Annotated in this window: 39 protein-coding genes and 3 pseudogenes (1 of these 42 running past the window's edge); 28 read left to right on the top strand and 14 right to left on the bottom strand. The window is 70.5% G+C overall.

Translation table 11 applies throughout. The features are described 5' to 3' along the window. From ACGF5G_RS32020 to ACGF5G_RS31990, 7 genes and pseudogenes are all read left to right on the top strand, one after another. Nucleotides 1-334: the 3' portion of a dihydrodipicolinate synthase family protein gene (locus ACGF5G_RS32020; protein WP_393269770.1), read on the top strand. It extends 587 nt beyond the left edge of the window; only the last 334 of its 921 coding nucleotides appear in the window; the start codon falls outside the window, past its left edge; it ends in the stop codon at nt 332-334. Then, a complete protein-coding gene (locus ACGF5G_RS32015; RefSeq protein ID WP_393269768.1) occupies nt 331-1,518 on the top strand; it encodes an NAD(P)/FAD-dependent oxidoreductase in 1,188 nt (395 codons plus the stop codon). The genes ACGF5G_RS32020 and ACGF5G_RS32015 overlap by 4 nt, the downstream gene beginning before the upstream one ends. 43 nt (nt 1,519-1,561) lie before the next feature. After that, on the top strand, nt 1,562-1,822 hold the full coding sequence (locus ACGF5G_RS32010) for a (2Fe-2S)-binding protein (protein ID WP_393269765.1): 261 nt from the start codon (nt 1,562-1,564) through the stop codon (nt 1,820-1,822). Beyond that, the gene (locus ACGF5G_RS32005) at nt 1,819-3,285 is read left to right on the top strand and encodes an NAD(P)/FAD-dependent oxidoreductase (protein ID WP_393269763.1); all 1,467 of its coding nucleotides are present in this window, start codon (nt 1,819-1,821) and stop codon (nt 3,283-3,285) included. The genes ACGF5G_RS32010 and ACGF5G_RS32005 overlap by 4 nt, the downstream gene beginning before the upstream one ends. A 129-nt stretch (nt 3,286-3,414) precedes the next feature. Beyond that, nucleotides 3,415-3,630: pseudogene (locus ACGF5G_RS32000) on the top strand (disulfide bond formation protein DsbA); the annotation flags it as partial. Between the two features lie 183 nt (nt 3,631-3,813). Continuing rightward, nucleotides 3,814-5,361: a HEAT repeat domain-containing protein gene (locus tag ACGF5G_RS31995; RefSeq protein ID WP_393269760.1), complete on the top strand. Its 1,548-nt coding sequence runs from the start codon at nt 3,814-3,816 to the stop codon at nt 5,359-5,361. Between the two features lie 95 nt (nt 5,362-5,456). After that, the gene (locus ACGF5G_RS31990) at nt 5,457-5,768 is read left to right on the top strand and encodes a hypothetical protein (protein WP_393269758.1); all 312 of its coding nucleotides are present in this window, start codon (nt 5,457-5,459) and stop codon (nt 5,766-5,768) included. Between the two features lie 270 nt (nt 5,769-6,038). On the opposite strand, the gene gabT is transcribed toward ACGF5G_RS31990, so the two are convergent. Further along, entirely contained in the window at nt 6,039-7,388 is a 1,350-nt protein-coding gene (gene gabT / locus ACGF5G_RS31985; protein WP_393269755.1) for a 4-aminobutyrate--2-oxoglutarate transaminase, read from the bottom strand. 106 nt (nt 7,389-7,494) lie between these two features. Here gabT and ACGF5G_RS31980 point away from each other — a divergent pair, with 106 nt between their 5' ends. The 7 genes from ACGF5G_RS31980 to ACGF5G_RS31950 all read left to right on the top strand — a co-directional run bounded on the left by ACGF5G_RS31980 (nt 7,495) and on the right by ACGF5G_RS31950 (nt 15,206). Then, nucleotides 7,495-9,018: a PucR family transcriptional regulator gene (locus ACGF5G_RS31980; protein ID WP_393269752.1), complete on the top strand. Its 1,524-nt coding sequence runs from the start codon at nt 7,495-7,497 to the stop codon at nt 9,016-9,018. 62 nt (nt 9,019-9,080) lie between these two features. Further along, entirely contained in the window at nt 9,081-10,523 is a 1,443-nt protein-coding gene (locus ACGF5G_RS31975) for an aldehyde dehydrogenase family protein (RefSeq protein WP_393269750.1), read from the top strand. 110 nt (nt 10,524-10,633) lie between these two features. Beyond that, a complete protein-coding gene (gene fabG / locus ACGF5G_RS31970; protein ID WP_393269747.1) occupies nt 10,634-11,395 on the top strand; it encodes a 3-oxoacyl-ACP reductase FabG in 762 nt (253 codons plus the stop codon). Between the two features lie 24 nt (nt 11,396-11,419). After that, a complete protein-coding gene (locus tag ACGF5G_RS31965) occupies nt 11,420-11,872 on the top strand; it encodes a MaoC family dehydratase (RefSeq protein ID WP_393269744.1) in 453 nt (150 codons plus the stop codon). 256 nt (nt 11,873-12,128) lie between these two features. Then, entirely contained in the window at nt 12,129-12,938 is an 810-nt protein-coding gene (locus tag ACGF5G_RS31960; protein ID WP_393269741.1) for an enoyl-CoA hydratase/isomerase family protein, read from the top strand. Continuing rightward, a complete protein-coding gene (locus ACGF5G_RS31955) occupies nt 12,935-14,560 on the top strand; it encodes an AMP-binding protein (protein WP_393269738.1) in 1,626 nt (541 codons plus the stop codon). Before ACGF5G_RS31960 ends, ACGF5G_RS31955 begins: the two co-directional genes overlap by 4 nt. After that, nucleotides 14,553-15,206, top strand: a complete 654-nt coding sequence (locus ACGF5G_RS31950) for a DUF6308 family protein (protein WP_393269735.1) — start codon at nt 14,553-14,555, stop codon at nt 15,204-15,206. The genes ACGF5G_RS31955 and ACGF5G_RS31950 overlap by 8 nt, the downstream gene beginning before the upstream one ends. Before the next feature lie 26 nt (nt 15,207-15,232). On the opposite strand, the gene ACGF5G_RS31945 is transcribed toward ACGF5G_RS31950, so the two are convergent. Further along, nucleotides 15,233-16,783 (bottom strand): PucR family transcriptional regulator, encoded by a 1,551-nt coding sequence (locus ACGF5G_RS31945; RefSeq protein WP_393269732.1) that lies wholly within the window; start codon nt 16,781-16,783, stop codon nt 15,233-15,235. A 558-nt stretch (nt 16,784-17,341) separates the two neighbouring features. Between ACGF5G_RS31945 and ACGF5G_RS31940 the strand changes: the two genes are divergently transcribed. The 10 genes from ACGF5G_RS31940 (at nt 17,342) to ACGF5G_RS31895 (ending at nt 29,481) form a co-directional block, all read left to right on the top strand. Continuing rightward, nucleotides 17,342-18,298 carry an ABC transporter substrate-binding protein gene (locus ACGF5G_RS31940; RefSeq protein WP_393269730.1) on the top strand — a complete coding sequence of 319 codons (957 nt, stop codon included), beginning with the start codon at nt 17,342-17,344 and terminating at the stop codon, nt 18,296-18,298. Between the two features lie 25 nt (nt 18,299-18,323). Further along, nucleotides 18,324-19,391, top strand: a complete 1,068-nt coding sequence (locus ACGF5G_RS31935) for an ABC transporter ATP-binding protein (protein WP_393269727.1) — start codon at nt 18,324-18,326, stop codon at nt 19,389-19,391. Next, nucleotides 19,369-20,244, top strand: coding sequence for an ABC transporter permease (locus tag ACGF5G_RS31930; protein ID WP_393269813.1), 876 nt, complete (start codon nt 19,369-19,371; stop codon nt 20,242-20,244). Before ACGF5G_RS31935 ends, ACGF5G_RS31930 begins: the two co-directional genes overlap by 23 nt. A 5-nt stretch (nt 20,245-20,249) precedes the next feature. Beyond that, a complete protein-coding gene (locus ACGF5G_RS31925) occupies nt 20,250-21,056 on the top strand; it encodes an ABC transporter permease (RefSeq protein ID WP_393269724.1) in 807 nt (268 codons plus the stop codon). Between the two features lie 4 nt (nt 21,057-21,060). Continuing rightward, on the top strand, nt 21,061-22,062 hold the full coding sequence (locus tag ACGF5G_RS31920) for a phosphotriesterase (protein WP_393269721.1): 1,002 nt from the start codon (nt 21,061-21,063) through the stop codon (nt 22,060-22,062). Next, the gene (locus ACGF5G_RS31915; protein WP_393269719.1) at nt 22,059-22,889 is read left to right on the top strand and encodes a hypothetical protein; all 831 of its coding nucleotides are present in this window, start codon (nt 22,059-22,061) and stop codon (nt 22,887-22,889) included. Before ACGF5G_RS31920 ends, ACGF5G_RS31915 begins: the two co-directional genes overlap by 4 nt. A gap of 154 nt (nt 22,890-23,043) precedes the next feature. Then, nucleotides 23,044-25,089 carry a hydantoinase/oxoprolinase family protein gene (locus ACGF5G_RS31910; RefSeq protein WP_393269717.1) on the top strand — a complete coding sequence of 682 codons (2,046 nt, stop codon included), beginning with the start codon at nt 23,044-23,046 and terminating at the stop codon, nt 25,087-25,089. Nucleotides 25,090-25,117: 28 nt separating this feature from the next. After that, nucleotides 25,118-26,947: a hydantoinase B/oxoprolinase family protein gene (locus tag ACGF5G_RS31905; RefSeq protein WP_393269714.1), complete on the top strand. Its 1,830-nt coding sequence runs from the start codon at nt 25,118-25,120 to the stop codon at nt 26,945-26,947. Next, entirely contained in the window at nt 26,944-28,260 is a 1,317-nt protein-coding gene (locus ACGF5G_RS31900; protein WP_393269712.1) for an NAD(P)/FAD-dependent oxidoreductase, read from the top strand. The genes ACGF5G_RS31905 and ACGF5G_RS31900 overlap by 4 nt, the downstream gene beginning before the upstream one ends. Next, nucleotides 28,261-29,481 (top strand): acetyl-CoA C-acetyltransferase, encoded by a 1,221-nt coding sequence (locus ACGF5G_RS31895; RefSeq protein WP_393269710.1) that lies wholly within the window; start codon nt 28,261-28,263, stop codon nt 29,479-29,481. A gap of 1,302 nt (nt 29,482-30,783) precedes the next feature. On the opposite strand, the gene ACGF5G_RS31890 is transcribed toward ACGF5G_RS31895, so the two are convergent. Genes ACGF5G_RS31890 through ACGF5G_RS31865 form a run of 6 tightly spaced genes read right to left on the bottom strand, consistent with a single transcriptional unit; the run spans nt 30,784 to nt 40,226 of the window. Continuing rightward, nucleotides 30,784-31,728, bottom strand: coding sequence for an NAD(P)/FAD-dependent oxidoreductase (locus ACGF5G_RS31890; RefSeq protein ID WP_393269707.1), 945 nt, complete (start codon nt 31,726-31,728; stop codon nt 30,784-30,786). Then, nucleotides 31,715-33,106: an ABC transporter ATP-binding protein gene (locus ACGF5G_RS31885; RefSeq protein WP_393269704.1), complete on the bottom strand. Its 1,392-nt coding sequence runs from the start codon at nt 33,104-33,106 to the stop codon at nt 31,715-31,717. The genes ACGF5G_RS31890 and ACGF5G_RS31885 overlap by 14 nt, the downstream gene beginning before the upstream one ends. After that, entirely contained in the window at nt 33,103-33,903 is an 801-nt protein-coding gene (locus ACGF5G_RS31880) for an ABC transporter permease subunit (RefSeq protein ID WP_393269702.1), read from the bottom strand. The genes ACGF5G_RS31885 and ACGF5G_RS31880 overlap by 4 nt, the downstream gene beginning before the upstream one ends. Beyond that, nucleotides 33,900-34,829: an ABC transporter permease gene (locus ACGF5G_RS31875; protein ID WP_393269701.1), complete on the bottom strand. Its 930-nt coding sequence runs from the start codon at nt 34,827-34,829 to the stop codon at nt 33,900-33,902. The genes ACGF5G_RS31880 and ACGF5G_RS31875 overlap by 4 nt, the downstream gene beginning before the upstream one ends. After that, entirely contained in the window at nt 34,826-36,334 is a 1,509-nt protein-coding gene (locus ACGF5G_RS31870) for an ABC transporter substrate-binding protein (protein ID WP_393269698.1), read from the bottom strand. Before ACGF5G_RS31870 ends, ACGF5G_RS31875 begins: the two co-directional genes overlap by 4 nt. 31 nt (nt 36,335-36,365) lie before the next feature. Further along, nucleotides 36,366-40,226, bottom strand: a complete 3,861-nt coding sequence (locus ACGF5G_RS31865; protein WP_393269695.1) for an amino acid adenylation domain-containing protein — start codon at nt 40,224-40,226, stop codon at nt 36,366-36,368. A 154-nt stretch (nt 40,227-40,380) separates the two neighbouring features. Here ACGF5G_RS31865 and ACGF5G_RS31860 point away from each other — a divergent pair, with 154 nt between their 5' ends. Together ACGF5G_RS31860 and ACGF5G_RS31855 are read left to right on the top strand one after the other, a co-directional pair. Further along, on the top strand, nt 40,381-46,782 hold the full coding sequence (locus ACGF5G_RS31860; RefSeq protein WP_393269692.1) for an SDR family NAD(P)-dependent oxidoreductase: 6,402 nt from the start codon (nt 40,381-40,383) through the stop codon (nt 46,780-46,782). Nucleotides 46,783-46,801: 19 nt separating this feature from the next. After that, nucleotides 46,802-49,231: a methyltransferase gene (locus tag ACGF5G_RS31855; protein ID WP_393269690.1), complete on the top strand. Its 2,430-nt coding sequence runs from the start codon at nt 46,802-46,804 to the stop codon at nt 49,229-49,231. Between the two features lie 18 nt (nt 49,232-49,249). On the opposite strand, the gene ACGF5G_RS31850 is transcribed toward ACGF5G_RS31855, so the two are convergent. Both ACGF5G_RS31850 and ACGF5G_RS31845 read right to left on the bottom strand, forming a co-directional pair. Further along, entirely contained in the window at nt 49,250-50,323 is a 1,074-nt protein-coding gene (locus ACGF5G_RS31850) for a saccharopine dehydrogenase NADP-binding domain-containing protein (RefSeq protein WP_393269687.1), read from the bottom strand. Beyond that, nucleotides 50,320-52,290 (bottom strand): phosphopantetheine-binding protein, encoded by a 1,971-nt coding sequence (locus ACGF5G_RS31845; RefSeq protein WP_393269685.1) that lies wholly within the window; start codon nt 52,288-52,290, stop codon nt 50,320-50,322. Before ACGF5G_RS31845 ends, ACGF5G_RS31850 begins: the two co-directional genes overlap by 4 nt. Before the next feature lie 111 nt (nt 52,291-52,401). Here ACGF5G_RS31845 and ACGF5G_RS31840 point away from each other — a divergent pair. Then, nucleotides 52,402-53,279 (top strand): annotated as a pseudogene (locus ACGF5G_RS31840) (4'-phosphopantetheinyl transferase). Here the strand turns inward: ACGF5G_RS31840 and ACGF5G_RS31835 are convergent. The 4 genes from ACGF5G_RS31835 to ACGF5G_RS31820 all read right to left on the bottom strand — a co-directional run bounded on the left by ACGF5G_RS31835 (nt 53,179) and on the right by ACGF5G_RS31820 (nt 56,952). Continuing rightward, nucleotides 53,179-53,904, bottom strand: coding sequence for an ABC transporter ATP-binding protein (locus ACGF5G_RS31835; protein WP_393269683.1), 726 nt, complete (start codon nt 53,902-53,904; stop codon nt 53,179-53,181). The pseudogene ACGF5G_RS31840 and the gene ACGF5G_RS31835 sit on opposite strands and share 101 nt — an antisense overlap. A gap of 122 nt (nt 53,905-54,026) precedes the next feature. Beyond that, the gene (locus tag ACGF5G_RS31830; protein WP_393269680.1) at nt 54,027-55,133 is read right to left on the bottom strand and encodes a FecCD family ABC transporter permease; all 1,107 of its coding nucleotides are present in this window, start codon (nt 55,131-55,133) and stop codon (nt 54,027-54,029) included. Then, nucleotides 55,130-55,933 carry a class I SAM-dependent methyltransferase gene (locus ACGF5G_RS31825; protein ID WP_393269678.1) on the bottom strand — a complete coding sequence of 268 codons (804 nt, stop codon included), beginning with the start codon at nt 55,931-55,933 and terminating at the stop codon, nt 55,130-55,132. Before ACGF5G_RS31825 ends, ACGF5G_RS31830 begins: the two co-directional genes overlap by 4 nt. Next, the gene (locus ACGF5G_RS31820) at nt 55,930-56,952 is read right to left on the bottom strand and encodes an ABC transporter substrate-binding protein (RefSeq protein WP_393269675.1); all 1,023 of its coding nucleotides are present in this window, start codon (nt 56,950-56,952) and stop codon (nt 55,930-55,932) included. Before ACGF5G_RS31820 ends, ACGF5G_RS31825 begins: the two co-directional genes overlap by 4 nt. A 93-nt stretch (nt 56,953-57,045) precedes the next feature. Between ACGF5G_RS31820 and ACGF5G_RS31815 the strand changes: the two are divergent. Further along, nucleotides 57,046-57,419 (top strand): annotated as a pseudogene (locus ACGF5G_RS31815) (transposase); the annotation flags it as partial. Between the last annotated feature and the right edge of the window lie 252 nt (nt 57,420-57,671).

The raw sequence follows: 57,671 nt of genomic DNA, 5'->3' as shown, positions 1-57,671 counted from the left end.
GGTCGGCATCGAGCTGATGACCACGATCGGTGGCGACGGGCTGATGGGAGCCGGCGCCGTGCTCGGCGCCGACCACCCCGACTTCTTCCGCGCCCTGCGCGCCGGTGACCTCGACCGGGCCCGGGTCCTCGGCGCCCGCGACCGGGTGATCATGGAGGACTGGTTCGGGCCGGACTACGGCGCCCGGTTCGGCAACGCGCAGGCGATCATGAAGTACGCGCTCACCCTGCGCGGCGTACCGGCCGGTCACGTCCGCGCGCCGCTGCTCCCGCTGACCCCCGCCGAACAGGACCGCGTCCGGGCCACCATGACCCAGCTCGACCTGCTCCCATGACTTCGTACGACACGGCGGTCATCGGCGGCGGTCTGCTCGGCTGCGCGACCGCCTGGCACCTGGCCCGCGCCGGCAACCGGGTCCTGCTCGTCGAGAAGGACCAGGTCAACCGGCACGCCTCCGGGCAGAACGCGGGCAGCCTGCACTTCCAGCTGGAGTTCCGGATGGTCGAGCACGGCGACGACGCGGCCCGCGCGGCGGCCCGCGCGCTCCCGCTGCACCTGGACGCCATGCGGGCCTGGGCCACCGTCGAGGACGAGCTCGGTGAGCGGTGCGGAGTGTCCCGCACCGGCGGGCTGATGCTCGCCGAGACCCCGGCGGAGATCGCCGTGCTGGACCGGAAGGCCGCCCTGGAACGCGAGTACGGCCTCGACGTCGCCGTGCTCTCCGGCCCGGAGCTGCGCCGGTTCGCGCCGTACCTGGCGGACACCGTGCTCGCCGCCGGTCACGTGCCCGGCGAGGGCAAGGCCAACCCCCGGCTGGTCACCCCGGCGCTGGCCCGGGCCGCCGGCCGGTACGGCGCCGTGCTGCGTACCGGCTGCCGGGTCACCGGGCTGCACCGGCGCGGCCCGCACTGGGAACTGCGCACCGGGACCGGGCCCGGGGACACCGCCGGGGAGACCCACCTGGCCGACACGGTGGTGCTCGCCGCCGGGGTCTGGACCGCCGAGCTGGCCTCGATGGCCGACGTCCGGCTGCCGGTCTTCCCGGTCGGGCTGACGATGAGCGCCACCGCCCGCAGCCGGCCGTTCCTGCCGCACCTGATCCAGCACGTCGGCCGGCGGCTGTCGATGAAGCAGACCGAGGACGGCAACGTGCTGATCGGTGGCGGATGGCCGGCCAAGCTGGTCAGCCGGGCCGGACAGGTCGACCTGGAGACCAACCCGGAGCTGCGGTACGAGTCGCTGGTCGGCAACGCCGACGCCGCCCGGGTGGTCCCGGCGGTGTTCGACCTGCCGGTGATCCGGACGTGGACGGGCATGACCACGCTCACCCCGGACCACCTGCCGCTGCTCGGCGCGGTCCCGCGCCGGCCCGGACTGTTCGTCGCCACCGGCGGCTCGGCCTTCACCCTCGGCCTCACCTACGCCCGGCTCCTCGCCGGCATGGTCGTGACCGGCGAGACCGACCGGTCGATCGAGGACTACTCACCCTCCCGCTTCGGAGCGCTGAACTTTGTCTGAACACCGCCCGTCGAACCCCCCGGACGCGCCGAGGCGCACCCCGATGGGCCGACCCGCGCCGGTCACCATCGAGGTGGACGGGCGGACCGTTCCCGCCCACCCGGGCGAGTCGCTGGCCACCGCGCTGCTCGCCGCCGGTGAGCGGTCCGTCGGCACCACGCGCGGCGGTGCCCGCCGGGCGCCCTACTGCAACATGGGGATCTGCTTCGAGTGCGTCGTGACGGTGGACGACGTGCCCTGCCAGCGTTCCTGCCTGATCCGGGTGCGGGCCGGCATGCGGGTCCGCACGGCGGTGCCCCGGTGAGCGCGCCCGACGTGGTGGTGGTCGGCGCCGGCCCAGCCGGGCTGGCCGCCGCCGCCACCCTCGGCCGGCACGGCGCCGCCGTCACCGTCGTCGACGAGCAGGAGCAGCCGGGCGGGCAGATCTACCGCCAACCGCCGGCCGGGTTCACCCCGCCGGCCGGATCGTCCTCCGCGGGTCGGGCGCTCCTGGCCGAGGCCACCGCCGCTCCCGGCGTCCGGTGGCTCGCCGACACCACGGTGTGGGGCGTCCTCGGCACCCGGGCCGGCCTCGACGGGTACGCCGGCGACCAGCCCCCGCCGGGCCGCTACCGGGTCGCCACGCACGGTCCGGCCGGGGTCCGCCTGCTCGAACCCCGGGCGGTGCTGCTCACCGCCGGCGCGTACGACCTGCCGGTGCCGTTTCCGGGCTGGACCCTGCCGGGAGTGCTCACGGCGGGCGGTGTGCAGACGTTCGTCAAGGCACAGGGCCTGCTGCCGGGCGGCCGGTTCGTCCTGGCCGGGGGCCACCCGCTGCTGCTGGTCGTGGCCGCCCAACTGGTTCGGGCCGGCGCCCAGGTGGTCGAGGTCGCGCTGATCCAGCGCCGCCGCGACCTCCTGCCCGGACCGGCCGGGCTGGCCGCCGTGGCGGGCGCGGGAGGCAAGCTCGCCGAGGGTGTCGACGCGCTGCGCGTCCTACGCCGGGCGGGCGTGCCCGTCCGGTTCGGCACGGTGGTCCGCCGTGCCGCCGGCGACCCGGACCTGACCACGGTGACCCTCGCCGAGGTCGGCCCCACGGGGCTGCCGGTGCCCGGGACCGACCGGGACGTTCCCTGCGACGTGCTGGCGCTGGGGTACGGCTTCGTCCCCTCCGTCGAGCTGGCCCGGCAGGCCGGTTGCGCGGTGACCTGGAATTCCCCCGCAGGCGGCTGGGTGGTCCGGCACGACGAGTGGCTGCGGACCTCGGTGCCTCAGATCGCGGTGGCCGGCGAGCTGACCGGCGTCGCGGGTGCCGAGCAGGCGGAGGTCGAGGGCCGGCTCGCCGCCCTCGGCGTGCTGCGCGGCCTGGAGCTGCTCGACGAGCACCGGGCCGTCACGCTGGCCCGCCCGATCCGCCGGGAGCTGCGCCGCCGGCGACGCTTCGTCACGCAGGTGCTCGACCGGTTCGCGCCGGACCGGGCGGCCCTGGGCAGCCTGGTCACCGACGACACCGTGCTCTGCCGGTGCGAGGAGGTGCGGGCCGGCGACGTGCGCCGCGCGCTGCGGGCCAATCCGCACCTCGGCACCGCGAACGCCGTGAAGCTGGTGACCCGCGCCGGGATGGGCCTGTGCCAGGGGCGGTCCTGCCAGCCGGGCCTCTGCCAGCTCATCTCCACGCTGACCGGCCGGGGGCCGGAACAGGTCGGCGCGTTCACCGCTCAGGCGCCGGTCAAGCCCGTCCCGCTGCGTGCCCTCGCGGTCGGCGACGAACCGTCCGCCGCGGACTGACCGAGGATCGGCCCAGTCGACGCGACGCAGATCGGCCCCGCCATCGGGCCGATCGGGCCGTCAGGCCCGCGGGGACGCTTCCCGTGACCGCTGAAGGGCTGGAGCTTTCGCCATGACGACCGCTGACATGTGCCGCGCTGCCCGTGGGCCTGGAACGCCTCCCGCTGGCTGCTGGAGGTGGAACGGGTCCGCCCGGTGACCGTGCGCTTCCACGTTATGAGCCTGTCCGTGCTCAACGATGGCCGTGACGGGTTGCAGGAGTGGTACCGGGAGTGGCTCAGGCCCGGCATGGGCCCGGTGCGGGTGGCGATCGCCGCCGAGCAGAAGCATGGTAACGAGGTGCTGTAGCTCCACCCGTCGCCGGTCAAGCCGGCAGAGATCTACTTGTCGTGGAGGGGGCTCTGGTGCATGCGTTCCGGTGCGGCGCTGTGCTGCCGGATGGGCCGCTGCGGGGAAAACGGGTTCGGGCGGGTTGGTTAGCTCGGGCAGGATGGCGGGGTGATCTGGGGGACACGGGTTCAGCCACCGGTGCTGGAGGAGGGCGGGCCGCTCGCCGCGGTGCGCCGCGCGGTCGACGCTGCTGCCGCAGACGGGTGGGAGGCGTTGAACCCTTTGGTCGAGGTGCTGCTTGAGGCCGACGCTGCTGGTGATGAGGCGGTGGCGCGGTCGGCGTTGGCGATGGTGACCGGTGTTGCCGGGTTGGTGACGCGGCTCGACGCCCACGCGCGTCAGGGACCCTGGTACGGCACGTACCAGGAGCCCGCGCTGCGGCGGGTCAGGGCGCGCTTTTCGGGTGTGACGTCAGGGCCGGTGGCGATGGCGTTGGCCAGTATGGACGGTGACGGGCGGGCCCGGGAGCGTGCGGTCGCGGCGATGGTCGCTCGGCCTTGGCCGGAGGTGATGCCGTTCCTGGTGTTGCGTACCGCTGATTGGGTCAAGCCGGTGCGGGATCGGGCGCGGGCCGGGCTGGCGGTGCTGCTCGCTGACGATCCCGATGCTTATCTGCCAGCGGTGCTGCCGATGGTGCTGCGTCTCGATGCTCGGGCGCGGGGTGGTTTTGCTGTCACCCAGGTACGGGCGGCGTTGCTCTCGTCGTCGCCCGAGGTGTGGCGACGGCTGTTCGGCTCGGGTGGCCGCCGGCAGCGGCGGTTCGTGTTCGACATCGCCCTGTCGCAGGGATGGCTGCGTCTGCCCGACTATGTGACCAGCGCCGAGACTGACCCGGATGTGGGGATTCGGGTCCGGGCGGCGGAGGCGGCCTGCCGTGAGGCGGTCTGGACCCGCCGGCTCGATGTCCTGCGCCGCTTAGCCGGGTCGCGGCGGCCCGAGGTGCGGGTGGTGGCGTTGACCGGGCTGGTCCGGGTCGGCCACGACTCTGACGTTGCCGTGCACCTGGACGATGACGCGCCGCTGGTGCGGGCGGTGGCCCGGGACGCGGCCCGCCGCCTCGGCATCGACGCGCGGGAGCACTACCGGACCGCAGCCATTGTCGCGGAGCCGCTCCTGGGGGCGATCGCCGGACTCGCCGAGACCGGCTCGGCCGCGGATGCTCCGCTGCTGAGGCCGCTGCTGAGCCACCCGCTGGCCAAGGTCCGAGCCCAAGCGGTCAGGGGTCTGCGCATGCTGGATGCTGTCGTTGTCGCGGACCTGGTTCCGCTGTTGCGGGATCCGTCGCCGGCGGTGGTCCGGGAGGCGACCGCCGCGCTGCGGCCGTTGGCCGGTGCCGTGCCGCCTGGCCTACCGTGGGAGCTGCTCGCGGATGGCCGGGTGGAGTTGCGTCGGGCCGGCTACCGGCTGCTGCGTGGCCACGGCGTCGACGTCGAGTTGCGCGCCGCCCTGGCGCTCACCCTCGACCCGGATCCTCGCCTGGCTGGACGTAGCAAAGCCGATGTAACCCGCCTCGCTCGAGACGCCGAACGAACGACCTGGCGCCGCAGCCCGCGGCCGCAGCTGTCGGTCACCGCGACGCAGCACACCGAACTGGTCGCGTTGGCAGCCCGAGCGACGACGGTGCTCGGCGAGAACACCAGCCAGAAGCTCGCGACCTGGCTGGCGCGTACCCGCCCCGACGGATGATTGCTCTCTGCCACGTACAGCCCGGGAACGTCGACTTCCCTGGCGACGTCGACTGGCCCGGGTCGGTAGCTTGAACACGACAGCGGAGGACGCCAGTGGATGATCGGACCGGCGACGCCGTCGATGAGGCAGTCCCCGCGTTCGAGAATGCTGCGGTTCTGGAATGGGTCATGAACTCCTCGTTGGCGATCACCCACCCGGTACATGTTGAGGTCGTCGACGGGGAGGGCTGGAACGTGCGGCTCCGCGACGGTCAGCCCGATCCGGAGGCGTGGCAGTTTCTGCTCGATCTGGGCGGTCCGTACGATCTGCGGTTCGCGGATGGAAGTGTGCTCGAGGTCGACGTCGCGGGTGTATCAGACGGTCCGTGGCATGCGGTAACCCGATGGCAGGATGCGGCGTCGTGACCGTCCGGCGGCCCGTACGCTGCGCTGCTGTGCTCGTCCCCTCGCTGCTGACGGTTCGTGTCGGCACGGGGGCGAGACGGCTCGCCGGCAGCACGGAGCACGCCGAGCCGGACGGCGGGATGAGAAAGTCGAGCAATGGAAGGCGAGCTTGCGGCGGCGACCCGCCGAGCCCTTCGCTGGTACGCGCCACCACTGAGGCGAGAGGTTTGGTGACGTGGCTGTAGCTGCTGCCGATCGCGGGACCAGGATCCATACGGGAGCCCGGATCGGTCAGGCCGTCGCGGTGAAGGCGTCGCCTAGGACCTCCATCGCCTCGGTGAGGAGATCCTCGGGGATCACCAGCGGTGGCAGGAACCGGAGCACGTTGCCATACGTGCCGCAGGTCAGCGTCACAACGCCCCGGGAGTGGCAGTACGTCGATACCGTCGCGGCCCGGGCGGCGTCCGGGGTGCGCCCGTCTGCGCCGACCAGTTCGATCGCGATCATCGCGCCGCGCCCCCGGATGTCGCCGATCGTCGGATGGGCGGCGGCAATCTCCCTGAGCCGGCTGAGCATCAGTTGTCCGAGGCGCCGGGCGGCCGAGTTCAGATCCTGCTTCCGCATGATCTCCATTGCCCCCAGCGCGGCGGCGCAGGCAATCGGGTTGCCGCCGTACGTCCCACCGAGCCCACCGACATGTACCGCGTCCATGATGTCGGCGCGGCCGGTGACCGAGGCGAGCGGAAGACCGCCGGCGATGCCCTTCGCGGTGGTGATCAGGTCGGGCACGACACCTTCGTGGTCGCAGGCGAACCAGTCCCCGGTGCGGCAGAACCCGGTCTGGATCTCGTCGGCGACGAAGACGACGCCGTTGTCGCGGGCCCAGGCGGCGAGCCGGGGCAGGAAGCCCTCCGCCGGTACGACGAATCCGCCCTCGCCGAGGATCGGTTCGATGACGACACACGCCACGTTCGCCGCGCCGACCTGCTTCTCGATCTGGTCGATGGCCCGCTCGGCCGCCTCGGCGCCGGAAACCTCACCGACCTCGCGGAAGGGATAGGAGTTGGGTGCGCGGTAGATCTCGCCGGCGAAAGGCCCGAAGCCCTGCTTGTACGGCATGTTCTTCGCGGTCATCGCCATGGTGAGGTTCGTGCGCCCGTGGTACGCGTGGTCGAAGACCACCACCGCGTTCCGCCCGGTGTGCACCCGTGCGATCTTGACCGCGTTCTCGACCGCCTCCGCCCCCGAGTTGAGCAGGACCGACTTCTTCGCGTGGTCGCCGGGGGTCAGCTCGGCGAGCCGCTCGCAGACGTCGACGTACCCGTCGTAGGGGGTGACCATGAAGCAGGTGTGAGTGAACGCCCGCACCTGCGCCGCAACCCGTTCGGCCACCTCAGGGGCCGCGTTACCGACCCCGGTGACGGCGATACCGGAGGCGAGGTCGATCAGCACGTTGCCGTCCACGTCGCGCAGCACTCCGCCCCCGGCCGCCTCGACGAACACCGGCAGGGTGGTGCCTACCCCGCCGGCGACCAGGCGCTGCCGGCGGGCGAACCGTTCCCGCGAGACCGGACCGGGGATCTCAGTGGCGAGGTGACGCTGCTGGGGGAGGGCCGGCCCTCCGAAGATCGCTTCCGACATGCGGCAACGGTAGGGAGGGCGGTCGGAGCGGGGCCTCCGCCGCCCGGTATAAAGGGTGAACCCGCGCTTGTACAGTGCGCACAAGACTCGAGCCCTGGAGGCAGACGTGCCGGCCACCCTCGGCGCCCTGCTGGCGAACCCGGAACTCGGGTTGCGGATGCTGACCGATCCCGGACCCGGGTCCGCCGCCCTCCGGGTGCCGATCCGCTGGGTGGCCGCCAGCGAGCTCGACGACCCGACGCCGTACCTGCAGGGCGGCGAACTGCTGCTGACGACCGGCCTGCGGATGCCACGCGACCGGGCCGGTCTCGCCGCGTACATCGGCCGGCTGCTCGACGCCGGTGTCGTCGGGCTCGGCTACGGCGTCGGGCTGGTCACCAAGGTCGTGCCGGACATCCTGGTGCGGGTCGCCGGTGAGCGGGGCCTGCCGCTCGTCGAGGTCGACCGCCCGACCCCGTTCATCGCCATCAGCAAGGCGGTCTCGGACCTGCTCGCCGCCGAGCGGTACGCCGAACTGTCCCGCGGCTTCTCCGGGCAGCAGGCGTTGGCCCGGGCGGCGGTCACCGGCCGCGCGCCGGGTGTGCTCGGCCGGCTTGCCGCGATCCTTGATGGCTGGGCTGCACTGCTCGACCCGGCCGGTGAGGTCCGGCGGGTCGCCCCGGACTCGGCGCGGCCCGCGGCCGGCGTCCTCGCGGGTGAGGTGGGCCGGTTGCGCGGCCGCCGTCACGCGGCGCTCTCGCTGGTGCAGGCTGACTCGCACGTGGTCGTGCACCCGCTGTCGACATCGTCGCGTGGTCGCGGGTTCCTCGCCGTTGGGACGAGCCGGCCGCTGGGCGCCACCGACCAGTCGCTGGTCAACGTCGCGACCGCGCTGCTCTCCTTCGACCTGGAACGGTCCTTGGTCGAGGAGGTGACCACGCGTGCCGCGGCGATCATGCGGCTGCTGCTTGACGGCGGTCAGCCCGGCGACGACATCCTCGCCGGGCTCGGCGGGGCTCTGGTCACCCGTCCCCGGCTGCACGTCACGGTCCTCACCGGCGAGCCGGCCGTCCTGGACGGGGTGTTGCTCGACTTGATTGCCGGTCTCGGTGACCACGTGCTCGCCGCCGTGGTCGGCGGCGACTTGGTGGCCGTGACCGCCACGGAGAAGGACCAGGAGATCCTGCGCCGGACGATCCCGGAGGACGGTTCCGTCGCCGCGGGCACCAGCCACGGCTCCGGTAGCAGCCAGGTGGCGGGTGCGATCAGGGAGGCGCGGCAGGCGGCTGCGGCGGCCCGGACCGTGGTGCCCCCGGTCCTGGACTACGCGGGGGTCCACCACACCGGCGCGGTCAACCTGGTGGACCTGACCGCACTGACCGCCTTCACGGACACCCTGCTCGGCCCGCTCGACGAGTACGCCCGGACCACCGGGATCGACCTGGTGGCCTCCCTGGCCGCGTGGCTCGGGCAGCACGGCCAGTACGACCCGGCTGCTGGGTTGTTGAACATCCACCGGCACACCCTCCGCTACCGCGTGCAGAAGGCGGAGGCGTTGCTCGGGCGCGATCTGTCCTCCGCCGACGCGCGGATGGAGCTCTGGTTCGCCATCACGGCACGGCGGCGGAGGTTGTCCACGCCGGCCAGCTGACGCCGCGTGTGGCGCCACTGCGTACAACGGCGCTGGCCGTCGGTGTGCGTACCTTCCCAGCCATGACCGAACTGCTCCCGCTCCGGATCGCCGGAACCCCCGCGCACGGCGAGACGATCCTCGAGGTACGAAACCCCTACGACGACCACTTGGTCGCCACCACCACCTACGCCACTGATGAGCAGGTGGAGCGGGCGGTCGCCGCCGCGGACGCCGTCCGCCGTGAGGCGGCCGCGCTCCCGGTCCACGTCCGCGCCGAGGCGCTCGCCGCGATCAGCCGGGCCATCGCCGACCGGGCCGACGACCTGGCCCGCCTGATCACCGCCGAGAACGGCAAGCCGCTGTTCTGGGCGCGCGCCGAGGTCGGCCGCGCGATGTCGGTGTTCCGGGTGGCCGCGGAGGCGACCCGTGCCTGGTCGGGCGAGGTGATGCGGCTCGACACCGACAAGGCCGCCGAGGGGCGGCTCGCCTACGTGCGTCGGGTGCCGAAGGGTCCGGTGCTCGCCATCACCCCCTTCAACTTCCCGTTGAACCTGGTCGCCCACAAGGTGGCTCCGGCGATCGCGGCCGGCGCCCCGGTCGTGGTCAAGCCCGCGCCGAAGACCCCGCTGTCGGCCCTGGCGCTCGGTGAGATCATCGCCGGGGTAGGGCTGCCCGCCGGCATGGTGAGCGTGCTCAACGTGCCGGATTCCCGGGCGTCGGCATTGGTCGCCGATCCGCGGCTGTCGGTCGTCTCGTTCACCGGGTCCGGGCCAGTTGGTGCGGCAATCGCGGCGACGGCGCCGCACAAGCACATCGTCCTCGAACTCGGCGGCAACGCGGCGGCCTACGTCAGCGCGGACTACGGCGCCGCCGCGGACCTGGACTGGGCAGCGCAGCGGATCGCCACCTTCGCGAATTACCAGGCCGGGCAGTCCTGCATCGGCGTGCAGCGCGTTTACGCCGATGAGCAGGTGTACGACGAGTTGAGGGCGCGCCTCGTGGCGGCGGTGGAGGCGTTGCACACCGGTGACCCGAACGACGAACGGACGCAGGTCGGTCCGCTCATCAACGTCGAGGCGGCGCGACGGGTCGAGGCGTGGGTCGCGGATGCTGTCGCCGCGGGGGCCCGGCTGCTCACTGGCGGAATCCGATCGGGCACGACGTACGCGCCGACGGTGTTGGAGGACGTCCCGGCCGACGCGAAGGTGGTGTGCGAGGAGCTCTTCGGGCCAGTCCTCGTGCTGCAGCGGGTCGCCGGGCCGGGCGACGCGTTCGACCGGATCAACGACTCGCGGTTCGGGTTGCAGGCAGGGGTCTTCACGCACGACATCCAGCTGGCGTTCCGGGCGTACCGCGAGCTCGAGGTGGGGGGCGTGATCATCGGCGACGTGCCGTCGTACCGGGCGGACCAGATGCCGTACGGCGGTGTCAAAGACTCCGGGTTCGGCCGCGAAGGGGTGCGGTACGCGATGGTGGACTACACCTACGAGCGGGTCATGGTGCTCACCGGAATCGACCTGTAGGCGGACACGATCCCGGCAGGCCGGGTGCAGTCGGACATCAAGCCCTACGTCATCGAGCGATCATCCGCACCCACGATCGCCAGCATCGAACAAGAGCATGAGGAGACGACATGAGCAACACCAATGGACGTACCGCGATCGTGACCGGCGCCGCTCGCGGTATCGGTGCCGCCGTAGCCCGACGGCTCGTCGAGGACGGCTTCTCCGTGGCGCTTCTCGACCTCGACGAGGCCGCCTGCCAACCGGTCGTCGATGCGATCGGATCCGCTGGCGGGCGCGCGCTGGCGGTCGGCGTTGACATCTCCGACGAGGCTGGCGTCGAGGCCGCGGTGACCCAGGTCGTCACCGAGCTCGGCGACCCTGCGGTGCTGGTCAACAATGCCGGCATCACCCGCGACAACCTGCTGTTCAAGATGAGCGCCGACGACTGGGAATCGGTGATGAAGGTCCACCTGCGCGGGGCGTTCCTGATGAGCCGCGCCGTGCAGCGCTACATGACCGAACAAAGATGGGGACGTATCGTCAACCTCTCGAGCACCTCTGCTCTCGGCAACCGGGGCCAGGCAAACTACGCGGCGGCCAAGGCCGGTATCCAGGGCTTCACCAAGACGCTGGCCATCGAGCTCGGCAAGTTCGGCGTCACCGCCAACGCGATCGCGCCGGGCTTCATCGAGACCGAGATGACCGCCGCGACCGCCGCCCGGATAGGCGTCTCGTTCGAGGAGTTCAAGGCCCACGCCGCCGCCCAGATCCCGGTCGGGCGAACCGGCAACCCGGAGGATATCGCCCACACGGTCTCGTTCCTCGTCAGCGAAGGGGCGGGTTTCGTCTCCGGCCAGGTCATCTACGTCGCCGGCGGTCCCCGCGCCTAGCGCCGGTCATATGGAGGAGTGCTCGTGAAGGTTTTCCAGAACATCCAGGAGTTGGCGAAGGCGGTCGGCACCCACCTGGGGCACAGCGACTGGCACACCGTCGACCAACAGCAGATCGACCTGTTCGCCGAGGCAACGGGCGACCACCAGTGGATCCACATCGACCCAGAGAAGGCGGCGCGCGGGCCCTTCGGCACGACCATCGCGCACGGCTACCTCACGCTGTCGCTGATACCGAAGCTGGCCTGGCAGGTCTACCGGGTCGAGGGCCTGAAGGCGGGCGTCAATTACGGCTGCAACAAGGTGCGGTTCCCCTCGCCGGTGCCGGTCGGCTCCCGGCTCCGCGCCGGCATCGAGCTGATCTCGCTGACCCCCGGCGCCCGGGGAATGCAGGCCACGGCCCGCGTCACCGTCGAACGGGAGGGGTCGGTCAAGCCGGCCTGCGTGGCCGAGACCGTCAGCATTCTGGTGCCCTGACCGGGCGGCGGGCGGCCCGGAGCCGAGTTTTGTGCTGCCCGCCGTCGGGGCACCACCCCTCGCCTGTCTCCTCACCACAGACTTCCTTCGCGAGGCACACCGGCCCCAGCTGCGGGTACGCCGCCCGCCGTGTCCTTGGCCGGGGCGGCGGCGATGGCCAAAGGGAGTGCCCAGATCGCCCGCTCTCGACATATGTCCGATGACAGGGTGCCTGAGCTGCCAGTACTTCTTTAGCGAGCTCAGGATGAGGAGCGGGATGAAGAGCCAGGAAGACCGACGGTCCGGACCAACCATCGAGTACGCCGCCGAGGCCGGAGTGGCGCACATCGCGCTTAACCGCCCAAGCCGGCTGAACGCCGTCATCCCGCAGCTCGTGCGCGAGCTGCTGGACGCCATCGACCAGGCACATCGGGACAGGGCGCGGGTCATTGTGCTCAGCGGACGAGGCCGGTCGTTCTGTTCCGGTTACGACCTCAAGTACGAGGTCGTCGGCAGCCCGGCGGCCACCGAGCGGATCATGCGACTGAGCCGAATCCAGGCCCTGACCAGCAAACTGCGTAACTCACCCGGTTGCGTTGTCGCTCAGGTGCACGGGTACGCATTGGGCGCCGGTGCCGAACTCGCGCTCGCCGCCGATTTCGTTGTCGCCGCCGAAGATGCGGTTTTCGGTTTTCCCGAGGTCGAAGCCGGTCTGAGTGTGACCGGTGGGGTCTCGGCCATCCTGCCGCGACTCGTCGGGCCGGCCCGTGCCCGCCGGATGATGATCCTCGGCGAGCGGATCGACGGCCGGCAGGCGTACGAGATGGGCATGGTCAGTCACGTGGCCGCCGCGGCGGATCTGCCGACGGTCGTGGATTCGTTGGCCACCACGATCCTCAGCCGTCCCGAGAGCGCGGTCGAAGGAGCCAAGCGGCTGCTGGAACAGGGCACCTGGACAGATCTGCGGACGGCGCTCTCCGCCGAAACACAGGCCGCCCTGCAGGCCCAGGAATCGGGTGAGGCGCGTGAGGCACAGCAGAGGTTCGCCGCGGGCCGAGGCCTCGAGCCGACGGGGGACGCGCGGTGACCGGGGTTGACATGGACCCGCTGAAGGTGCAGGACCTGGCCAGTCTCGTGCGGCGGGCGGCGGCGCGGTGGCCGAGCCGGCGCGCCCTGCGGTTCGACCAGCACGACCGCGACTTCACCTTCGCCGAGCTCGACGAGTTGTCGGACCACTATGCGGCCGCGCTCGGCGCCCTCGGCGTCGGGTACGGCGACCGGATCGCCCTGGTATTCGACAACCGGCCGGACTACCCGCTGCTGTGGCTGGGCGCGGCCAAGATCGGTGCCGCCGTCGTGCCGGTGAATCCGAGGTACTCGGTCCGGGAACTGACCCGGCTCCTGGAGCATGCCGAGCCCACCGTCGTCGTCACCTGTGCCGACTACCTGGATCTCGTGCTCACCTCGGCGGCCGAACACGACCGGGTCGCCGTCACAGACACCGCCGGCTGGCCGGGCGTCACCAGTCTGGCCGGCGTCGATGTCTGCACGGCTGCCGAGTCGCGCACGGCGGTGTATCCCGAGACGCTGGCCAACATTCAGTACACTTCCGGCACCACCGGCCACCCCAAGGGCTGCATGTTGTCGCACGGCTACTGGACGACGATGGTGCGTAAGTACGCCGACGGCTTCCCGTACCTCGGGCCCGACGACGTCCTGCTCACCGCCCAGCCCTTCTATTATCTCGATCCGCAGTGGAGTCTCGCGGCGTGCCTGTTGGTGGGATCGCAGCTCGTCGTCCTCGACCGCTTCCATCCCACATCGTTCTGGGACAAGGTGCGCGAGTACGGCGTGACCTACCTCTACTGCATCGGGATGATGCCCACCCTCCTTCTCCGCCAGCCGGAAAAACCCACCGACCGGGCCCATTCGCTTCGGGCTGTGGCCTGCTCCGGCATCCCCAAGCACCTGCACGCTGCGCTCGAGCAGCGGTTCGGGGTCGGCTGGTATGAGGGCTTCGGGATGACCGAGACCGGGGGCGACCTGCGGGTTCTGCCCGACGACCATGACGAGCTGGTCGGCACCGGATGCGTCGGGCGGCCCAATCCCCACCGCGAGGTCAGGATCGTCGACGAACGGGGACGGACGGTTCCCCGTGGCGCCACCGGCGAGCTGGTGCTGCGGGGCATCGGCATGATGGACGGCTACTACAAGGACGAGCAGGCGACGCGCCAGGTGTTCCGTGATGGGTGGTTCCACACCGGCGACCTGGCTCGGATGGACGACCGCGGCCGGGTCTACCTGACCGGCCGGTTGAAGGACATGGCCCGCCGCAGCGGCGAGAACATTGCGTTGAACGAGGTCGAGGCGGTGCTCTGCTCCTCCACCCGGGTCAGCCAGGCGGCCTGCATCGCGGTCGCCGACGAACTGCGGGGGGAGGAGGTCCAGGCATTCCTCGTCGCCACCGGCGGAGCCGACGAGACGATCCTCACCGAGGTCATCGCGCACGCCAGCGCGAACCTGGCGCCGTTCAAGGTCCCGAGGTACTGGAGCTTCGTCGACGAACTGCCGCTGACCCCGTCGCAGCGGGTCGCCAAGGAGAAGCTGAGGGCACTGCCGGTCACGTCCTTCGACCGCACCACCGACGGCCAGGTCCGTCCAGGGCCGTCCGCCGTCGGCGGGCACGCCGCCGAGCGAGCCGATGGCTGAGCCGCGCATCAAGATCGCCGGTCACTCGATCGGCGTGTCCGAGGCCTGGGTGCTTCTCCAGCTCCCTCCCGACCTGGAGTTCATCGGCTTCGACTACGCCGGCGACCTGCGCAACGACCCGCCGAGCGGGAGCGACGTGGTGCAGTTGCAGGACTTCGGCCGGCTGCTGCTGCTCGGGGTCTCCCTGAACCCCGATGATGTCCGCTCATGCTTGATGGCCGCCGAGCGGGCCCCGTGGTCGGCCGTCCCCAAGGACACGCGTCTCGTCGACACGCCCTACGGGCGCGCGGGGACCCCGTACGCGCACGCGATCGCGCTATACCGCCACTTCCGCTACCGCTACCGACTCGGGGTCACAGTCGCGTCGGCGATCCTCCATCTCAGGCGCCCGTCTCTCGTGCCGATGCTCAACGACCGGACCATCGCTTTCTACAGCGAACAGGCGGTCGACCTGGCCACCGCGAGCATGAGCGACTCCCCGCTGTACTGGGAGGTCTTCCGGCGGGACCTGATCAACAGCGCCGCCGGAATCGACGTCCTGCGGCAGCAGCTCGTCGACGCGGACGACGCGGTCTCGCACGCGCTGTCGAGGCTGAGCGACGTGCGGCTCTTCGGTGTCCTGGTCAACGGCGTGGCGGCGAGTTAGTCACGTGCCGCCGGCCGCCGCGCGGGTCAGGAACCGGCTTCCAGGATGGCGTGCATCTGCAGTGCGACTCCGAAGCTGAGCATCCACTCCGGGCTGCGGGGATCCTTCCCGGTCAACTCGGCGACGCGGTCGAGCCGGTACGACAGGGTGTGTCGGTGGATGCACAGCCGCTCCGCGGTGGGCCCGGGACGGCAACCCAGGGCGAAGAAGGCGGCCAGCGTGCTGACCAGTTCGGTGTTGTTGGTGGCGTCGTGACGCACCAGGTCGCCGAGCAGCATGTCCGTGAACGGCCGCATGACGGTCTGCGGATCGAGGCCCGCGAGCAACCCGGGAAGACCGAGCGCGGTGACGTCCTGGATCTCGTTCGTCGCGTGCGCTGAGGCCTGGCTGGCGGTCGCCGCCTCCCGGATCGCCAGGGCAAGGCTCTCCGCGTCGGTCTTGGGTCGGCTCCGACCGATGGTGATCGCCTTCCACCCACGGCTGCGACAGGCTTGGAGGAAATCCTCCGGAACGGTGCTGTCGGCCGGTTGGACCAGGCAGAAGATCTTGCCCTGTAGCCCGCCGACGATGGGTCGGGTGCTGGCCGCCGCGACGTCTTCGAGGAGGGTGAAGGCCCGCGCCTTGGGTGCGGTGCGGTCCAGTCGTACCGCGATGACGCGGTATCCTTCGGCCGGCTCCAGCCCGAGTCCGCGTAGCGCCGCCGCGAGCTTGTCGTGGCTCATCGCCCCCTCGACCGTGGAGTGCAGGAGCTCTTCGACCTCCGAGCGGAGAGCATCGCGCCGGGACGCCTCCCGGGCGAAGCGCAGGAGCATGGCGGCGCGGGCACGCTCGACGAGCAGGAGCTCTGGCAAGGTGAGCCTTCGGTGCCCGACGTAAACGATGACCCCTTCGACCTGATCGTGCAGACCCACGCCGACCAGCACCGCGACCTGACCATCGCTCAACTCGACCTGCATCGTGTCGATCCGAGGTGACGTCTTCAGTACGTCCTCGAGGCCGGCGGGCAGGGGCAGACTGCGCTGGCCGCGATGGCTCCAGGAGGAGACGACGGCTCCGGTGTAGTCGACGAACATGGCGTCGAACCGCGCGACCTGTCGGGCGGTCAGTTTCAGGATCGTTTCGACGTCGGCGCCCGACATAACCGCTGCGACCAGGGAATCGTGCAGTTTCAGGATTCTTGCCAGCCCGGCCCGCCGAAGAAATTCCACCTGTCGGGCCAGATCACGCGCATATGTTTCGGCGCTGATCTGACGAGGGCAGTGTGCCAGGCAGATTCCCAGCGGCTCGGTGTCGGCGGCGAATAGGGATTCCAGTTCGTTCTCCGGCATGCCCACCGCGACAACGGCTCCGGCCGGTCGGGGAATTTCGTGGATCCGGGCGAGGGCGGCTGAAACGGTGGTCCGGTCCACCACCAGGATTTCCCCAGGCCCGCGGAAAAGCGCCGGCTGCGTGGTGACCGCCTCGACCGGCAGCGCCGCATCGGCCGACTCGCGGATGATCCTGGTCGGGTGCTCGAGCAGGCTCAACGCGGTGGAGACGGACACATCGAACGCACCCGTCGTGCTGGCGTGCGACAAAGGTGTCTCCTCGTGCTGTGCTGATGACCAAAGCGACGCGATGGCCGGAGCCCGTCACTGTCCGTATATCTCGTGTCGCCGGCAGTGGGTGGGGTGCCGTGCCGCACAGGCGAACGCCGGCGCCTTGACCCCGCATCCTAGCGCTCCTACCAGGGCCGCCACGAACGCCGAGAAACGCTCGCCATATCCGGCCAACGCGTCCGGAAGCACCACAACCAGTAACCCACCGGTCTTGGCCACTTGGCCATGCGTACGCCGCTGAGACTGTCCATCCGTCGGCTGACGTGATTCGGGCCACGTGTGACTCTCTTACGACCGATCCACCGCGCTGACGGCGGCAGGCCCCAGCAAATGGATCGCGACAAGTTGTGTAGGCCGGCGATTCAACGGTGGGTGGCCGGTCGCCGCACTGACAAGAGCGGGAGATGGACCGTGACCAGAATAACGACCAGGCGAGCATTCCTGCCGCTTCTGCTAGCCCCGGCAGTGGCGCTTTCGGCATGCTCGACGGGCGCCTCCTCCAGCGGTGTCGGCGGGGGTGACACGACTATTCGTCTAATGGCGTACGCTACCGGCGGATTCAAGGAAAAATACATCAAGGCCGTTGTCGAACCGTTCGAGAAGGCAAACCCCGGCATCAAGGTGGAGTACGACGGCGTCGTCTCGTCCGCGGAAATGCTTGGCCGGCTGCGTACGCAGAAGAACAACCCGACCGTTGACGTCGTGATCATGGACCTGTCGGTTGCCGAGAGCGCCAACAAGGAAGGCGTCTACGCGCCGCTGGACCCGGCGGCGGTGCCGAACACGAAGGACCTCAGCGAGCACGCGAAGGTGCGGGACAACTTCGGCCCGGGTGTCACGTTCGACAACCTGGCCCTCGCCTACAACACCAAGGCCGTGACGACGCCGCCGACGTTGTGGAACGACCTCTGGGACCCCGCCTACAAGGGCAAGGTCTCGATCAGCGCCCCGCCGCAGCTGGATGGCATCGGGCTGACGCTGATCCTCAGCAACATGCTGGGCGCGGACTACAAGACCTCCATCGATCCGGCGATCAAGCGGCTGCGCGAGCTGGCGCCGTCGGTGCAGACGTGGAACCCCCAGCCGGACACCTACACGCTGGTCAAGTCCGGCCAGGTCCACCTGGCGCTGTCCTGGAACGCCCGCAGCCAACTGCAGCGCGACCAGTCCAACGGCGCGTTGAGCGTGGTCCTGCCGAAGGAGGGCAGCATCATGCAGGTCAACACCATCAACCTGGTCAAGGGCAGCCAGCGGGCGGACGCCGCGCAGAAGTTCATCAACTACGCGCTGGGCCCCGACGCGCAGGCTGCCTTCGCCGCGGAAATGTTCTACGCGCCGACCAACTTGATGGCCAAGGTCAGCGACGAGGTCGCCCAGCGGACGGTGATGACGCCGGAGAAGCTCAAGACCATGATCGCGGTCGACTGGGGTTGGCTCGCGGAGAACCGCGCGAAGTGGACCGATGCCTGGCGCAAGGACGTCATCTCGAAGTAGTTGCGGGCAGACCGAGGAGTCCGGTGTGGAAGACGCGTATCTCGTTCTAGACAAACTGACCAAGACATATCCCAACCAGCCCCGCTCGGCGGTGGACAACGTCGATATCGACGTCGCGCAAGGTGAGTTCGTCTCACTGCTTGGGCCGTCGGGCTGCGGCAAGACAACGACGCTGCGAATGATCGCGGGTCTCATCACGCCCACGGCCGGCAGCATCCGTGTCGGTGGGGTCGATATCACCAACCGCCAAGTCCATAAACGTGACATGGGCATGGTGTTCCAATCCTACGCGTTGTTTCCACACATGTCGGTGGGGCAAAATGTCGAGTTCGGGCTGCAGATGCGCCGGGTCGCCAAAAGCGAACGCCGCCGTCGAGTCGCCGAGGCGCTCGACATGGTCCACCTGACGCACCTCGCCAACCGCCGCGTGAGCCAACTCTCTGGTGGACAGGCGCAGCGCATCGCCCTGGCGCGGGCGCTGGTGATCGAGCCGACCGTCCTGCTGCTGGACGAGCCGCTGAGTAATCTCGATGCGAAGCTGCGCGAGGAGCTTCGCGTCGAGATCCGGCGCATCCAACAGGAAACGGGAATCACCACCGTATTCGTCACCCACGACCAGGACGAGGCGCTGGCGATGTCCGACCGGCTGGTGGTGATGTCCGAGGGGCGCGTCGAGCAGGTCGGCGAGCCCTGGGCCGTCTACGAGACCCCGAAGAACCGGTTCGTCGCGGACTTCATCGGCCGGACCAACCTGTTCGACGGGCGTGTGGTCGGACGCGAGGACGGAGTGCTGCGGCTCGAGGTCGAAGGCCTCGGAACTCTGTCGGTACGCGCGCGCGACGCCGACCGGACGAGCGTCACCGTGATGGTCCGGCCGCACCGCGTGCAGATCGAGCCGGTCCACCGAACGGTCAACGAGATGAAGGGCCGCGTGGTCCAGTCGAGCTACCTGGGCGACGTTGAATCGGTTGTGATCGATGTCAATGGCCTCCGCGTCGCGGCCGAGCGGACACACAGCGGTCGGCCGCTGACGGCCGGTGCCACGGTCAGGATCGGATGGGGTGACGCGGATGCTTACGTCATCCCGCAGTAGAGAAGGCGGCACCCGCAGGGTGGCGGCGGCCGCCCTGCTCGCCCCCGGACTGGTGGCCATCGGCATCAGCTTCCTCGTGCCACTCGTGTGGCTGGCCCGCATGTCCCTGAACCGGACCGTCGGCGCGGCCGAACTCCAGTCGGCGGTGAGTTCGCAGTCCTACCTCGACGTGCTCACCGACGAATTCGTGTGGGACATCGCCTGGCAGACGTTGCGGCTCGGCGTCCTCGTAACCGTCCTGGTGATCGTGGTGTCGTACCCCATCGCGCTGTTCCTCGCGCGGACCCGCTCGCGCCTGCGCGGGCTGCTTCTGGCACTGGCGATCGCGCCGCTGCTGACGTCGTCGGTCGTGCGTACGTTCGGCTGGCTGGTCCTGCTCTCCGACGACGGCGTCGTGAACTCGGCGCTGGGCAGGTTGGGCATCACCAGCGAGCCGCTCGCGCTCACCAACAACTACACCGGCGTGGTCATCGCGCTCGTCGAGATCATGATGCCGTACGCCATCCTCGCGATGATCGCCGGATTCGGCCGGGTCTCCAAAGACCTGGAGGACGCGGCCGGGTCGCTGGGAGCCGGGAGAATGCGCCGCTTCCTGCGGGTCACGTTCCCGCTGAGCCTGCCCGGTGTGCTCACCGGGGCGTTGATGGTGTTCGTGCTGACCATCTCCGCGTTCATCACGCCGCGCCTGATGGGCGGGGGGCGGGTGTTCGTGATCGCCACCGAGATCTTCGACCAGGCGACCACGACGCTGGACTGGCCACGCGCGTCGGCGCTCTCCATGCTCCTGCTCCTTCTGTTCGGGGTGTTCCTGGTCCTCTTCCAACGGGTCTTCCGCATCGTGGAAGGAAGGTGAGCGGCATGAGGTCCTTCTCGGAAACGGCCTACCGGATCCTCGGCGGCGCCGTGGTGCTCGCCAGTTACCTGTTCCTGCTGGCGCCACTGCTCGTGGTCTTCGTCATCTCGTTCGACGCCAGCCCCAACCTCGAGTTCCCGCCCAAGGACTGGTCGATGCGCTGGTACGCCGGGCTGGCCGGCAACAGCGAGTTCATCGAGGGACTACGGGTGTCGCTGGTGCTCGGCTCGGTCGTGACGGTCATCTCGCTGGTCGTCGGCGTCACCGCCGCGCTCGCGCTGACCCGGTACGACTTCGGCGGGCGGGACGCGGTGGTCGGCCTGTTCACCTCGCCGTTGCTGCTCCCCAGCGTGGTGCTGGGCCTGGCCCTGCTGCTGGTCCTCGGGCCGGTGGGACTCGTCGGCACCTATCCGGGTCTGGTCGTCGCCCACCTAGGCCTGACCATCCCGTACGTGGTTCGCACGGTCATGATGAGCCTCAACGCGGTCGACGCCTCCTGCGAGCAGGCGGCCCGGACCCTGGGCGCCAGTCCGGTGACCACGTTCCGGCGGATCACCCTCCCGCTGATCGCGCCCGGCCTGGTCGCCGGCGCGGCACTGTCGTTCATCATCTCCTTCGACGAGGCGGTGGTGTCGCTGTTCGTGGTCGGCACAGGCCGCACCACCCTGCCGGTGGTGGTGTTCCGCTACGTGTCCAACAACACCGACCCGCAGGTCGCAGCCCTGTCCGTGGTCCTTATCGTGTTCTCGCTGGCGGCCGTTGCGCTGATTGAGCGCGCCCTCGGTCTGAAGCGCGCGCTGAGCAAGGCCTGACGCCATGGCGGAGATCATGACCGTGACCGGGGCAGTGGACGGCGCACATCTCGGTACGACCCTCATGCACGAGCACGTCTTCATCAACCTGCTGCGGGAATACCGGGGCACCGGGCTGATCCAGGACTTCCCGCTGATGCGCTCCGAACTCGACCGCTACCGGGACGCGGGTGGCGTGACGCTGGTGGACGTGACCCCGGCCGAGTTGACCTGGGGGGCGAGCCCAGACCCGTGCGGCGTGTACCGCGCCGGTGGACCGGCTGCCGCCTCGGCCGAGCACACGAGGGCACCGGACAACGTCACCGCGTTGTTCGAGTTGTCGGTCGCCACCGGCGTAAGGATCGTCCTGGGCACCGGCCACTACCGGGATCCCTACCTGGCCTACGAGGGCTTCGACCAGCGGAGCGTCGACGCGACCGCCGACCTCTTGGTCCGTGACCTGACAGAGGGATTCGCCGGAACGCGGATCCGGGCTGGACTCATCGGCGAGGTCGGCGCGGACCAGTGGTTCATCTCCCCGCGGGAGGAACGTAACCTGCGTGCCTCGGCCCGCGCGTGCCGGCGTACCAACGCGGCGGTCACCACACACGCGGCGCGCTGGCCGGTGGGGCGTCAGCAACTCGATCTGCTGCTCGCCGAGGGCGTACCACCCGACCGGGTGGTCATCGGGCACTGCGACACGGTGAACATCCCCGAATATCACCTCGACCTGGCGAGAAGCGGCTGCTACGTCCAGTTCGACACGATCCGCCCCGGGTCGGAGTACGCCCTGGAAACCCGCGTCGCGCACGTGGTGTCGCTGATCCGGGCCGGCTTCATCAACCGTGTCCTGCTCAGCCACGACGTGTGTGGCCGGGACCATCTGCAGGCGTACGGGGGTGGCGGGTTCAGCTACCTCCTTCAGCACTTCGCCAAGCGGTTGTTGCGGACGGGCCTCGATCCCGCAGAACTCGACCACATCCTCGTCGAGAATCCACGGCGGGCCCTGTCGGGGGAGGCCGGGTGACGGCGCCTGGCGATCATACGGAAACCCTCTGGCTGGCCGTCCGGTTCTCTGACCTCGACGTCGCCGGACACGTCAACAACGTCGCCTGGCTCAGGTTCGTCCACCTCGGCGTGTCCCAGTTGCTCGCTTCGCGGCTGCCGCTCGCCAACCGAGCCGAGGCCGGGGCGCCCGTATGGCGGTGGGTCGAGGCCCACTATCGCCGGACGGTCCAGGCGGTGGGCACCCCGATTGTGGTCCGCGCAAGCTCTGTCGAGCAGGCGGAGGGCCTGCTCGTCGCCGCCGGCGTCGGCAGCGTCGGGCTCGACGGCACCGTGGTCGACTGCGTTGCGGCGGAAGTCTTCGTCGGCCCATCTCTCTCACCCACGCCCGAGGTGGTGAGCGGCCAGTTCGGAGCCGGGCCACCGCCTGCCCTGACCTCGCGGTGGCCCTGGTCGATGGTCGTCCCGGTCCGGCCGCCGGACCGTGCGGAGGGCGGAGCGCTGTCGCCCGTCGCGGCAGCCGACCTGCTGCAGGAGGCTCGGCACGGGGCCTTGTCCGGTTGGCGAAACGGGATCCGTGGCCGTTTGGTCGTGGCCCGGGTCGGGCTCGACCTGGGGCCGGCGTGGGTGGGGGACGAGATACGCCTGGACACCTGCTGCGCGCGGGTGGGTCGCGCGTCCTTCGACCTGGCCACGCGGGGCGTCGATCCGGTCACCGGCGCAACCGTGGTCCAGTCGACTGCCAGGATCGCCCGGCTGATGACCGACACCGACCGGTCGGCCACCCCGTGGTCGGAGGCCGAACGGGCGCTGCTCGGGCAACTACGGACCGGGGCGGGATCAGGCTAGAAAACGTACCTCCAATTGGCCAACGCCTTGTCCCGCCGTTGTGGACAGTTGGATATATGGCCCGAGGGGTCCGGCTCATACAGTTGCGAAAGGTTGAGGACAGTCCAGCGCGGCACCCTGATCGCGATGTCTTACGGAGAATTAGGGACACCAGATGTACCGACTTGGAATTGACACTGGCGGCACCCATACGGACCTTGTCCTGCTGGATGAGGAGACCGGCGGGATATGGGTGGAAAAGGTCCCTTCGACGCCTCGACGGATCGTCGACGCCGTCCTGTCCGGAGCTACGCGGATCCTCGAAAAGGCAGGCATCGAGCCGAAAGACGTTCACACGATCGTCTACGGGACGACGGTCGCGGTGAACATGATCCTCCAAGGCGAGCGCATTTCGGCGGGGCTCATCGCCACCGCCGGTTTTGGCGACATCCTCGAGGTCAGGAACTCCTACCGCAGCGGCAACATCTACGACGTCCAGTGGGAGCCCAGCTCGCCAATTATCGAGCGACGTCATTGCTTTGAGATTCGCCAGCGCCATGACTTCCGCGGCCGAGAACTTGAGCCGCTCGATGAGGAGCAGGTCCGGCAAGTCGCCCGGACGATCAGAGAGCTGGGCCTGGAAAGCGTCGCCATCTGCCTGCTCCACGGCTACACCCAGCCGGACCACGAGGTGCGGGTGGCGCAGATCCTGGCCGAGGGGGTTCCCGGAATCCCCGTGTCGCTCTCCTCGGTCGTCAGCCCCCGGATTTCCGAGTACGAGCGGGCGAGCACCACCGCGCTCGACGCGTACGTCAAGCCGAAGCTGAGCGCCCACTTCGTGGACTTCGCCGAGCAGGCGGAGAAAGCCGGTTTCGGTGCCACGTTGCTGACGATGCAGGGCAGCGGCGGAACGTTCAGCCTCCGGCAGGCCGCGGAGAAACCGATCCGGGTCGCCAACTCCGGGCCGGTGGCCGGTGCCATCGCCGGCTCGTACTTCGCGGCCGAGGTCGACTGCTCGAACGTCATCACCTACGACATGGGCGGCACCAGCACGGATCTGGCAGTGGCGATCGAGGGGGTCCCCACTGTCGTACCGCGCGACGAACTGCTGGGGCATCCGATCCAGTTGTCCAGCATCGAGATCACACCGATCGGATCTGGCGGGGGATCCATCGTCTGGATCGACGAAGGCGGTGCGCTGCGGGTCGGTCCGGACAGTGCGGGAGCCAGCCCGGGGCCCGTCTGCTACGGCGCAGGGGGGACACGACCGACGCTGACGGATGCGGCCGTGGTCACCGGACGGCTGAACCCGAACTACTTCCTCGGCGGGCGCCAACAGTTGGACCGGAAGGCCGCCTACCACGCGTTGGCGTTGTCGCGGCACGACACCGACGACTGGGACCCCGAGCGGTGGGCTGCCGGCGCCATCGCGATCGCCGCCGCCGACAGCGTCCGCGCGATACGACGGGTGTCGATCGCCCGCGGGCTCGACCCACGCGACTTCGCGATTGTCGGCTTCGGCGGAGCGGGCGGCTTGATCGTCAGCGACGCCGCCCGCGAACTCGGCATCCCCACCGTGGTCATCCCCCCGAGCCCTGGCAACGTCTCGGCGATGGGTCTGCTGCTGGCCGACCAGAGCTGTGACGCGGTCGTGTCGCGGCTGTGCCCGCTCGACGAGGTCGAGGTCGAAACGGTGAACGAGTGGTTCGACCAGCTTGAGACCGAGGCGGCCAAGGAACTGCTGTCCGAAGGCATCGCGATCGACCGGATCACCGTGGTACGGACCGCGGAGATGCGCTACCGGGGGCAGAGCTTCGAGCTCGTGGTCCCCTTCGAAAAGGGGTACGGCGACCGGGCGCTCGATCACCTGGCCGCGTCCTTCCACCAGCTCCACGAGCAGCGCTACGGTCACGCGTCCCCCGACGACCCGGTGCAGCTGGTGAGCTTGCGGGCGTCCGCGGTCGCCGCGACCGCCAAGCCTTCGTTCCCGCGACTGCCGCGGGCAACCACCGTCTGTGCCGATGCCGCCCTCAAGGAACGGCGCCCGGTCATGTACGACCAGAAGGTCGAGACCCCTGTCTACGATCGGGCGCTTCTGCGGCCCGGTCACGTCATTGAGGGGCCGGCAATCATCGAGGAGCTGGGCAGCACCACCGTCATGTGGCCTGATCAGAAGCTCTCCGTCAGTCCGATCGGCACGCTCGTGCTCACCGCGCTCTGAGCGCCACGCGACGAACGGAACCCAACACATGAAAGAGAAGTTCGTGAACCCAGAGGACACCCGCGACCCCGCCACGGGCCGCAGCCTGGACGTGGTGACCGTGGAGGTCATCCGCAGCGCCCTGGAATCGCTCGCCGAGCAGATGACCGAGACGATGACGCGTACGAGTTACTCCCTGCTGCTCAAGGAGGGCAAGGACTGCTCGTCGTCCATCTTCGACGCCAGCGGACGGCTGGTCGCCGAAGGGGCCAACGTCCCAGTCCACCTCAACGCACTCGGGCCCTGCCTGAAGGGCATGTTGAAGCACCACTTTCCGCCCCACACGCTGGTCCCTGGCGACATCATCCTGACGAACGACCCGTACGTCGACGGCAGCGTCGGGGCCCACCACACCGCCGACTTCATCGTCTACGAGCCGATCTTTCACGACAGTGAACTGGTCGGCTTTTCCACGATCTTCGCCCATCTAGCCGGGGCCGGCGGCCTGGACCCGAATGACTGGCACACCAGCATCTTCGAGGAAGGTCTGCGGATCCCCCCGGTCAAGCTGTACTCCGCGGGGGTCTTGGACGAGGACCTGCTCAAGCTCATCCTGACCAACACTAGCGTGCCGTACGCGCAACGCGGTGACCTTCTGGCCCAGGTGTCCGGCGCCCATGTCGGCGCCGACGGGTTCCGGCGCCTGCTGGAGCGCTACGGCAAGGATGTGGTGCTGCAGGCGGTCGACGCGCAGATCGACTACGCCGAGCGCCGCACCGCCGACTACATCCGCCGGATCCCGGACGGCGTCTATCGCGCGGAGAAGCTGCTGCTGGAAGACGGCAGCATGGGCGGACCGGTGGCCCTCCGGCTCGCTATGAAGGTCACCAACGATCGGATCGCCTTCGACTTCACCGGTTCCGATGGCCAGATCGCCGGGCCGATCAACTGCCCGAAGTCGGCGACCATCTCGGCCTGCCTGTTCGGCCTGCTGGCGATGATGCCGCCGGACATCCCGAAGAACCAGGGCCCGGCCAACCTGGTGACGATCGAGGCTCCCGCGGGCTCCATCGTCAACCCGACGCCGCCTGCGGCCGTATACCAACGAATGGCGGTGACCCACCAGATTGTGGACATGATCTTTGAGGCCATGGCGGAGGTGGCGCCCAGAGCGGTGGTCGCCAACTCGTGCGGCCTGATCTACGGCCGCGGTTCGGCGGTCAACACCACCACCCACCCGGACGGCGGCGACATCTCGGCTCGCCAGGAGTGGCGGATGGGGACCGGGCCGAGTACCGGCGGCCTCGGCGCCCGGGCGAGCCGGGACGGCTTGAGCGCGATGCCCGGATGGATCACCAATGTCGCCAGCCCCTCGATCGAGAGCTCTGAGTGGGAAGCCCCGGTGCTGTACCAGTCGAAGACCCTCTACACCGACTCGGGCGGCGCGGGCGAATGGCGGGGCGGGCTCGGCCTTAAGCTGAGCTGGCAGGTCAAGGGCGAGGCGGCACGGTTCTCGCACACCTCTCAGTACTCCGCCATCCCGCCGAAGGGACTGTTCGGCGGGCAGAGTGGAGCGCCCAGCCGGTGGATCATCAACGAGGGCCGGGAATCCGAACAGGTCCTGCGGTACCAGACCGGCCCGACGATGGGGCTCGACTACGACGACACCGTCACCCTCTATACCCCAGGTGGCGGCGGGTACGGCGACCCGCTGCGCCGGGATCCGGCCCGAGTACGGGCCGACGTGCTCAACCGCAAGGTGAGCGTCGAAGCCGCGCGGGAGGTCTACGGCGTGGTGTTCGCCGACGGTTACCAGGTCGATGAAGCGGCGACCACCGACCGGCGGGCCGCCCTGCGATCGGCACAGGCCCCGGCATGACCTCCACGAACACGGGTACGGCGTCGAAGCGGACGGTCGTCGTCGGCGGAGGGGTGCTCGGACTCTGCGTCGCCTGGGAGCTGGCTCGGTGGGGTCACCAGGTGGTCGTCCTCGAACGGGACCGGGTGGGCAGCGGGGCGTCCCGCGGAAACGCCGGGGAGATCTGCTCCTCCATCGTTGGGCCGCTCCCGTCGCCTGGCATTGTCAGCACGGCGCTGAAGAACATGTACCGCAAGGACAGCGCCCTCTACGTCCATCCGATGGCGGCGCTGACCATGGGGTCGTTCCTGTTGCGGATGGCCCGCAACGCCACCGCCGAACGCTTCCGCGCCGGGGTCCAGGCTCTGGCGCAACTGGGTGTGGACACGTACGAGCGGTTCGCAGCCCTGTCGGACAACGGAGTGGACGTCGAGGTCGTCCGGCGGGAATACCTTTACCTGTTCCCATCCCGAACCCGCGCCGAGCGAAAGCGCGCGTTCCTGAGTGAGCACTATCCGGTCGAGCGAGACCTCGGCGAGATCCTCACCAGCTCAGACCTCGTGGCGCTGGAGCCCGGCCTGGGCGAGCGGGCGCAGTCCGGCTTCCTGCTGCGCGGCCAGGCGCAGGTCGACCCGAGCGCGTTCGTGGATGCCCTCGTCGTCGCGCTGCGCGCCAACGGCGTCGTGATCCACGAGGGGGCCCGGGTGACCCGCGTGGTGCCGTCGTCCAGGGAGGTCCAGGTCGAGTCCACCATCGACACCTTTGTGGCTGGGCAGGTCGTCATCGCGGCCGGCGCCAGATCGGCCGATCTGGCCGGACCTTTCGGGCTCGACCTTCCGGTCCGCCCCGGTAAGGGGTACAGCTTCAGCATCCGCCCGGAGATACCGCTGACGCGGGTGCTGAAGCTGGAGGAGGCGCACGTGGGTGCGGTTCCTTTGGACGGCTGCGTACGGATCGCAGGCACGATGGAGTTCGACGCCCGAACGGACCGGTTCAACCGTAACCGGATTCGGGAGGTGGTCAACGCCGCCGCGCCGTACTTTACCGGGGTCGACTGGGCGCGGCGGACGGCGGAGTGGATGGGGCCGCGGCCGATGACCCCGGACGGCCTGCCGTTTGTCGGCGCGGCGCCCGGTCAGCCCCGGGCCTTCCTGGCGACCGGGCACAACATGCTCGGCGTCATGCTGGCTCCCTCGACCGCGTACCTGCTCGCCCGCCTCGTCGACGGCCAGGACGTGGCGGCACTGCGGCCGTTCGATCCCGCCCGGGTGCTGCCACGCCGTGGACGCTCCGTTCGGGCGGCATCGGGTACGTCCCGACGGGGGGACGGGTAGGTGGTGGAGGCGGTGATCGTCGGGGCCGTGCGCTCACCGATCGGCCGCGCGGTGAAGGGGGCGCTGGTGTCGATCCGGCCGGACGATCTCGTCGCCCAGGTCATCCGACGCGGCCTGGAGTTGGTGCCGGAGCTCGATCCGGCCGACATCGAGGACCTGCTGCTCGGCTGCGGCCAGCCAGCGGGGGAGTCGGGCTTCAACATGGCCCGCATCGTGGGGATCCAGTTGGGCGTGGACCGGATGCCGGGTACCACCGTCAACCGATACTGCGGCTCGTCGATGCAGACCACCCGAATGGCCTTCCACGCGATCAGAGCCGGCGAGGGCGAGGCGTACATCTCGGCCGGCGTCGAGACGGTCTCCCGGTTCGGTCACGGCACAGCTGACGGGTGGCCCGGCACACGTAACGAGATCTTCACAGTACCCGGCCTGCGGACCGTCCGGCGCGTCGAGGAGGGCGGCCAGGACTGGGACGACCCGCGAGAGCTCGGCCTGATGCCGGATGCGCACATCCCGATGGGCCACACCGCGGAGAACGTGGCGCTGCTGAAAGGAGTCACCCGAGAGGACATGGACCACTTCGCGGTACGCTCGCAGCAGCGCGCGGAGAAGGCGACCGACACCGACTTCTGGGCCCGAGAGATCTGCCCGGTGCGCCTGCCCGACGGGCGGATGGTCACCACCGACGACGGGCCCCGCCGCGGCGTTACGTACGAGGTGGTCTCCCAACTGCCTCCGGTGTTCCGGCCCGACGGCAGGGTCACCGCCGGCAACAGTTGCCCGTTGAACGACGGCGCGGCGATGCTCGTCGTGCTGAGCGATGCGAAAGCCCGCGCTCTGGGGCTCCGACCGCGGGCGCGGATCGTGGCGACCGCGGTCACCGCGTTGTCGCCGGAGATCATGGGCCTCGGGCCGGTCGAAGCGACCCGCATGGTGCTCCGCCGGGCGGGCATGAATATCGCCGACGTCGACCAGGTGGAGATCAACGAGGCATTTGCGTCGCAGGTGTTGGCCTGCCAGCGGGATCTGGGGATTCCCGACGACAAATTGAACATCAACGGCGGTGCGATCGCGATGGGGCATCCGTTCGGCATGAGCGGTGCACGGCTGACCGGAACGCTGTTGAACTCGCTGGAGTCGCATGACGGCCAGATCGGGCTGCAGACGATGTGTACCGCTGGCGGGCAGGGAATGGCGATGATCGTCGAACGGCTGTCATAGGGCGCCCGTCGTCCTGCTCGGTCTGGACGTCTACTCGTAGCATGGGTGGCCGGCGAGTGCGCCGGCCACCCATTGCACAAGGAGTACGCCGGTCGGCATCGCGAACGGCACCCTCCAGCCACCAGCCAGGTGTTGCAGCACGCCGAGCAGGAAAATCGATCCCAATGGTTGACTGCCTGTGCACGGAGGTGATGCCGATCCTGGTGCCACTGTTTGGGTCAGGCCGGTGCGGGATCAGGTGCGGGCCGGGCTCGCGGTGCTGCTCGCCGACGCCCCCGCTGTCTGCCTGCCGGCGGTATTGCCGGGTGGCAGCCTTCTTATAAGGCGACGTCCAAGTGCTTCAGCCGCACAGCGGCATCGCCGGCGTAGTGCTGATCGACCCCGCAGCAGAGACGACATCTGCCATCAAGGGCTGGTGACGGTGTCGGCCGTGACACCTGCCGGTGAGCCGACCCGGCTCGTCCTGCCCGACGGCATGGAGGTACGCGGAGCTCGTACCTTTTGCCGCGGCCACGAGCTCCACGTCATCATCGGAACATCCTGGTACCGCACCGATCTTGGACTACTCGGCCAGCGGTAGGGCCTTCGACATCTCCTCGCCTCGGGATTTAGGGACGAGTTCGCCCTGGTGGTCTGGCGCGGGGATCATGATTTGGCAGGGAACGTAGGTCACCAGGGCCAGTCGTGCACCAACTCCCCAACGTCTTCGCCAGGCCAGACCACAAATGCTTCTGCGGCCGTCTCGTCGAAGACCAACTGAGGGCCTGCGACTGACGCCAAGGCACATACGGCACTCAGTGCGGCAACGGAGTTTGGCTTACGGAAGGTCACCGTATCCACCACCGCATCCGCTGGAATCGGCGGCAGGCTACTCACCTTTCCGGGTGAGTACACGCTGACCTCCCCCAGATCCAGTCCGCCAGTGCTCGCGCAGGTGCTTGGGTCCGGGCACTCCGGCAACCGCGAGCCAGTCTCCTCGCCGACGATCTCGAACCAGTTCGTCCCGTGGCAGCCCGCTGACTAGAGGGCGTTGAGAACCTCGGCGACCGGGGGCAAGGGCAGAGTCTCCGGCACCCGGTCCGGAGTGCCTCGCGCGAATCTCGCCGACGCGATCCACTCCGACATCCCGTTCGCAGAGAGAGCGTGCAGCGGAATTACGAAGAGCGACCAACTCACGCCGCAGTTTCCCACTCGGGGGCCGCTGGCCAAAGGCCAGGCGACACCGGGATGCAAAAGGGATCTGCGGTGGTTCAGTCCCAGCGCTGCCAGACGTCGGGTCACCGTCCGCCGGCTGATATCCCGTCAGCCGAGCGGCACCGGAAGGGCCGCCCGGAACAAACCCTGTTCCAGCCAGACGGCGGCCCGGACCCCGTCGGCGGCAGCCTGGCTCACCAGGGTCAATCCGTCGGGCAGGGCCGGGAGCCGGGCGAGGTCGCCGGCGGCGGACACACCGGCGACGGTGGTCCGGGCGAACTCGTCGACCCGCACGTAGCCGTCGGGAAGAAGCTCGGCACCGAGCTGCACCGCCAGCGACGTCTGCTGTTCGACGGGCGCGCGGTGAAACGCCACCTGACATCGCGTACTGCTGCCGTCAGCGAACTGGACGGTGAGATCGTCCAGTTCGCCGGTGAGTTCCGTGACCGGCTCCTGGGTCACGGGAATGCCCAGCCCGCGCAGATTGCCGAGAACAGGTTCAGGCAGCGTGTGCGGGCCGTTCGTCACTACGGTGACTTCCTTGCTGTACCGATCGGCGAGGTAGGCGGCGAGCATCACTTCAGCGGGCTCACGGCCGAACACGACGATGCTCTTGCCTCGTGCCTCCCAGCCGTGGCAGAAAGGGCAGTGCATGACGCTGCGCCCGAAACGCTCCGGCAAGCCCGGGACAGCCCAGGGCCGGTCCACCTGACCGGTGGCCAGGAGCAGACGGCGAGCGCGTTGCCGGTCGCCGTTGTCCAACGTCAGGGTGAAGTCGTCGATGTTCCCGACAGCCTCGGCGGCCCGAGCGGCCACGACTTCGACGCCGGGGTACGGATGCAGCTCACGCCGGCCGGCCTCCAGCAGTTCCAGCGGCGGGAACCCGTCGCGGCTGAGGAACATGTGGATGCCGTCGGCGGGGCTGTTGCGCGGTGGCCCTCCGTCGAGAACCAGGGTGCGGCGCTGCTGGCGGCCGAGCACCTGCGCGGCGCTGAGGCCGGCCGCGCCGGCGCCGACGACGATGACGTCGTACTCGTTTCTAGGGTCGGTCATGGCTTCCTTCCAGTGGGTGCAGGGCGTGGTCGTGGATCGTCAGGACACGGTCGGCGCGGTCGGCGACCGCGGGATCGTGGGTGGCGATCAGCACGGCGAGCCCGTCGTGACGCATCTCGCCGAGCAGATCCAGCACTGTCGTCGTGGAGGCCGGGTCCAGGGCCGCGGTGATCTCGTCGGCGAGCAGCAACCGGGGCTGTGCCGCCAGGGCGCGGGCGAGCGCCACCCGTTGGCGCTGTCCGCCGGACAGCCCACCGGGGCGGCGGCCCGCCACCGCACGGTCGAGGCCGACTCGGGTGAGCAGGGCGTTCACGGTGGCGAGGCGTCCGGCTCGGTCGGTGGTCCGGAAGGTACGCAGCGGCCGGCCGACGGCGGTGGCGATCCGGTGGGCGGGGTTGAGCGTGTCGGCGGGATGCTGACCGACGTACTGGACGGCTTGCAACAGGGCGGAGGGACGGTGCCGGACGGGCCACGGCAGGCGGGTTCCGGCCAGCTCCGCGTGGCCGGCCGTCACGGGGTGCAGCCCCGCGAGTGAGCGCAGCAGGGTGGTCTTTCCGGATCCCGAGGGACCGAGCACGGCGACGCATTCGCCCGCGTCGACGGTCAGATCGACAGCTTGCAGCAGAGGAGTCTGCCCACCCGGACGATCCAGGCGGAGATGGTGGACGCGGAGCACCGTGGCGCCTGCCGCGGGACGGCGGGACGGTACCGGTGGCGACGCTGATGGCGCCGTCCCGAACACCACGACGTGGTCGGCGACCGTGGCGACGAAGTCCCTGTCGTGCGAGACCAGCAGGGTGACGAAACGCGGATCGCCGCGGCGGGCGCGGACCGCGGCGGCCACCAGCTGGGCCGCTGCGCTGTCCAGCGCGCTGGTCGGCTCGTCGAGGATCAGCAGGGGCGGCCGGGCCGCGAGCGCCCGGGCCAGGGCGACGCGTTGCGTCTGCCCGCCGGAGAGCTGGTGCACCCGCCGGGCGTGCAGGGACGCGTCGATGCCGACCTGTTCGAGTGTTATGGCCGCCCGACTGGTGTCCACCCCGGTCTCGGCCACCGACGCGACAGCTGTCAGCAGCGGATGCAACGACTGTGCGGCGTCCTGGACGAGGATCCCCGTATGCCGGCGGCGCCACCGACGTGCCGCATCGCCCGGCGCGATGATTTCTCCCTGCCACCGTACGATGCCGGCGCAGCGGCGCAACGGCGGTTCGAGGGCATCCAGGACGGCGGCCAGCCACACCGTCTTTCCCGCTCCGGATGGGCCGGTCAGTGCCACCACCTCGCCGGGCGCGGCGTGCAGATCAGGGGAGACGCCCACGGTCCGGCCACCGCGGCCGGTGACGCGCAGGCCGCTGACCTCCAGTCCGCCATCCCGCGTCACAGCGGCCGCCGGGCGTGGCGGGCGGCGGCATTGCCGACGACGGCGACGGTCAGGCTGAGCACTGCCAAAGCTATGGCGGGGGCGATCAGCGCGGCGGGGCTCAGGGCCGCGCCGCTCACGTTTTCCCGGATCATGGCGGACCAATCCGGGGCCGGGGGAGCAGGCCCCAGCCCGAACAGGCTGAGAGCGGCGGCCAGTTGCAGTGCCACCACGAAACGGGCGCCGATCTCCGAACCGGCCAGCGCGGCCACCGCCGGGAGGATCTCCCGGCCCAGGATCCTCGGGCCGGACTCCCCGCGGCCCAGTGCGGCGTCGACGAAGCCGGCATGGCGCACCTGCCGCACCGCGTCGCCGACGATACGCAGCGTCAGCGGGGCCCCGCCGCAGACGGTCGCGGCGATCACCGCCACGGCGCCGGGCAGGGTGACGGCGAAAACCAGGGCGATCAACAGCAGGGGTACGGCGAGAAGCAGATCCGCTGCCGCGTGCAGCAGCCGCGACAGGGGCCCGTCGTGCCACCCCGCCAGCAGTCCGCCGGCGATGCCGATCGCTGCCGCCACCAGTGCTGCCGCCCCGGCGGTGAGGGTCAGATGGCGACCTCCGGCCAGCACCCGGGACAGCACATCACGGCCCAGGGCATCAGTACCCAGCAGGCTTCCGCCGCCGGACGGCGACCACGGCGCACCCAGCGGTGCGGTGGGGTCGTGCGGCGCCAGCAGGCTGCCGAACAGGGCGAGACCCAGGACGGTACCGGCGAACGTCACGAAACCGAGCCGGCCGCCCGTCACGATGCTCATGTCATCGCCCGCCGGGGATCGGTCCGTACGGTGACGAGATCCGCTGCCAGCATCCCGAGGACCACGGCCACCGCGGCGAGCATCGCACCGGCCTGCACCACCGGGACGTCGCGGTTAGCGACCGCGCCGACCAGCAGCTCACCCAGCCCCGCATAGCCGAACATGACCTCCACCACCGCGGTGGCAGCGATCAGACCACCCGCGACGACGGCCAGGACCCGCAGAGCCGGTGCGACCAGGAACGGTCCGACGTAGACAGCGGCGATCCGCCATCCGGGAAGGCCGCGCAGCCGGGCATCACGCACGTACGGCCGTGCCACGATGTCAGCAACGAGCCCGCGTAGCAGCATCGCTCCGTAGGCGGCCGCCGGCAGAGCGAGGCTCAGCGTCGGCAGCGCCAGCACCGACAGCCCCGGTGGGCGCCCGTCGGCCGGCAGCAGCGAGATCGGCGGGAACCAGGCCAGCATCCCGGCGAACACAGCGGTCAGCGCCGCGGCGACGACCACCTGCGGGACGGCGGCGGTGGCTGTCACGACGGCGGCGACCAACCGGCCGGCCGGCGAGCCCGCACCGGCGGGCCAGGCCCACGCCAGCATCAGCGGCACGGTCACCAGGATTGCGGCACCGGCCAGCGCGGCTGTCGCGGGCAGTCGCTGACCGATCACGTCCGCCACCGGCCGGCCCGAGATCAACGAGACGCCCGCGTCCCCGCGAAGCAGGCCAGCGGCCCACTCCAGGTAACGCCGCCACACCGCGGCGTCCAAGCTGGTGGCGGCCCGCATCTCGGCCAGCTGCGCCGCGGTGGCCCGCCCCGCTGTGCGGGCCTCGGCGGCGTCGCCGGGCAGCGCCTCGGTGGCGGCGAACACCATCACCGAGACGCCGAACAGCAACAGTACGGCGCGGACCAGGGCCCGCAGGATCATCATGGCAGCCGTACCTGATCGATGAAGAGCCGTCCGAAGCCGGCGCCGGTGGGCAGACCCTGCACTCCGGAACGGGTCAGGTCCAGGCCGTCGCCGGTGCCCCACACCACGTACCCGCCCTCGTCGCGAACCTGCTGTTGCAATGTGCCGAGCACGCGGTTGCGCACGCCCTCGTCCGGCTCGCCCAGGGCCTTGTCCAGCGCCGCGTCGAACTCCGGCCGCTTCCACGCCGTCTCGTTCGTCGGCGAGCCCGAGATCAGCGACACCCGTGCCACGTCGAAGAAGGGGATACCGCCGAAGTAACCGGTGTAGAAGTCCTGCTGGCCCCACACCGTGGTGAAGTAGGTGTCCGGCGGGGTCATCTTCACCTCAGCGGTGACACCGATTTCCTTCAGTTGCGAGGCGAAAAGTGTTGCGGCGGTGTCCATCCCCGGATAGGACGTCGTGGTGTGCAGCGTGACGGTCAGCCCGTCGCCCTGGCCCGCATCGGTGAGAAACTGCCGTGCCTTGGCCACATCACGGGTGCGCGGGGTCAGCCCTTGAGGCGCGGACGGATCCGCCGGGGCGAGCAGGTCGTCCTGTGGTTGGCCGTACCCGAGGAATGTGGCCTGCACCAGCGCCGGCCGGTCGGCGGCCAGCTTGAACGCCTCGCGGACACGGGGGTCGTCGAACGGTTTGCGGTCGGTACGCATCACGAACGGGTACATGGTGACCGCCGGCCGGCGGACCAGGCTCAGGTCGGTGCGGCCCTCGGCCTGTCGCGCCGCCGCCGGCGCGATGCTCGCGGCCACGTCGGCCTGCCCGGACAGCACGGCCTGAGCGCGGGCCTGCGGGTCGGCGACCGCCCGGACCTCGATACGCCGCAACGACGGCGCGGTGCCCCACCAGCCGTCGCGGCGTTCCAGCACGGCGCTCTGCGCGTCGTTGCTGACCAGTGTGAACGGTCCCGACCCGGGTACCGCGGCGGTGAAGTCGTCGCTGCCCTCCGGGACGATGAACGTCATGGACTCCAGGGCTCGCGGCACCTCGGCGAACGGCTTGCGGCTGACGACTTCCACGGTGTGGTCGTCGACCACCCGCGAGGCGGCGAGATCGAAAGCGGCCAGCCGGCCGTAGTTCTCCGCCGCCTTACGGTCGATGCGGCGCAGCGAGTAGAGCACGTCCGCGGCCCGCACTGGCCTCCCGTCGGAGAAGGTGGCGTCGCGGCGCAGGGCGAACTGCCACTTCGTGAGGCTCCTGTCCGGTTTCCACGACTCCGCCAGTCTCGGCTGGGTGCGTCCGTCGGGGCCCTGTCCGGTGAGCACGTCGTACATCAGCGCGAACCGCACCGCGTCGGATTCGTTGCCGAGCCCGCCGTGGGGGTCGTTGCTCGCGGTGGCCGGTGACCCGACCGTCACGTATCGCAGGGTGTCCGGGGGTGTCGCGGTGGCCTGCTCGGAATCGCCGCATGCGGTCAGCGACGCGGCGCCGAGCAGGGCGACGAGGGTCAGGGTGATACGGGTTCTCATGGGTGCCTTCTGTCGCGGGGTCGGTCGGGGTTCAGAGCGTGGTGCGTGCCGCGGCGGCGCGCGCCGCTAGCCGTCCTGCCGCCCGGTCTCGTGCTGGCGTCGTTGCGGGCGGGTTCGCGGTGGCCGGTGGTACCGGAGCGCGGCGGCCGGCGATCAGCCGGGCCAGGTCGCGGACGGTCGGATGGGCGAACAGGTCGACCATCGCCAGTGGCACGCCGAGGCGGTCGCTGAGCCGCCGGTGTGCTCGCAGCAGCGTCAGCGAGGTCGCCCCGAGGTCGAAGAATGGCCTGGTGACATCGACGGTGCAGTCCATCAGTTCGCCGAACACGGCGGCCACGCTGTTCTCGATGTCCGAGTCGGACGTGCCGATGGGCGTGGTGGGCTCCTCGGTACGGATCACCGGCTCGGCGATGATCCGGAGTCCGAGAACGGCTTCGCCGTCGAGGTCCGGCACCACCTCGTAGGAGCCGTTCGACGGCCGGACCGCTACGGCCAGTTCGGTGGCCGCCCGCAGGGCCGAGACGACGTCCAGTCGGCCCGGGCGCACGCTGACGCGGACGTCGAGCCCCGAACGGGCGGCGTCGACGAGCAGTCCGGTCAGGTCGTCCGGGTCCGCCGGAGCCGCGACCTGCGGCGGTGCGGACGTGGTCGCCGGGACGGCAGGGGGCTGGTGAAAAGGCGGGTCGTTGCGGAAGGGGTTGCCCAGCCGGTCGTGGTCGACCTTGCCGTTTACCGTCACGGGCAGCGCCGCCAGTTGCACGAAGCGGCTGGGGATCATGTACTCGGGCAGGTGCTCGCGTAGGCGGGCCACCAAGACGTCCTCGGCCAGAGGTGACGCATCGTCGCCGGTGGCCACATAGGCGACGAGTCGGGCGCCGCCGTCCGGTCCCGGCACGGACCGGGCCACACAGCGTCGTACGCCGGGTGCGCGGCTGAGCACGGCTTCGATCTCGCCGAGCTCGATGCGGTGGCCGCGGATCTTGACCTGCCGGTCGACGCGGCCGAGGAACTCGATCGTCCCGTCGTAGCGCCAGCGGCCGAGGTCGCCGGTGCGGTAGGTGCGGCGGCGCAGGACCGGGTGGGTGGTGAACCGTTGTGCGGTCTGTTCCGGGTCACCGAGATAGCCGGCCGCCACCCCGTCGCCACCGATGTACAGCTCGCCGGCCTCACCGACCGGGCAGGGCCGCCCGTCGCCGTCGAGGATATGGAAGGACTGTCCGCGTAGCGCCCGCCCGTAGGGGATGCTGCGCCACGCCGGGTCGACTTCTTCGATCGGATGGCAGATGGACCAGATGGACGCCTCGGTCGCGCCGCCCAAGCTGATGATCCGGGCCTGTGGCGCGAGCACCCGCACTCTGTCGGGCAGCGTCACCGGGATCCAGTCGCCGGAGAGGAGTACCAGGCGCAGTGAGGACATGGCCGAGGCCGCAGCGCCGGGGTCGATCTCGGCGTACTCGACGAGCATCTCCAGCAGTGCCGGTGCGGTGTTCCACACCGACACCCGATGCCGGTCCATCAGTTCCAGCCAATGGCCGGGGTCGCGCTGGCGGTCGGGGTCGGGTAGCACCATCGCCCCACCGGCGCCGAGTACACCGAACACGTCGTAGACCGACAGGTCGAACGACAGTGCCGACAGCGCGAGCACCCGGTCGCCCGCCTCCAGAGGGAAGCGGTCGGCCATGTCGTCGAGTGTCGTACGGGCCTGGCGATGCTCGACCGCCACACCCTTGGGCCGCCCGGTGGAGCCGGAGGTGAAGATGGCGTACGCCAGATCTCCCGGGCGCGGCGCGCGTGGCTCTGCGGCGGCCTCGTCGCCGTCCGGCGCGCCGTCGTCGATGGCGTGAATTTGTACGGTGTCCGGCCACTGTGCCGAGGTCATGCCGGTGACCAGCGCATGCTTGATGTCGGCCTGCGCACAGACGGAGGCGATCCGTGCCGCCGGCCAGGACGGTTCGACCGGGACATAGCCGGCGCCGGAGGCGGTGATGCCGAGTGTAGCGGCGATCTGTGCGGCGCCCTTTGGAGCGGCCACCGCCACCATGTCACTCGGTCCCAGCCCGTGTCCGGCGAGCAGGGCAGCGGTGGCGCGGGCTCGTGCGTCCAGTTCGCCATGGGTAACGACGTCGTCCCCGTGTATGAGGGCGACGTCCTGTGGTGCTCGGCCGGCGTTCGCCCGCAGCGGATCGTCGATCAGCGGCCCGCAGTCGCCGCCGAACGGGCTGACGTCCAGTGCCTCGTCCGGCCGGAAGGACGGGTCCCAGCCGAAGGCCGGATCGGTCCAGGCCTGCTCGTCGTCGGCCAGCCGGCGCAGCAGTCGCAGGTGGGCGTCGCGGATACCGGTGGCGAAGCCGTCGGGCAGGCATCCGTCGACGACGTCCCAGGCGATGCGCAGCCGGTCGCCATCCTCCCAGACGATGTGGTCGACGAAGATCTGCGGGGTCTGTGAGACTCCGAAGACCTCCTCACCCAGCCAGGCGGTCGGGGGCTCGGTCGTGGCGGCCAGTCCGACCCCGCTGGTGAACACGACGGGATATGCGGGGACGAGCCCGGCGTTTCCGCGACCTCGGAGCGCCTCGACGGCCGAGACGGAACGGTGCTCCAGGTCGGACCAGAACCGGTGGTTGACCGCGGCGGCGTAGCCGGCGAACCCGCCGTCTCCGGACGGGTCGAGGGGGGCGCACTCGGTGAGCACGGTGGTGGTGAAGTCGCCCACCACCGTGCGCAGGCGATCGTCGTCCTGCGGCCGGTCGAACAGCGTGGTGTTCACACAGAACGGGTCGGTCGCGCCCCAGCGGCCGAGGATCGACGCCAGGGCGGCCAGCAGCACGGCGGTGGCGGAGACTCCGTGCCTGCTCGCCCGGCTCCGCAGCCGCGACCACTCGCCGGCGGTCAGGGCCGCGGCATGCCGGGTGAAGTGCGGGACACCCAGCTTCTCCGCGGTCGCGCTCCAGGGCAGTGCCGGGCCAGGCGGGAGCCGGTCCGCCCGGCTCTGCCAGTACGCGCGGTCACGCTCGCGGCGTGCGGCTTCGGCAGGATCCTGCTCCCGGTAGGCGAGCAGGGCCGCGAAAGTGGTGACCGGTGGCGCCGCCAGCAGGTTCGGATCGGTGGTCGCCTGACCCCATTCGCGCATGAGCTGCATCCAGCCGGCCATGTCGAAGGCGATGATGTCCATGCCGACGAACAACCGGGTGCGGCCGTCCGGCAGTAACGCGGCGCGGATGTCGAACAACGGCCAGCGGTCCACCGCGTGTGGTCGATGGGACAGCGCGGTACGCATGTCCGCCAGGGTCCGTTCGGCGTCTGTGGGCGGGGCGGTGCGCAAGTCGGTGACCGGGATCTCGTAGCGCAGCTCGCTGGGGAGCACCCGTTGGCGGGCCTCCTCGTCGATGACCAGCCGCAGCATCGGGTGGCGGGCCACCAGGCGGTTCCATCCGTCCGTCAGAGCGCGGACGTCGGCCTCCGCGTCGCCGCCGGGTCGCCGGTCGTACTCGAAGTAGAAGTACGTGGCCACGCCGCCCAGTGGCAGTGACGGATCGCGGCCGAGCAGGTATGCCGTCTGCAGCGCGGTGAGCGGGAAGGGCTCGGTCCCGGCGGCGGCAGCGGAAGCGGTCGTGGGGACGGTCTCCGCCGGCCCGTCGCCGGACGGTGCGGCGAGCACGGCCGCGGTGACGGTGCCGGGTGTCGCGCCGTTGAGGAATGTGGTCAGAGGCAGATCCACACCGAGTTCGTCCAGCAGCCTGCGCCGCAATCGGACCGCGGCGAACGAGTCCAGTCCCAGCTCGGTGAGCTTGCGGCCGGGATCGATGTCGGCCGGGTCGAGGTCGAGGCTCTCCGCGAGGCATGCGGTCACCTCGTCCACTCGGTCGATCGGCGGTGTGTGCGAGGCCGTCATGCGGCTCCTCCCCAGGACTCGGAGCGAGTAGTACAACATGAAAACGACAACGATTTCCAGTAGGCTCGGTCGATAGTGGACCGCGTCGATGGAAATGGTTGTCATTCTCATGTATAACGGATGAGCCCCTTCCGGCCAACCATCGAGGAGCGCGATGACGCCCCCTTCGCCGTCCCACCCCGCCCTTGCGGTGACCGCCGTCGCCGGGCGCTTCCCCGGTGCACCGAACGCCGACCGCTTCTGGGAGCTGCTGCGGGACGCGCGCGAAGGCCTCACCCGGTTCCCCGACGAGGAACTCGCCGACCGAGGCGTGCCTCTGGGCATGCGTCGGCGCAAGGACTACGTGCCGGTCGGCGGGATCATCGACGGCCAGGAACTGTTCGATCCGTCCCCCTTCGGGCTCACCGATGCCGAAGCGGCCCTCACCGACCCGCAGCACCGGCTCTTCCTCGAGACCGCCTGGGAGGCGCTAGAACGCAGCGGGCACGGCGGCGGCGCCGGCATCGAGGCGGTCGGTGTCTTCGCAGGAACGGCCCAGAGTGCCTATCTCACGGCCAACCTCGCCGGTCGCTGGGATCCGACCGGCGGCGGGCCCGATCCCCTCGGCAGCCTGCAGACCGCCATCGCCACCCAGGCCGACTACCTACCTCTGCAGACGGCCTACCGGCTGGGCCTGACCGGGCCGGCGATGAACATCACCACGACCTGCTCCACCTCGCTGGTCGCCGTCCACGTGGCCGCCCAGTCCCTGCTGGCCGGCGAATGCGACATGGCCGTCGCGGGCGCCGCTTCGCTGATCGTCCCGCAGGGTCACGGCTACCGGTATGTGCCGGAAGGCATCTTCGCCGTCGACGGGCGGGTCCGGCCCTTCTCCGCCGACGGCACCGGCATCGTCTACAGCCAGGGTGTGGGTGCGGTGGTGCTGCGCCGACTCTACGACGCGCTCGCCGACGGTGATCCCGTCCTCGCGGTTCTGCACGGCAGCGCGGTCAACAACGACGGCGCCGACAAGGTCGGCTTCACCGCCCCGTCGCTGCGCGGGCAGGCCCGGGTGATCGCGGAAGCCCTTGCCGTCGCGGGCATCGAACCGTCGCAGGTCGGATACGTCGAGGCCCACGGCACCGGCACCCGCCTGGGCGATCCGATCGAGGTCGCCGCCCTGCGCAAGGCATTCGGCCACGACGGCATCCGGACCACGGCATGGTGCGGGCTCGGCTCTGTCAAGAGCAACATCGGTCACGCCAACGCGGCCGCCGGTATCGCGTCGTTCATCAAGACGGTGCTCGCGTTGCATCACCGGACACTGCCCGCCTCGCTGCACGCCGATCCGATCAACGACCAGCTCGGGCTGGACGGCTCACCGTTCGCGGTGGTCACCCGCACCCGACCGTGGGATGCCCCGCCCTACGCGGGTGTCAGCTCGTTCGGCATCGGCGGCACCAACGCGCACGTCGTGCTTGGCCCGGCGCCCGACCGGACGGCCACCTCGCCGGACGACCGGCCCCAGATCCTGCTCTACTCGGCGTACGAACCGGCCGCCCTCGACGCCACCGCACGCGAGGTGCCGTCGGCAGATCTGCCCGACATCGCGCACACCCTGCAACACGGTCGCAAGTACCACCCGTACCGGCAGGCGGTCGTCGCGGGCCCCGGAATCACGCCGCGGCGTACCGCTGCGGTGCGCACCGACGGCGCGCCGCGCCTCGTGTTCCTCTTCCCTGGCGGCGGCAGCCAGTACGCGGGCATGGCCGCGCAGTTGTACGCCGACGAGCCGGTGTTCGCCTCGTGCGTGCAGGAGTGCGCGAAACTGTTCCGCGACCACCTCGGCACCGACGTCACCACGTTGATCACCGGAGGTGACGAGACGACGGCCGAGTCGGCCGTCGTGGGGCTGCCCGCCCTGTTCACCGTCTCGGTCGCCACCGCCCGGCTGCTCGAATCCTGGGGCATCCACCCGGACGTCCTGCTCGGCCACAGCCTCGGCGAGTACGCTGCCGCGGTCGTCTCCGGGGCACTGACGTTGCCCGACGCCGTGACCCTCGTCGCGGTGCGATCCCGCGCGCTGGCCGGAGCCGCGGGCGGCGGAGCGATGCTGTCCGTCCCACTGTCCGAATCCGATGTGACAGCTCTGCTGCGCGAACACCCCGATCTCGACCTAGCCGCAGTGAATGCTCCACAATCCTGCGTGGTCTCCGGGCCGGCCGGCGCTGTGGAGGATCTGGTCGCCGTTCTCGGCCGCAGGGGGATCGCGCCGGCCCGGCTACCACTGAGGTCCGCCGCGCATTCGCGGCTGATCGACCCGGCGCTGCCGGACATGCGGGCGGCCGCGCGGTCGGTGCGCGCCGGGCGGCCCATCGTGCCCACCGTCAGCTCCTTGACCGGCACGATGGTCGGCGAAGACCTCGCCGATCCGGAGCACTGGGTCCGCCAGTTGCGTGAGCCGGTGCGTTTCTCCGCCGCGCTCACCGCCGCGACGGCGGAGCCGACGCCGACCGTGGTGATCCAGGTCGGCCCCGGGGCGGCCCTTGTCGCTGCCGCCCGCAGCCACGGCCCTGCGCACCTGAAGGCCACCGTCACCACGTACCCGTCGGACGGCGAACTGTCCGACCTGGCGTCGGCACGCCTGGCCGCCGGCGAACTGTGGAGCCACGGCGTGCTCGTCGACTTCACCGCCATGCACCGGCCGGGGCGGCGGCGGGTCGTCGCACCCGGGTACGCCTTCCAGCGACGCCGCCTGTGGATCGACCCCGAGCCGCAGACGACGGAGCCACAGACCAGCGAGCTTGTTCAGGTACCGCTCTGGCGGCAGGAGCCGCCGCTGCCCGCCGTACCGAGTCTGGGCGGGCGCTGGCTGGTGACCGGTGACCCCGGAGATGTCATCGGCGCGGCGCTGCGTGCCCGCGACGCCGAAGTCGTCGGCCTCGACGATCCGGCCAAAGCGGTCGACGGCGTGGTGATCGTCACCGGTGACGCCCGGACACCCGAGCAGACCCGTGAGGAGATCCTCCGGTACGGCCGGGTCGCCGCGCTCGATCCGCCACCCGCTTTCCTGCTCCAGGTGACGGTGAACGGATGCCGCGTCGAGAGCCCGGACGTGCCCGCGCCCGGCGCCGCGGCGGTACGGTCCCTGCCCCGGGTCCTCGCCCAGGAGACGCCCGGACTGTCGTGGCGCACCGTCGACGTCACCGACCTGCGGACCCACGCGCCGGCGGTGATCGCCGAACTCGCCGACCTGCGAGGGGGATCCACCGGAATCCAGACCGCCGTCCGTAACTCCCAGCGGTGGGTGAGCGGCCTGGCACCCTGGCCCGCACTCTCCTCCGCCCCGGCCGCGCGACCCGGCACGGCCGCGCTGATCATCGGCGGCCTCGGCGATGTCGGCGTCACCATCGCAGCGCACCTGGCCGGGCAGGGAATGAGGGTCGTGATCACCTCCCGTTCCGGCGACCGCAAGGACGCGGTGCACCACCTCGTCCAGCGCGGGCACGACGTGTCCGTGCAGGTGCTCGACGCCGCCGACCCCGGCGCCACCGGCGTGCTGCTGGCCGACGTGAGCTCGCAGTCCACCCTCGACCTCGTGGTGCATGCCGCGGGCGTGGTGGCCACCGAAGAATTGGCACCAATGCGCCGCATCGGCCCCGAACACGTGGACGGCCACCTCCGGGCGAAAGCCCGGGGAGCACTGGCCCTGCGGGCCGCGATCGAGGACCTGCCGCCGCAGCAGCGTCCCCGCCATGTTGTGCTCATGTCGTCGGCCGGCACGCTCGTCGGAGGCATCGGCACCGGGCCCTACTGTGCCTCGAACGGCTTCCTCGACGCCCTCGCGCAACAGCCGCCCATCGGTGACACCCGCTGGGTCAGCGTGGTCTGGGACGCCTGGAAGGTGGGGCCGCTGGGCAGTGAACGCGAGGTCAACCTGACCTTCGCGCTCGACGCCGCCACCGGCATGCACGCCCTCGACGCGATCCTGAGCGCCGCGACGGCCGGCACCGTGCCGCCGGTCGTGGCGGTCTCCACTACCGACCTGCGCACCCGGATGCGTGCCGCGGACCGGACGACCGCACACCGGCACGACGACGTCACCAGTGACCTCACCGGCGTCGAAGCGGTCGTGGCGGCAGCCTGGTCCGACCTGTTCGGCGCCTCGGTCACCGACGGCGACAGCGACTTCTTCGCTCTGGGCGGACACTCGCTGCTGGCCACCCGTATGCTCGCCGACCTGGGAGAACGGTACCGGGTCCGGCTGAGCTTGCGGGACCTGCTCGCCCGTCCGACTGTCGCCGGTCTGGCCGGGACGATCGGCAGCGCGCAACCGGCTGCAGAGCGGGATCCGGCCACGACGGTGACCGGTGGACCGGACCCGGACGGCACCTTCGCCATGACCCGTGTGCAGCACGCCTACTGGACGGGCCGCACCGGGGGTTACCGCTTCGGCGACACCGCCTGTCACTTCGCTCTGGAGTACGACTGCCCGGACCTCGATCTCGACCGCTACGAGCAGGCGTGGAACCTCGTCATCGCCCGGCACGCGATGCTGCGCACCATCACGACCGGTCAGGGTCGGCTGCGGCAACTGGAACAGGTGCCCTCCTACCGCATCCGCCCGGTGGATCTGACCCAGGCCGGTGAGCAGAAACGCGCCGAACGGCTCGCCGCCCTGCGCGAGCAGGTCTTCCGCCGACCCGGTCCGTCCGATCGGTGGCCGCTGGTCCAGATCCGCGCGGCCCGGCTGCCGGGCGGTGGCGTTCGTCTATTTCTCGGCATCGACGTCCTCGTCTGCGACGCCGGCAGCTACTGGATCATCGACCGGGACCTGCGTCACTACTACGCGGATCCCGATCAGGCCCTGCCGGAGGTGCCGATCACCTTTGCCGGTTGCGTGCGAGCTCTGGCGGCACGCCGCGACACCCCCGAGTGGACGCGGGCTGCCGGCTATTGGCGCGACCGGCTGCCCGGCCTGCCCGGCGCACCCACTTTGCCGGTCTCCGGTATCGAGACCGGCGGCCGGTTCGAGCGGCATACGGGCCGGCTCGACGCGCAGCAGTGGGCCGCCTTCCGCCGTAACGCCGCCGCCAACGGCGTCACCCCGACAGCCGCCCTTCTCACCGCGTACGGCGAACTGCTCGCCCAGTGGAGCGGCGAGGAACACTTCGCCGTCACGCTGACTCTGTTCGACCGCCCGCCGCTGCATCCGGCGATGGACAGCGTGGTCGGTGACTTCACCTCGCTGCTGCTGCACGAGGTGGACCGGCGTGCAGCCGGCAGCTTCGCCGAACACGCCGGCCGAGTGCACCGCCGACTGTTCACCGATCTGGACCATCGGCTCTTCTCCGCCCTCGACCTGCTGGCGGAGAAGTCCGCGCAGACCGGTGCGCTCACCTCCGTACCGGTCGTGTTCACCAGTGCGCTCGGACTGGACGACGTCATCGGCGGCGACCGTGACCTGGAGTGGGCGGGCCGGCAGGTGTCCGCCCTGAGCCAGACCCCCCAGACCGTGCTCGACCATCAGGTTCTGGAGCATCACGGTCAGCTACTGGTCCAGTGGGATGCGCTGGAGCCGGTGCTGCCGCCGGCCGAGGTCGACCGCATGTTCGACCGTTACCTGAGCCGGCTGCGCAGCCTGACGGACCCGGCAGCCTGGCGCAGCGAGGCCGTAAGCGCCACCCCGGCGCTGCCGGTCGGGGACGTGGCGATTACTTTGCGTGCCGGAACCGGATCCGGTCCGACGCTGTTCCTCGTCCATCCCTCCGGCGGCGACGTGACCTGCTACGCCGACCTCGGCCAGCGGCTCGACGAGCGGGTCACCGTCGTCGGCCTGACCGATCCTGGCCTGTCCGGCGGCGAGGCGCCCACCGAGCTGCCCGCTCTGGCGCGCCTCTACGTCGATGTCCTGCGTTCCGTCCAGCCCGACGGCCCGTACCTGCTCGGCGGCTGGTCGATGGGCGGCAGCCTGGGCCAGGAGATGGCCCGGACCCTGCACAGCCAGGGCCAGCATGTCGCGCTGCTGGTGATGCTGGACTCCAACGACCCCACCTACATCACGGCGGTCCCCGGCGAGCCCGAGACGGCGGAGACTCTAGTGCTCGCCCGGCACCTGGGAGCGCTGGAGGCTTACCTCGACATCGACCTCGGCATGGGTACGACCGACGCGTTGAACGCCTTCCTGAGCGTACCGGCCGAGCAACGCTGGCAGGAGGCGACGGACCGGCTCCGGCAGCACCGGCTCCTCGGCACCCGTGAGGATCCCCGTTCCCGTGTCGCGGTCTTCGGCCGGCACCTGCATAGTCTCGCCCAGCACCGGCCGGGCTTCCACGGCGACGAGCGGACCCACACCCTGCTGGTCAGAGCCGATCGCAGGGCCACCCGCAACTCGGGCATCGGCATGGGCGTCGACGACACCCCACCCGGGTTGACCGACCTGGGCTGGTCCACCAGTCTCGCCATGCCTCCCGAGGTGATCGGTGTCGACGCCGACCACTACTCCCTGATGCGCGAGCCGGCACTCACCGCTGTCGCACGCGTACTCAACACCGCCCTCGCCCGCCACCTGTCATGACCACCGAACGGAGCCGTACGTGTCCCCGGAGATGACCGCCGCCCTGGACCGGCTGCACGCCCACCCGTGGATCGCCGCCGCAGCCCACGACGGCACCGGCTTGCAGATCCGGCTGCGGCCCGAAGCCACCGCGGTCCGGCCCGGCCTGGGGCCGCTGGTACGCGAATACCTGGATCACTGGGCCGAGGTGTACGACTACACGTACGCGGCGGGAGCGGGCACCGGTGACACCCTGGCGGGATGGCGCGCCTCCGACACCGGGGAGCCGCTGCCCGTCGCGCACATGACCGAATGGGTCGAGCGCACCGTCGAACTGGTGCTCGCCACGCGGCCACGGCACGTCCTGGAGCTGGGCTGCGGAACCGGGCTGCTCGCCGACCGGCTGTACCCGCACCTGGCCGGCTATGTCGGCACCGACGTCGCTGAGGACATGGTGCGCCGGCACGAGCAGCGGGCCAGGCCGGGGCAGGTCTTCCTCAGCGCCGGCGCACACGAGTCGAGTTCCGGGCAGGTGCGGCGGGCCCTCGACCGGGCCGGTGTCCCCACCGCCGGACCGGACTGCGTCCTCGTCAACTCCGTCACGCAGTGCTTCCCCGATGTCGCCTATCTCAGCCGGGTGGTGCAGGACGCGGTCCGGCTCGTCGCACCCGGCGGGGTGGTGATCGTGGGCGACAACCGGCACGCCGGTCTGCTGGACGCCTACTGCCGCTGGCTGGAACGCGCCGCCGACCCGGAGGCGACCGACTCCGTGATCACCGAGCGCGCCCGAGCCCGAGCCGACCGCGACGACGAACTCAACTTCGACCCCGCCGTACTCGCCCGCGCCGCGATGGGCAGCGGCCGCGACGTGCGCATCGCCGCCTATCCGAAGACCATGACCGCCGACACCGAGTTGACCCGCTACCGCTTCGACGCGGTCCTCCACGTCGAAGCGGCCGACGCCTGCGTCCCGCCCGCCGCCCATAACTGGGCCGGAATGGACGATGCCCGCGCGATGATCGCCGAGGGCCGGCCGATCCGCATCGGCGGCATCCCCAACCGGCTCCTGGTGAACGCCGCCGACGCCGTCACCGCTCACCAGCTGCGTACCGCTCTGGCCGGAGCCGACGTCGCGGTGGTGCTGGACCAGTCCGATCCTGCCGCTCTCGCGCTCGTCGCTCCCGCGGCCGCTGCCTTCACCTCGGTCGCTTCCGCGCCCGGCCGCGCCCATGAGCCGTTCACCGCCTTCGTACGCCGCCGCGTCGGCGAGGCCACGCGGGCGATGCTCCGGCAGGCGGGCGCCAATACGCGGGGACTGCGGCTCACCGTCGACCGTGGCGTTCCGGCCGATCGCATCGCGGCCGCTGCCGCCCGTGCGGTCGACCCGCACGACGCCGAGCGTCTGCCGGTCTTTCTCCAGGAGCTCGACCGCATCGCCCGGCTGGCCATGGCCGACACCCTTGCCGGCGCGGACCTGTGCACCGGACCGTCCGGCGACGACGAGGAGAAGATCGCGGCCGCGCTGGCCATCGCGCCGAGACATCAATGGATCATGCGCCGCTGGCTCGCGGTTCTCGTTGATGCCGGCATGCTCAGCACCGACGGTCACCGCTACCACGATCTGCGTGCACCGGGACGGACGGCTCTGGTCGCGGCCGTCGACGGCATCGACGACGCTCGCCGGGGCCTGCACTACCCGCCCGAACTCACCCGGTTCTTCCAGACCGCGGTGCAGTACCTGCCCGCACTGTTGCGTGACGAGGTCAGCCTGCAGGCGCTGCTGTTCGCAGACGGCGAGACCGGCACCGCCGAAGGCGCCTACCGGGACAACGCCGTCAACCGTTACGTCAACGCCGCCACGGCCGAAGCGTTGCGCTGGGCAGCGCAATGGCGTCCCGCCGACCGGCCGCTACGGGTTCTGGAAGTGGGGGCCGGGGTCGGCGGTACCACCGTGGACGTCCTCGACGCGCTGCGCGAGACTCCCCTGGACTACCTGTTCACCGATGTCTCGGCGTTCTTCCTCACCGACGCCCGGCGCCGGTTCGCCGACCGCGCCGGCCTACGGTACGGGCGGTTCGACATCAACACGGACATCCTCGCGCAGGACGTCGGCGAGGGCACACTCGATGTCGTGCTCGCCGCCAACGTGCTGCACAACGCCGTCGACATCGCCGCAACCCTGCGCGGTTTCCGGCGCCTGCTGCAGCCCGGTGGTGTGCTCCTGTTCGTGGAGACCACGCGCGAGATGCACCAGATCCTGACGTCCATGCAGTTCCTGATGTCGGCCCGGCCGGGCGGGCAGCGGCCGGGTGACCGGGACAGGCGGGCGGGAACCGGCCAGATCTTCCTCGACGAGACGCAGTGGCGGGCCGAGCTGGACGACGCCGGCTTCAGCCAGATCGTCTCCGTTCCCGGCCCGGACCATCCGTTGCATCCGGTCGGCGTCCAACTCTTCGCCGCCACCACCTGAGTACGACCTGCGCGCCAGTCAGCGAGAGGGCAGGGCCAGCTCGCTGACCCAGGGGTCGCCCGCCAACTCTCTGGCGACCGTTTGGGGGTTCAATGCCTCCGAGGCATAGTGCGCGCCGGGTGCGACGGCACCGGCGGCCACCTCGCGTGCCGCGATGGCCGCCACCACCCCGCTGAGCGGGTACGAGTCCGGTGTCCTCAGCAGCACCCGACGAGGCACCAGGCCGGACCCGGCCGGCGGACGGGCGTACGCCAAAACCGCGTAGTGACGTCCGTGGTCCTCGACATCGCGCCGCGCCGCCTGCACGATCGCGGCAGCGTGCGCCTCCGGCGACTCGTCGTCGTCGGCCCACGCGGTCGCGAAGGCCCGCGGCAGGTTGTCCGTCGCGTACACGGTGTAGTTGCGCAGTTCGGAAAGCCCGGCCGCCGACGCCAGACCGATCATCTCGGTGGACAGGAACGGTACGGCGTGCACCCGCCCGTGGAAGCCGGGCAGCGTGATGGAACGCAGCGGCGCCAGGCTGTGCTGCGCCACCTGTCCGTCGCGCCACACCGCCAGCGCGTGCCCGAACTTCGGCCCCCGGGTCAGCAGCGCGTCCACTGCGGAAGCCGCGCTGATCTCCACCGACCCGCCGACATACACGTCGAGGCGGGCCACCGGGCTGCCGTCCAGCAGCAGCCGTGGCAGGAGCCCGGAGAGGCCGGGCATCAGCCCGGCGGAGAAGACAGCCGCGTGCTGCGAAAGACCGGCCGGTGGATCCTGGGTGAGAGCCTCCACCGCCACCAAGTCACCCGCCGCGTCCACGTAGCCCGCACCTGCTGACAGGGCAGCCCGAGCGACCCGGTCGAGAATCCGGTACGACGGCCCGGCACAGTTGAGCACCACCGAGCAGCCCGCGCAGAACGCCTCGAGCGAGGCGTCATCGAACAGGTCGACGCGCACAGCAGTCGATCCGTTCGCCTCGGCGACCTCGCCGGCCCGGTCGAGATCACGCCCACCGACCCGGACGGGGAGCCCGAAGCCACGCAGCCGTTCGACGGCGGTCCGGCCGACCGTGCCGGCACCACCGAGCACGCCGACGGAGCCCGTCATCGCGCGGCACCCGCGCGGCTAACCGCGGCCAGCCCGGCCACCGTGGGGTCGGCGAGGAAGTCGCGCACCGGCACGGTGACTCCCGCCTCCTTGGCCAGCCCGGCCAGGGCCCGTACGGCGAGCAGGGAGTCGCCGCCGAGATCGAAGAAGCTGGCGCTGCGGTCGAGCACCGGCGTGTCCAGCAGTTCTTCCCACAGCATGGCGATCGTCTGCTCGAGTTCGGTTGCGGGCGGGCCGTCGGCGGCACCGGGACGGTCGTCGGCGTACTGCCCCAGCCGCAGGCCGGTCCGGTCGCTGTCCGGCTCCGTGGGTAGGTCGACCGGCCGGTCCCAGCCCTCGCCGTCGGCGAGGCTGCCGACCAGCGCCACCAGTTCGGCGTAGGCGGCGTCCACCTGCGCGGCGTCGAACAGCTCTTCCACCAGCGAGAACACGATGGCCAGCGATCCCCGTAGCTCGTAGAACCGGGCTTCCAGCGCCACCTGGGGGGTACGCAGCTGATGGAAGAAGTCGTCCATGCCCAGCTCACCCAACGGCCCGGCGGCGTCGGGCTGCTGAGCGCCCATGGCGGCGTCCATGCCGAGCGTGCTCTGGAACACCACCGGGGCGACCGGCCGATGGGTGCCGCGCCGCCGGCCGAGCTCCCGGGACACCTCGACACCGGTCACCAGTGCGTGCCCGGAATACTCGGTGAACCGCCGTTGTGCCTGGGTGACCAGTTGCGTGAACGTCGAGCCGGGTGCGAGTTCGGTGGGCAGCAGCATGGTCGAGGCGAAGGCCCCGAAGACGCGATGCACGTCGGGATGCAGCGGCAGCCGGTTGAGCTGCAGGGAGTTCAGCAGGAGGCGGTGGTGGCCGGCCCACCGGGCGATGGTGATCGCGAAGGCGGTGAACATCGCGGTCGACGGGGTGACGTCGTGCGCGGCGCACCGGTCGCGCAGCGCGGCCCAGCGGCCGGGCGACAGGTACTGCTCCCGGTTGGCCATCGTCGTGGCACGGACCTCCCGGGGGTCGGCTGCCAGCGGCAGCGCCGGGGGCTGCGGCAGGGTGTCCAGGCGCGACCACCACCAGTCGCGGTCGCCGGCCCAGGCATCACTCTGGGGGAGGGCCTGCACCGACGCGACGTAGTCGTCGAAGTCCATGTCCAGCGGGGCGGGCACGGCGTTCCAGTCGGCGCTCAGTTCGAGCAGTTCCCGGTTGAGCAGCGTGGCGGACCATCCGTCGAACAACAGCAGGCTCATGTTCGTGTGGAGCCGGCCCCTGCCGTCGGGCAGCAGTGTCAGCCGGACGTCGAGTCCGGGACTGTGGGTCGGGTCGGGCCCGTTCGCGATCATTTCCGCGCGCAGCCGGGCCAGACTCTCGGACGCTGTCTCGATCGATGCGTTGCGCAGGTCGTACACCTGCGGCTCGGGGACGGCCGCGGGGGCGTCGAGCGGCAGGATGTGCTGCATGCCGTCGGAGGTGACCCGGGCCCGCAGCATCGGCTGGTGCTCGGCGAGGCGCCGCAGGGCGTCGGCGAGGGCTTCAGCGGCCTCGTCGCTGTCCATGTTCCGCAACGCGACATCGCTGTAGAAGTGCGCGGACTCGTACGACAGCTCCCAGCCGCCCTGCTGGCCGACGAAGTATCCCTGTTGCAGGGGAAGTAGCGCGAACGGGCTCGCCTTGTCGGCACGCCGCCGCAGGTCGACCGGCAACGCCCGGGCCGCGGTGCCGCCGGCTGACCTTCTGCCTACGAGCCCGGCCAGCTCCGACACCGTCGACTCGGCACCCACATCGGCCAGCGCGAGCACCACGCCCAGGCGTTTGCGGATGAGTGCGGCCATGCGGACCGCCAGGACCGAGTCTCCGCCCAGACGCAGGAACGACACCTCGGGCTCGATGGTGCGCGAGGGCACGCCGAGCAGTTCCGACCAGATTTCGGTGAGGGCCGGGACGGGATCGCCCTGGGGGGCGAGGGTGCCGAGTGACATCGAGAGGCTCCTCGTGGGTCGGGTGCGTATTGGGCGGGCACGGAGACAGGACGTAGCGTACACCGGCATGAATGTCATTTTCGATAGCGTGGATGATGTGGACGGTGGTCGGTGATCACGTCCCTGGTCCCGGTATCAGTGGCGGTGGTGGAACAGTTCGAGGACATCCTGGGCGAAGAGCCGTTCCCCGGCGAGGAGGACCTGATCGCCGGTGCGCTCGACAGTCGGCGACGGGAGTTCGTCACAGCCCGCCGCTGTGCCCGGCAGGCCTGGAACAACTGGGGCATGCGGCCGCACCGCTCACATCGGGGCCGTGCCGCGAGCCGCTCTGGCCGCCCGGCATCGTGGGTAGCATCACGCACTGCTCCGGCTACCGGGCGGCTGCGGTGGCCCCACGGACGGCCCTGGCGGGACTCGGTATCGACGCCGAACCGCACGCCTCGCTGCCTGGCGACGTCGAGGAGTCGGTGACAGGCCCCGCCGAACGGGCGCGTCTGCGGGAACTGGAGGTCGCCGTGCCGCGGGTGCACTGGGGTCGCGTCCTGTTCAGCGCTAAGGAGGAGATCAAGGAAGGCGCGGGCGAGGTTGCTCCGCACCTCACCCCACCCACGCTGCTGCGCCCGCCGAGCGGCCAACGCCTTGTCGTACGCCGCCCTGAGCTCCTCGTCGGTGGCGCCGTGGCGCTGCTCGTCCTCGTCAAGGGAATCCACGAACTCGTCGGCGTCGTCCTCGCCACGCACGACCCAGTCCCAGATCTCGTTCTCAATCTCCCCACGGCCCGGATCCGCGATCCGCTCGGCCAGGAACCGCACGCCTTCAGGGCGATCGTTGTAGATCCAACCAGTCACGGCGACGATCCTTTAGCCACCTACGACAGCCTGAGACGGATCAGGAGCCGGGCCGGCGGTAGCGGACCCGGGGCCGGCCGTCAGCCGCCGTGTCGACGTCCGCCCGTACCCGGTATGCCTGCGCGATCCGGTCTGCGGTGAGCACCTCGGCGGGCGCACCCGCCGCGACCACTCGGCCGGCGTGCAACAGCACCAGCCGGTCGCAGTACTGTGCGGCCAGGTTGAGATCGTGCAGGGTCACCACGACGGTGGTCGCCGACTCCGAGAGGAACTGCAACAGGTCCAGCTGGTGCCGGATGTCCAGGTGGTTCGTCGGCTCGTCGAGCAGCAGCAGGTCCGGCTCCTGAACCAGGGCGCGGGCCAGGTCCACTCGCTGCCGCTCCCCACCTGACAGGGTGGACCAGCGCCGCTGCTCGAACCCGGCCAGACCGGCCTCGGCGAGCGCGTGCCGGGCCAGGGCCACATCGGCAGCGGCGACACCGGCGAGACGTGGGCGGTACGGGATTCGGCCCAACAGGACCACCTCCAGGGCGGACATCTCCACGTCGGTGACCGCCTGCTGGGTGACCACCGCGATCCGCCGGGACAGTGCGCGCCGAGACAGCGCGCTCAACGCGACGTCGTCGAGGAGCACCAGCCCGGAGTCGGGTCGCGCCAGCCCGGCCAGCAGCCGCAGCAGGCTCGACTTGCCTGAGCCGTTCGGCCCGAGCAGTCCGACCGTGGCACCCGGCTCGGCGGTGAGCGCCACCTCGGCCAGAATCCGCACGCCGGCTACGCCCCATCCGATCTGGTCCGCGCGCAGCAGAGCCGGACGCGGGCCCGTGACGTGCCCGCGGCCGTCCCGGCCGTCTCGGGTTGCCCGCCCGCCGCCGGTGGGCTCCCAGCCGGTCACGGCGTAGCCGTCCGGCGCAGCATGACCAGGGCGAACACCGGCACGCCGAGCAGTGCGGTGAGCACACCCACCGGCAGTTCCTGCGGCGAGAACACGGTCCGCGCCGCGGTGTCCGCCCAGATCAGGAAGGTCGCGCCGGTGACCGCGCAGGCGGGTAGCAGCGTGCGGTGCCCGGAACCGATCATGAACCGTACCGCGTGCGGCACCGTCAATCCGACGAACCCGATCGCCCCGCTCGCCGCGACCAGCGTGGCCGCCACCAACGCGGTGACGCCGAACAGCAGCAGCCGGGTTCGCCCGGTGGAGAAGCCGAGCGATCGTGCGGTGTCGGTGCCGAACGCGAAGGCGTCCAGCGCCGTCGCGGCGGCCCAACAGACCAGCAGGCCAACGCCGGTCACCACGGCGCACAGCGCCACCGCCGGCCATGAGGCCGCGGTCAGCGAACCGAGCAGCCAGAATGTCACGCTGCGGGTGTCCTGGGTGTGCGCGTCGGAGATCACGATCAGGCTGGTCACCGCATTGAACAGCTGTGAGACGGCCACCCCGGCGAGCACGATGCGGGTCGGCTCGACGGCTCGTCGACCTGCCAGCAGCAGCACCGCGCCGAACGCGGCCAGGCTGCCGGCGAACGCGCCGGTGGTCAGGCCGACGGGGCTTGCGCCGACGTGGATTCCGAGCACCAGCACCGCCACCGCGCCGGTGGAGGCGCCGGAGGAGACGCCGAGCAGGAACGGGTCGGCCAGCGGGTTACGGGTCAGCGCCTGCAGCACCGCGCCGCACACGGCCAGGCCGGCACCGACCAACGCGGCCAGCAGCACCCGGGGCAGCCGCAGGTCCCACACGATGCTGTCCGGCAGCGGCAGCAGCGGGCGGGCCGGCAGGCCCAGATGGGTGCCCACGGAACGCAGTACGTCGGCGGCGGAGAGATCGGCCGAGCCCACGGCGACCGCTGCCGCGATGCTGGTGAGCAACAGGAACACGGCCAGCGGCAGGACGTACCGGCCACCCGGCCGCCAGGTGCCGGCAGGGGTGAACGAGGCTCGCCTCGCCCCGGCACCGGAATCGGGTGCCGGGGCGAGGGATGGTGCGACCGGTGGGCTCATCGGCGGGCGAACACCACGTAGTCGTCGAGGTACTGCCAGACGGTGCCGACCTCGGCGAAGCCTGCCGTACGCAGTGCCGCGAGGTGAAACTCCAGCGGGGCCAGGGCCTGCGGCGGCCGGTCGGCGAACCGCCGTTCCCGCTCGGCGGCCAGTCCCGCCAGTTCCGGATGACGGGCCGCCTCGGCGTACCAGTCGGAGTAGTTGAGCGCGCCGGCGGCGAACGTCTCCTCTTGCACTCGCTCGTCGTGCCGGCGGGCGATGTCGCTCAGCGTGGGAGCCGACCCGTCGTACCGGAGGTGGTCCGCGTTCAGCAGCACACCACCGGCCGGCAGCAGCCGAGCGGCGGCGGTGTAGACGCGCAGCAGCTGTGCCGGTGAGAGCCAGTGCAGCGCGGTCGAGCTGAGTACGGCGTCGATCCTCCTCCCGGCCAGCGCCTTCTCCCAGTCCTCGGTCGCCAGGTCCACGTCGCGCACCTCGGCCCGGGAGCCGTACCGATCGAGCGCACCCTGGGCCACCGTCAGCAGCATCGGGTCGTAGTCGACCGCGACAGCGGCGGCCTGCGGGAAGCCGGCCAGTACCCGGTCGCTGATCGCGCCGGGACCGCAGGCCAGGTCCAGGATCGTCAGGTCGTCCGGGCAGTGCAGCCGCAGCACGTCGAACATCGCCTCGAACCGCAGGTCACGGTGGGCCACGTACGCGGACTGCTGGTTGTCCCAGAGCTGGAGCAGGCGCCGGGCGGCCGCCTGATCCAGCGCCCCGGCGGCCCGCACGCCGGCGTCGGCGGTATCCCGCGCGGTCATCGGACGAACCCGCGCAGGCCCGCGGCGACCAGTTCGGCCGCCTCGACGCTGCGGATCGACGGATCCATCGACGATCCGGACACCGTGATGATCCGTCCGCCGGCCACCGCGTCCAGCTTGGACGTCACCGGGTTGCGGCGCAGAAAGTCGATCTTCGACTGGGCGCTGTCGCCGTCGCCGCCCCGGGTCAGGTCGGCCACCACGATCACATCCGGGTTGCGTCTGGCGATCTCCTCCCAGTTGCCGGCGGGCCACTTCTGGCTGACATCGGTGAACGCGTTGCGAGCTCCGAGAAGCGAGCTGACCGCGTCCGGTACGCCTCCGTGCCCGGCCACGTACGGAGTGGTGGTGCCGGAGTAGTACCAGAGCAGGGAGGGGCCTGAGCCTGGCTGTCCGGTAGCGCTCGGCACAGCCGTGTGGACCCGCTGCCCGGCGGTGTCCAGCCGGCCCTGCTGTTCGCGGATCAGCTTCTCACCCCGCTCCGGTACGTCGAAGACGGTCGCGATGTCGCGGATCTCGCTGAAGATCCTGTCGAAGCTCACCGTCGGGACCGCGTCCGCCGCGTTCTCGCAGGCGAATGGGGAGAGGTACGCGGGCACGCCGAGCTTGACCAGGTCGGCGCGGGAGCCGGCGGCGTCCGGGGCGTATGCGGACGAGTAGGTCGAGTAGACGAAGTCCGGGTTCGCCGCTCGGACCGCTTCCCGCGACGGGTACAGCTTGGCCAGTACCGGCACCTGTTCGTACGCCGACCGCAACTGGGGCAGCACCGGGTCGGTCTGGTAGCTGGTGCCGACCATCCGGTCGGCGAGACCGAGGCTGAGCATGATCTCGGTGGCGTTCTGTTCCAGCGTTATCGAACGCTTGGGCGGCGCGCCGATGCCGAGGGGAAGCCCGCAGTTGGTCAGCTGGACCGGGCTGGCCGGACCGGTCGGACCGCTCGGTGTGGCGGCCTCGCTACCGGAACAGCCGGTGGCGGCCAACACCACACACAGTCCAGCGGTAATAAAAACCGTTTTCATGACCGGGAAGAGTAGCAGTGGCTCGTCGAGGAATCGGCAGGTAGGGGCACCGACGTACACGGAAGCACCTTGCGAACGGCACGGCGCCGTGGCCAGTTCGTCCCGGTGCTGGCCGGTATCCGGGTGCCCAGGCCCGACGGTGGCAGGCCGCGTACCCGTCCGAATCGGGTGCTGGCGGACAAGGCCTACAGTTCGCGGGCCAACCGTGAGTACCTGCGTCGTCGGGGTATCAAGGCGACCATTCCGATCAAGGTCGACCAGGCGGCCAGCCGGCGGAAGAAGGGTTCCAAGGGCGGCCGGCCGCCGGTGTTTGACCCGGTGACCTACCAGCAGCGTCACGCGGTGGAGTTGGCATCAACCGGCTTAAGCGGCACCGCGGGGTAGCGACTCGGTACGACAAGCTCGCCGTCCGCTACGAGGCCACCGTGCACGTCGCAGCGATCAACGAGTGGCTACCCCGCTCCTGAAACGAGGCCTAGAGCAGGTCTGGAGGCGGCCCCCATCCCTGCCGCGGACCTCTACATCTTCGGCGGCGCGGCCGTGGCTGGCACCGTCCAGCTTTTCTCTCGCTGATCCTGTTCGTCGGGGATGGCGGGTGGCCAGTCGAGGGTTTCGGGGTCGATACTGGCCCTGGAAGCGTGCGGCCAACGTGCCGTACCTGGTGGAAGGGGTGGTGGCGGCTGAGGTGACGGCGGGGAATTGTGAGCGGCAACTTGTGG

The sequence above is a fragment of the Micromonospora sp. NPDC047730 genome, assembly GCF_043204765.1.
GTDB lineage: Bacteria > Actinomycetota > Actinomycetes > Mycobacteriales > Micromonosporaceae > Micromonospora.
Note: the sequence above shows the minus strand (reverse complement) of the source record. Positions and strands in the feature narration are given on the sequence as shown.

What these genes read in the sequence shown, in the direction of transcription:
- ACGF5G_RS31900 (WP_393269712.1), top strand. Translation starts at nt 26,944, where the DNA reads ATGACCTCCACGAACACGGGTACGGCGTCGAAGCGGACGGTCGTCGTC.
- ACGF5G_RS32015 (WP_393269768.1), top strand. Translation starts at nt 331, where the DNA reads ATGACTTCGTACGACACGGCGGTCATCGGCGGCGGTCTGCTCGGCTGC.
- ACGF5G_RS31870 (WP_393269698.1), bottom strand. Translation starts at nt 36,334, where the DNA reads ATGAGAACCCGTATCACCCTGACCCTCGTCGCCCTGCTCGGCGCCGCG.
- ACGF5G_RS31910 (WP_393269717.1), top strand. Translation starts at nt 23,044, where the DNA reads ATGTACCGACTTGGAATTGACACTGGCGGCACCCATACGGACCTTGTC.
- ACGF5G_RS31865 (WP_393269695.1), bottom strand. Translation starts at nt 40,226, where the DNA reads ATGACGGCCTCGCACACACCGCCGATCGACCGAGTGGACGAGGTGACC.
- ACGF5G_RS31880 (WP_393269702.1), bottom strand. Translation starts at nt 33,903, where the DNA reads ATGAGCATCGTGACGGGCGGCCGGCTCGGTTTCGTGACGTTCGCCGGT.
- ACGF5G_RS31920 (WP_393269721.1), top strand. Translation starts at nt 21,061, where the DNA reads ATGGCGGAGATCATGACCGTGACCGGGGCAGTGGACGGCGCACATCTC.
- ACGF5G_RS31940 (WP_393269730.1), top strand. Translation starts at nt 17,342, where the DNA reads ATGGCGTACGCTACCGGCGGATTCAAGGAAAAATACATCAAGGCCGTT.
- ACGF5G_RS31825 (WP_393269678.1), bottom strand. Translation starts at nt 55,933, where the DNA reads ATGACCGCGCGGGATACCGCCGACGCCGGCGTGCGGGCCGCCGGGGCG.
- ACGF5G_RS32010 (WP_393269765.1), top strand. Translation starts at nt 1,562, where the DNA reads ATGGGCCGACCCGCGCCGGTCACCATCGAGGTGGACGGGCGGACCGTT.
- ACGF5G_RS31820 (WP_393269675.1), bottom strand. Translation starts at nt 56,952, where the DNA reads ATGAAAACGGTTTTTATTACCGCTGGACTGTGTGTGGTGTTGGCCGCC.
- ACGF5G_RS31960 (WP_393269741.1), top strand. Translation starts at nt 12,129, where the DNA reads ATGAAGAGCCAGGAAGACCGACGGTCCGGACCAACCATCGAGTACGCC.
- ACGF5G_RS31890 (WP_393269707.1), bottom strand. Translation starts at nt 31,728, where the DNA reads ATGACCGACCCTAGAAACGAGTACGACGTCATCGTCGTCGGCGCCGGC.
- ACGF5G_RS31850 (WP_393269687.1), bottom strand. Translation starts at nt 50,323, where the DNA reads ATGACGGGCTCCGTCGGCGTGCTCGGTGGTGCCGGCACGGTCGGCCGG.
- ACGF5G_RS31925 (WP_393269724.1), top strand. Translation starts at nt 20,250, where the DNA reads ATGAGGTCCTTCTCGGAAACGGCCTACCGGATCCTCGGCGGCGCCGTG.
- ACGF5G_RS31875 (WP_393269701.1), bottom strand. Translation starts at nt 34,829, where the DNA reads ATGATGATCCTGCGGGCCCTGGTCCGCGCCGTACTGTTGCTGTTCGGC.
- gabT (WP_393269755.1), bottom strand. Translation starts at nt 7,388, where the DNA reads ATGTCGGAAGCGATCTTCGGAGGGCCGGCCCTCCCCCAGCAGCGTCAC.
- ACGF5G_RS31860 (WP_393269692.1), top strand. Translation starts at nt 40,381, where the DNA reads ATGACGCCCCCTTCGCCGTCCCACCCCGCCCTTGCGGTGACCGCCGTC.
- ACGF5G_RS31905 (WP_393269714.1), top strand. Translation starts at nt 25,118, where the DNA reads ATGAAAGAGAAGTTCGTGAACCCAGAGGACACCCGCGACCCCGCCACG.
- ACGF5G_RS31830 (WP_393269680.1), bottom strand. Translation starts at nt 55,133, where the DNA reads ATGAGCCCACCGGTCGCACCATCCCTCGCCCCGGCACCCGATTCCGGT.
- ACGF5G_RS31930 (WP_393269813.1), top strand. Translation starts at nt 19,369, where the DNA reads ATGCTTACGTCATCCCGCAGTAGAGAAGGCGGCACCCGCAGGGTGGCG.
- fabG (WP_393269747.1), top strand. Translation starts at nt 10,634, where the DNA reads ATGAGCAACACCAATGGACGTACCGCGATCGTGACCGGCGCCGCTCGC.
- ACGF5G_RS31975 (WP_393269750.1), top strand. Translation starts at nt 9,081, where the DNA reads ATGACCGAACTGCTCCCGCTCCGGATCGCCGGAACCCCCGCGCACGGC.
- ACGF5G_RS31845 (WP_393269685.1), bottom strand. Translation starts at nt 52,290, where the DNA reads ATGTCACTCGGCACCCTCGCCCCCCAGGGCGATCCCGTCCCGGCCCTC.
- ACGF5G_RS31950 (WP_393269735.1), top strand. Translation starts at nt 14,553, where the DNA reads ATGGCTGAGCCGCGCATCAAGATCGCCGGTCACTCGATCGGCGTGTCC.